Genomic DNA, 51,874 nt, shown 5'->3' on the forward strand with positions numbered 1-51,874 from the left:
CCCCCACAGACCCCGCTCGCTCGCCGCAGCCCGGCGGGCGGTCGCAATCCGGCGGCGCCACCCAGTCCGGCGCCTCCTCACCACCCGGTGGCTCCTCGCAGCCCGGCGGGGCCCCACCGCTCGACGGCTCCACGCAGCCCGGAGGCTCCTCGCAGCCCGTGGGCTCCACACCGACCGATCGGTCCTCACCGTCCGGTGCACCGCCCGATGGTTCCGCACGGCCCCCCGACGGTCCTGCGCCGTCCGGTGGTGCCGCTCCGTCTGATGGTTCCGCAGGCACGGAACCGTCCTCCGGCCCGAGACCGGGCGCTCGCCGCACGCCACCGGTCAGGAAGGCGACCGTGCTCGCCGTGGCGACCGGCGTGGTCGGTGTCGCCGCCATCCTGCTCGGCTGGGTGCTGCCGCTGCTCGGACAGAGCGACGAGAACGAGCCCACGGCCCGGATCACCCCGGCGCAGACCGTCTCGCCGCGCGACGACTCCGCCTTCGAGGGGGACGTGACCTTCCCCGACGGGAGCGTGGTCGAACGGGGCACCGCTTTCGACAAGGTCTGGCGCATCCGCAACGCGGGCACCGTCCCGTGGCACGACCGCTACCTGACCCGCATGAACGACACCCCGTGCAAGGCGCCGGAACGGGTCGGGATCGGACCGGTGCTGCCCGGGGAGACGGTCGACATCACCGTACGCGTGCGCGCCGCCGACTCCCCCGGCCGCTGCAAGATCTTCTGGAAGATGACCGACGAGGACGGCACTCCCCTGCTCGCCGGCAAGAGGCCCATCTTCCTCGACGTCACCGTCGGCTGAGATACAGGGGTGCGTAAGCACGTGTTGCTGCGGAGACACCGGAATCCGCGCTTGATGCGCACTGATGCGGAACGCGGCCAGGGGCACCTCGGTCGTCAGTTCGTCGGGAACGGCAGGGCGAGGAGGTTGTAGGTCATGGCGATCTTGAAGAACGCCACACCGGCCAGTGCGACCGCCGTGTAGCACAGCCGTCCTGGCCGGCCCCACCAGCCCTTCGCCCAGGCCGCCACCGCGCAGCCGGCGACCAGGACGGAGAGCACGAGCCCGGCCGTGGCGACGATCGGCAGCACGGCGAGCGGGGGCGCGTAGAGAGCGGTCAGCTCCATGACCACGTTCGGGTCGGACATGGTCGTGGCGATCCCGCCGACGAAGACCGTCACCAGCGCGGCGGTGATCCAGGCCAGCAGCCGGGCGGCACGGGCACCGGCCGGGTGAGGCCGGGCGCCGGCACGGGAACGCCCGCGCAGGGCTCGGACCAAGGCGGTGATCGGCAGGGCGAGGAAGGCGAGCACGAACACCAGGGCGCTGAGGCCCGACAGGACCATATGCGGCATCGGCTCGTCGGACCAGGCCAGCTTCTCCAGCGCCTCGGAAGGGTTCATCGAGCTGGACAGCGTGCCCTCGTCGTCGAAGGCGATCTTCGCCTGGCCATCGCGCTCCTGGAAGAGACCTGGCCCGATGGGTACCCAGTGCTGGGTCGTCTTTTCCGGGTCCGGCGAGAGGCCAGTGGTGGTGAGAGTGCCGTCGGCGTTTGCCTGCACGCTTGGCGTGGCGAACAGCGTGCTGACCTTCATGAGGCTGGTCCGGCTGGTGCGGGTGGAGCGGTAGGTGCCGGCGTAGCGCGTCGTGTCCCCGCCGGAGACGGTCCGCGCGCTGGCCGATTTCGCGGGCAAGTACTCGTCGATGATCCGATTGACGAGGCTCTGGCCGTTCCAGCCCGCAACCCGGCCGACGCCGTCGCCGTTGAAGACGACGTAAACCCCGATGTCCTGCTCCGGGAGCAGAGCCATGACGTTCTGGTGGCCGGGCACCTCGCCATCCTTGTAGACGATCCGGTGGCCGTTGCGCGAGCGCTGCTCGAAGGCGTATCCCATACCCGGGATGCGTGGGTCCTGGGCATAGTGCTGCTCCTGAAGGCGGCGGGCGACGTTCTCACCCACGCGCGGATCGTCGCCGAGCTGGGCGAGCATGAAGCGGCCCATGTCGGCGGGGGTGGAGACGGGGCCGGTTCCCGTGGGGGCCCAAGGGCCGTACTGGCCCTTGACGGTGGCGTAGCCATCCGCGCTCGGGCGGTAGGCGCCGGCGAGGTCGGCGTCGAGTGCCGCGGCGTGCGGCACGGCCAGGCTGGTGGCGTTCATGCCGAGCGGCTTGAGAACGTGCTGCTCGACGTACTGCGCGAACGGTTGCCCTGAGGCGGACTCCACGAGGTGGCCGGCCAGCGCCATACCGTAGTTGTCGTAGGCGACGCGCATGCCGGGCGGGCGTACCCGCCGCGGTTGCCGGTCGGCCAGGCTGTCCGCCAGGGAGCCGACGTCTTCCGGATCGGCCTCGGCGAGCCCGACGATGTCGTCGTCGAAGCCTGCCGTGTAGGTCAGGAGGTGTTCCAGGGTGACCGGCCGCCCTGGGAAGGAATCCTTGATCTTGAACGTGGTCAGGTACCTGTTGACGTCCGCTCGCAGGTCGAGCTTGCCGTCGTCCACGAGTTGCAGCGCGGCCGTGGCGGTGAACAGCTTGGCGAGCGACCCGGTGAAGAAGCCGGTGCGCCGGGGGTCGACCGGTCGGCGCGTGGCCACGTCGGCGACACCGTATCCCTTGGCGAGGACCGTACGCCCGCCGGAGACCACGACGACCGCCGCGCCAGGAATGCGGTCCTTGGCCAGTTGCTCGGGTACGATCCGGTCGACCATCTCGGCCAGTCCGGACAGGTCGGTCTTCGGCGTGACCGGCCTCGCGGATGCCGTGGCAGCGGCTGGTGAGAGGATCACGGTGCCGGCCAGTGCCGTGGCCAGGATGCGGGGGAGGTGCGCTTTCATGAGGACAACCCTGCCGACCTGGGGTGATATAGGACCAGTGTCAGGGACACCGGTACCCTTGACGAAACGCACGATCCCGACATATCGGTATGATTCGCCGTGGTGATCATCCTGGTGGTCCTGGCCGGGGTGGCGTTCGATCCGCTGGCGCCGCTGCCCGGCGTTCCCGCGATCGTCATGGTGATCCTGCAGGTCGTGCACAGCCTGCCGCGCCCGCGCCGCCTGATCGGCCCGTGGACCCTCGTCGCGCAGGCCCTGTTGTTCGTCTGGGCCGGGCAGGGTGCTCCCGGGCTGCTCGCCGCCTCCGTGCTCCTGATCGTGCGCGGCCCTGCGCGCTGGGTGCTGACCGGAGCCGTTGTGGCCGTCACCGGGCTGCTCCACACGGCCGACGCCTACACCTGCGTGAACGCCATGGTGAACGCGCTCACCCAGGGCCTGGTGGTGTTCGGCGTCACCCGGCTGAACGACCTGCGCACCGAACTGCACGCCGCCCGCCACGAACTGGCCGAGGCGTCGGTCGCCGAAGAACGCGAGCGGGCCTCACACGAGCTGGAAAGCGTCCTGGGCTCCAGCCTGTCGGCGATCACCGCCCTGGCGGCGCGGGGGCGTACCGGCGAGATCGTCGCCCTGGCCCGCCGGGCCGCCGGGCGTGCCAGGCAGGCTCCCCAGCCCCGGCCCAGCCGCCCTTCGACGACCTCACACCCCGGCTCGCGCTCCCCATCCTGGTGACCGCGCACCTGGGATTCCTGATCGTCTCTGCGGTGTTCTTGTGGCGTGCGGCGCTGCCTCCCGCCGTCCTGGCCCTCAGCCTCCTGATCCTGGCCGGGGTCACGGGCCTGCAACTGCGCCACTCATGGCCCCGGCCGCCCGGCGTCCGGCCCGCGTACGCGGGATGGACGCTCCCGCTGCAACTTTCCCTCGCCCTGGCGCCGCTGTTCTTCCCTGAGCGTCCCTACCCGCAGCTGATCGGCTTCGCCGCCGGCTCGCTTCTCATCTTGTGGACCCGCTGGGCGGCATTCCCCGCGGTCGGCGCCGTGCTGGCGGCGACCGCCGTCGCGATGGCACTACGCGGCGTCGCTCCGCCGGAGAATCTTTACTGGACGTTCAACGCGCTCGCCATCGCGGTCATGTTCCATGGCCTGGCCCTGCACACCGGCATGGTCGCCCAGGTTCGCCAGGCCCGCCTGGCGCTGGCCGGGATCGCGCTGGAGAGGGAGCGCCGCCGCATCGCCCGTGATGTCCACGATCTGCTCGGCTACAGCCTGTCGGCCATCGTGGTGAAGGGGGAGCTGGCCGTCCGGGTGCCTGAGCGGAGCGCCGAGCAACTCGCCGACATCACCCGCATCGCCGAGCGTGCCATCGCCGACGTGGCCGCCATCCCCCGCGACAGCGGGCAGACGTTGTCGCTGGCGACCGAGCTGGCCTCCGCCCGTGAGGTGTTGTCCACCGCGGGAGCCGGCGTCCACGCCGATCCCATCGTCGCGCTCCCCTCTGACGTCGACGCGCTGCTGGCCACGGTGCTGCGCGAGGCGGTCACCAACGTCCTGCGCCACAGCCGTGCCCGGCTCTGCCGCATCGAGCTCACCTCGCAGGACGCGACCGCACGCCTGCGGATCACCAACGACGGCGTCGCCGGCACCGACGCCGCCTCGCCCGGCCAGGGCCTGCGCAATCTGACCCAGCGGGTGAGCGCCCACGGCGGCACCCTGCGCGCCTCCCGCGTTCCCGGAGGGTACGAGCTCCTCGTCCTACAGCCAACCGGCTTCGGTCGCGATGCGGACGGCGTCGAGACGGTTGCGCGCACCTAGCTTGGTGACGATCGCTCCCAGGTAGTTGCGCACCGTGCCCTTCGACAGGTACAGCGTCGAGGCGATCTCCGTGAGCTCCATGCCGCCTGCCGCCATCCGGAGCACCCCGATCTCCCGGTCGCTCAGAGGGTTCGGCTTGCTCATGATCGCCTGTGCGGCCAGCTCCGGGTCGAGCACGCGCTCTCCCGCGACCACCCTGCGGATCGCCTCCGCCAGCTGCTCGGGGGGCGCGTCCTTGAGCATGAACCCGCTGGCCTTGGACGCCAGCGCCCGACGCAACGTCTCCGGCCGCCCCAGCGACGTGAGGATCACCACCCGGCACTCGGGCAGCCGCTCCGCCAGCACACCGGCCGCGGCGAGCCCATCCAGCTCACCCGGCATGTGCACGTCGAGCACCGCCGCGTCCGGCCGGTGCTCCAGGGCCGCCGCCACCGCCGCGTCCCCCGAGGCCACCTCAGCGACCACCGTCAGATCACTCTCCAACCCCAGCAGCGCGGCGATGGCCCCGCGGACGAGCTCCATGTCCTCCGCCAGCAACACCCGAATCACGATCGTCCATCCTTCCCGTGCCCAGCAGGACGCAAGGTCCATCGTCTGCCCCGCTGCCGAACCTCGGTGCGACGGGCCCGGATCACGAGCACGATCCCCTGCCACTCCGTGAGTGTGACCGAGCATACGTTGCGCATGGAGACGCGGATTCGGCGACGAGACCGCGGTCAGCGGTAGGCGGAGGCCTGGAGGGTGTAGAGGTCGGCGTAGAGGCCGTTGAGTGTCATGAGGGTGTCGTGGTCGCCTTGTTCGGTGACCGTGCCGCGGTCGAGGACGTAGATGCGGTCGGCGTAGCGGACGCTGGCCAGGCGGTGGGTGATGAGCAGGACGGTGCGGCCGTCGGCGTGGGTGCGGATGCGTTCGAACAGGGCGTGTTCGGCGCGGGCGTCGAGGGCGGCGGTGGGTTCGTCGCAGATGAGCAGGTCGGCGTCGCGGTGGAAGCCGCGGGCGACGGCGATGCGCTGCCATTGGCCGCCGGACAGTTCGTGGCCGTCTTTGAAGCGGCGGTCGAGCCAGGTGTGGTAGCCGTGGGGGAGGCGGGCGATGACCTCGTCGGCGCCGGCGACGGTGGCGGCCTGGTGCAGGGCCTGCTCGCCCTTGCCGGTGCCCATGGTGATGTTGTAGCGGGCGGTCAGGGGCCAGCGGGTGTGGTCCTGGGCGATGACGGCGGTGCGGGTGCGGAGCTGGTCGGGGTCGACCTCGCGCAGGTCGGTGTCGTCCCACAGGATGGTGCCGGTGTCGGGTTCGTACAGGCCGGAAAGGATCTTGGCGAGGGTGGTCTTGCCGGAGCCGTTCTCGCCGACGAAGGCGATGATCTCGCCCTGTTTGATCTCGACGGACACCTCGCGCAGGGCCGGTTGCTCCGCGCCCGGATAGGTGAAGGTCACCTTGTCGGCCACGATGCGCTCGAAGCCGTCGGGGACGGCGGCCGGGCGCGGCCGGGTCAGGCGCTCCTCGGCCTGGGCGCAGAACTCCAGGAAGTCGGTGAAGTAGAGGCCCTGCTCGTAGAGGCGGTTGGTGGCGTACATCAGGTTGCCGAGCGAGGTCTGGCCGGATCGGATGGCGAGCACCGCGGTGCCCGCGACCGCCAGCGGGATCGCGGCCACGGCCAGCAGGATGCCGAGGGCGACGTAGACCAGCGCCGTGCCGATGCCGCCCATGGCCTCGCCCGCGAGCCTGGTGACCATCTGCCGCCGGGCCAGCCGCAGCATGACGTCCTGCTCGGCCCTGGCCACGGCGTCGTACATGCGCAGCAGGAAGCCGCGCATGGTGAACGAGCGCACCTCGGCCGCGGGCTCCCGCTGGGCCAGCAGCTCGGCGATGATCCACTTGCGGCGGCGGGCCGCGATCAGGCCGAAGAGAGTCGAATAGCGCATGCGCGCGCTGCGGACCGCGGCCCACGCGTCGGGCAGCACCGCGAGCAGGAGGAGCGGCAGCAGCACCGGGTGCAGCACGCCCAGCACGCCCGCCGCGGCGGCGATGCCGACGGCGGCCGTGACCACCTCGACGGCCGACGACACCACCGAGTCGGCCACCCCGACACCGCGGGCCCTGGCGCGTTCCAGGGCGTCGTGGAACTCCGGGTCGTCGTAGGAGATGAGCTCCACCCGGCTGGTCAGGCCGTAGAGCCGCTCCTCGGAGAGCCGGACGATCTGCGGGGTGAGCCGCGACTGGGCCCACCCGGCGCCCGCCTGCATCGTGGTGCGCAGCACCGCCGCCCCGCCGACCAGGGCGAGGCTGGGCAGCGCGGCCATCACGCGGTCGGGGGTGGGGCCCTCGTTGAAGAGCGCCGTCAGCACGCCGGTCGTGGCCAGCAGCCCGAACGCCGTGAAGACGCCGCCGAACAGGCTGAGCAGGATCACCGCCGCCGCGTCGCGCGGGCTCGCCTGCCAGGCCATGCGCATCGCCTGGCGCACGAGGGAGGGCAGGCGCCTGGCGACCGTCAGGAAGCCGACCTCCGCCATCTTGTCGGTGTGGGCGTTACGGCTGGAGACGGCGATCTCGCCGAGTTCGAGGGGCTCATCCTGCATGCCTTGAGTGTGACGGCGGGCGCCGACAATTTGCCGGGCCTTCTCGTTCGTTCGCACGGCGAACCCGTCCCCACGCGCAGGCCTTGATCGACCGCAGGTAGCTCCATACCGCCGTAATAGGGGAGTTTTGGGACCTCTCCGGGGGCGCGGGGTGCACATACCGTTGCAGCACCCCCACCTCCGAGGAGGCCCTCATGCCACGACCCCTCCGTCTCCTGCTCTCCTTAGCCATCGGCCTCGCGGTCCTGCTGGTCAGCTCGCCCGCGCAAGCCACGTCCATGGTCAGGGTGCTCCGGTACGACGCGAGCCGCGCGGCCGAGTTCGTGAGCGCGGTGGACCAGGCGGCGCAGATCTGGAACTCGAGCGTGGCGAACGTCCGGCTCGTCCGTGGCACCCCCGCCGACTTCGTCGTGTACGCCGACAACGGCTGGCCACGGGCGCTGCCCACAGGGCTGGGCCGTGGCAGGATCTGGATGGGCCGGGAGGCGACCAGCCAGGGCTACGACCCGGTGCGCATCGCCGCCCACGAGATGGGCCACATCCTGGGCCTGCCGGACCGGCGCACCGGCCGGTGCTCTGACCTGATGTCGGGGTCGAGCGCACCGGTGAGCTGCACGAACGCGAACCCGAGCAGCGCTGAGCGGGCCGAGGTCGACCGCAACTTCGCCGGCGCGACGCCGCAGATCGAGTTCGGCAGGCTCCACGTGGACCGCTGAGTCCTCCACGCGGCCGCACGTGAGCGCGCGTGTGCCTGGCCGCGCGTCCGGGCGCCCACGGGCCGCACGGTACTCCGGCCGCGGCGTACCGTGCGGTTCAGGTGCAGTCGTATGCGGACGGCAGGCCGGCGTCGCCGTCCGGGCGGGTGGCCTGGAAGCCGAAGGACGTGGCGGCGGCGGGAGCGAGCGTGCCGTTGTGCGGGGCGTTGCGGGCGGTCACACGGCGGCCGTCGGTGCTCAGCTCGACATTCCAGTGCCCGGTGAGCGTGTGGCCGGACGGCAGGGTGAAGGTGACGCTCCAGCCGGCCACGGAATCGGCGCCGGTGTTGGTCACGGTGGCCTGGATGACGTACCCGGTGCCCCATTGGCTCTGCGTGGCCGGGGTGACCGAGCAGGCGCCGCTCCCTCCGCCGGTGGTGGCCACGGTCACGGTTCCCGAGCGCGGCGACCGGTTGCCCGCCGCGTCCTCGGCGTACACGGCGAAGGTGTGATCCGTGGCCGCCGCCAGGCCGGTGACCGTGGCCGAGGCGGTGGCGGACGTGGCCACGGCCGTCTCGCCGGAGCTCTCCACACGTACGACCTCGTAGCGGGTCACGCCCACGTCGTCGCTCGACGCCGCCCACGTCAGCCGCGCGGACGAGGAGGTGACCTGCGAGGCGACCGGCGTGCCGGGCGCGCTGGGCGGGCTGGTGTCGTCCTGCGCCGCCTCGTACGTCAGCCCGAAGCCGTAAGGGAACAGCGGCGACTTGCCGTCACCCGAGTTGATCGGCTGCTGGGAGAAGCCGCTCATCCAGGTCATGGGCAGCTTGCCCGTCGGCTGGACGGTGCCGAACAGCACGTCGGCGACACCCTGGCCCTCGGTACCCGGCAGCCAGGCGGCGACCAGGGCGTTCCATCCCGGCAGCTGGGCGGCGATGTCGAGCGGGCGTCCCGAGACCAGCACCACGACGACGGGAACACCGGAGGCGCGCAGGGTCGCGAGGGTGTCCAGGTCGGTGGCGTCGAGGCCGAGGCCGCCCGGGCGGTCGCCCTGGCCCTCGGCGTACGGCGTCTCGCCGATGACGGCGACCGCCACGTCGTAGGAGCCGTCGATGCCGTTCCCGTCGCGGCTGTAGGTGACGGTCGTGCCCGAGCCCGCGCTGTTCCTGATGCCGTCCAGGACGGTGGTGCCGGGCGTGACGTCGCCGGAGGAGCCCTGCCAGGAGATCGTCCAGCCGCCGCTCTGGTTGCCGACGTCGTCGGCGCTCCTGCCGGCCACGAAGATCCTGCCACCCCGGTCGAGGGGCAGGACGTTCCCGCTGTTCTTCAGCACGACCTGCGATTTGGCCACCGCCTCGCGGGCCAGCGCCCGGTGCTCCGCGCTGCCGACGGTGGCGGTGTACGACCGGTCCGTCAGCGGGCTCTCGAACAGGCCCAGCTCGACCTTCTTGGTGAGGATGCGCCGTACCGCGTCGTCGATCCTGGCCTGCGGCACCCGGCCCGCCTGCGTCTCGGCGCGCAGCAGGTCGATGAACCGCCGCCACTCGGTGGGCGCCATCACCATGTCGACGCCGGCGTTCACGGCCGAGCGCACGTCGAGGGCGGACATGCCGGCGGCGCCGTCGATCTGGTCCACGCCGTTCCAGTCGGAGACCACGAACCCGGTGAAGCCCAGCTCCTCCTTGAGCACCGTGCTGAGCAGGTACTGGTGGCCGTGCAGCTTGGCGCCGTTCCAGCTGCTGAAGGAGACCATCACCGAGCCGACGCCGCGCTCGATCGCGGCCTCGAACGGCGGCAGGTGGATCGCCCGCAGCTCGGCCTCGGAGAGCCGGGTGTCGCCCTGGTCGACGCCGCCCTCTGTGCCGCCGTCACCGAGGTAGTGCTTGGCGGTGGCCAGCACGGAGGCGGGGCCGTCCAGCGTCGTGCCCTGGAAGCCGGTAACGATGGTCGCCATGGACGCGGGCAGCTCCGGCGTCTCGCCGAACGACTCGTACGTGCGGCCCCACCGGTCGTCGCGGGCCACGCACAGGCAGGGGGCGAAGTTCCAGTCCACGCCGGTGCCGGACACCTCCTCGGCCACGGCCCGGCCGATCCGCTCGGCCAGCTCGGGGTCACGGGTGGCGCCGAGGCCGATGTTGTGCGGGAAGATCGTGGCGCCGACGACGTTGTTGTGGCCGTGCACGGCGTCCACGCCGTACAGGATGGGAATGCCCAGCGGCGTGGCCAGGGCGGCGTTCTGGAAGCCGTCGTACATGTCCGCCCACGAGGTGGCCGTGTTGGGCGACGGCGCGGACCCGCCGCCCGACAACACCGAGCCGAGCCGGTACGCCGTGACGTCGGAGGCGCTGACCGAGCCGCGCTCGGCCTGGGTCATCTGCCCGAGCTTCTCGTCCAGCGACATCCGCGACATCAGGTCATCGACCCGGTCGGCCGTGGACAGGGCGGGGTCGCGGTAGGCGGCTGCCGTGGCGGGCGCCGGGGGGACGACCAGGGCCGCGGCGACGAGCAGCGGCACGGCCGCCCTGATCGCCCACTGTTTGCGCGAGTTTCTCATGGCACGCTGCTCCGGCTCGGCTCGACGTTTGGGAGCGCTCCCAAACGAGTACTCTAGGCCGCCTCGCCGCCGCGCATCCGGCGCGCCGGGCCCATCCCGCCCTCCTGCACACCGGCACCTGGGCAAACAGGACGGAACTGGGTGAAAGTTTCAACGGGTCACCGCGTCCGGCCTTCCGGCGCGAGGGACGCGCCCTGCTAAGGACGGCGCATCCCCGCGCCGGGCCCAGGACGGCCGTGGCCCGCGTTCGCCTCGACGCAGGGCTACGATCGACGGCTACAGGCGACCCTGCGGGAAGGAAGCGCGGGCGGATGAGACGCGGCGACATCCTCTACCGATGGAACGTCCTGCCGTGGTGGCCGCTCGCGCTGTGCTGGGCGGCGCTGATCGCGCTGGCCGTCGTCATGCCCATCGTCCAGCCCGCCCGCGGTGACGTGCCGTTCGTCGTTGACGCGCTGGGCTACGCACTCGTCTGGGGAATCCCGGCGTGGGTGGCGCTGCTGGCGATGTGGTCCGTACGCCACTTCGGGCGCATCGTCGTCACCAGGACCGAGCTGCGCGTGGGACGGCACCACGTGCCGGTCGACCGGCTGAGCCGCGACCACCTGTACCTTCTGGCCCACGACCTGCCCGAGTTGCGCGCGCGGCTGGAGCCGCTGCCCGACCTGCCATGGCCGCGGCTGCGCCTGCTCGCCAGACAGGCGCGATGGTCGGGCAGGCCCCTGGGCGGGGCCTTCGCCGCGCCGTTCGGCGTCAGGACCCATCCCCTGGTGCTGGCCGGCGGGCCGGCCGTCGAGGTGGCCACGCGCGACCTGGCCGGGCTGGTGGAGGCGCTGCTCGGCGTGGTGCCGGCGACCCCGGCGGCCGACGCGGCGCAGCCCCGGAGGACGGGCGTCCTGCTGCCTGTCGCGCTGGTGGTCGTGCTGCCGGTCCTCATCGTCGGCGGGCTGGTGTGGTACGTCGGCGCCGCCGCCGGGCGCACGGCGTTCACGCTGCCGGACCGCGCCGGCGACCTGGTGCGCCGCGACGACGCCGGCCTGATCAACGACGTGGGCCCCGCCTTCACCGGGGTGGCCCGCGTCCACCTCGACACGTACGCCGCGGCAACCTACGTGCGCGACCGCGGGAAGCGCCCCGCGTACTTCGTGCTCGGCGGAGAGGGCACCGTGCAGAGCCCGCCCCGCCTCCTCCGGCAGGCGCTCGGGGCGGACGCCCAGCGGCTCGACCCCGGCACGCGGGCGGGCAGCCTGTGGTGCGCCACCCGCGAGCTCGCCGGAACGTGGCGGCGGGTGTGCGGCTGGGCCGACGCCGGCACCGCCGGGTTCGTGGTCGGCCTGGGCTCTCCCCGCGAGGGCTACGCGGAGCTCGCGGCCCGCACCCGGGCGGTGCGCGCCGCCGGCACCCGTACCGCGGGATGAGGACGAGCCGGGAGACGCGACAGGCGCAGGCGAGCGGAAGGGGGATCGTGGTGGGGTGGCAGGAGGTCCGGCGGTTCTCCGCGGGGCCGGGGGCGACGAACGTGCCCGTCAAGATCCGCGCCGACCTGGAACTGCGGGCGCGGCGCGAGCGCCGTACCGTGCTCTGGGGATCCTCCGGGAGGCGGGGCCGGTCCGGGTGGGAGGCGTGCGCGTTCGCCGGCCGGTCCGGCGACGGGCCGCTCCGGCTGTTCCTGGACTTCGAGCTCCGGACGCCACTGTGCGGCGCCGAGCAGGAGGACGGCGGCTACGCGGCGCTCGACGCGCACGGCGCTCGGATCGGCACGATCCGCTCCGTCCCCGGCAGGCTGGGGCACGCGTGGCGGATCGAGCAGCCCGGGTTCGCGGCGATCGAGGGCCGCAACCGATGGTCTCCGAGCGGCGGCCGGCTCGGCAGGAGCGCGCGCGAGTTGCTGCCCGGCACCCTCGTCGAGGCCGTGCTGAGCACCGCCGCCGGCCCGGGGGCGAGCGCCGCGGGGCCGGAGTCGCCGTTCCCTCCGCGCACGCTCGTGTGGCTGGCGGGCGATCAGGAGGTCATGCGATCCCAGGGCCACCGCCTGGCCACGATCAGCGCCGACCGGCTCGACCGGCGGCTCGCCTTTCTCGCGGTGCTGCTGGAGGCCCGCTACCGCTGACCTCTGCACGGGAGCGCTGCTTCGAAGCCCGGTCGATCAACCCCTTTCCTGACAAGATCGCGCCATGTATGTTCGGACCGAAAGAAAGTTTCAAGCATGGAGGAACATTGGGCAAGAAGCTTCACATGCTGGCGTTACCGATCGCTGCCGCCGCTCTGGCCGCCCTGGCGACCCCCGCCCAGGCGGCCGACGGGTACGACCGGTGCCGTGACGGCTATTACTGCATGTTCTCCGGCCTCGACGGCACGGGCGACCTCATCGAGATCAACGCCGACACCCCCGACCTCGCCGCCCTGGGCATGGCCGACCGCGCCAAGTCCGACTGGAACCGTACCGACTCGTGGATCCACCTGTTCTCCGAGGCCGGCTACGGCGGCTGCTCCGCGGTGACCAGCCCGCGCGACATGGGGAACTTCTACCCCTCATTCCGCGACTTCTTCGACTCCGTCCGCTTCGACGGCCCGAACGGCCCGTCCTGCCAGACCACGCTCAAGGGCACCGTCACCGACTCGCACGGCTGATCAACGCCTGAGGGCCTCCAGGAAACGGTCGGCCTCCGCGGCGAGCCGCGGCAGGTCGGCCGCCGGGTCCTGGGAGCGGGCCAGCAACATCCCGCCCTCGCACAGGGCCCCGAAGACGAGCCGGGCGCGGACGGGCAGGTCGCCGTCCGCGGCCTGGCCCCCCGCGACCGCCACGCGCAGGCCGTCGTGCAGGACCCGCAGCAGGTGATCGTGCTCGATCGCCCGGACGGTCTCCCAGCTCAGCACCGACGGCGCGTCCAGCAGCACGATCTGCCGGAACCCCGGGTCGAGGCAGTGCTCAAGAAAGGTGCGGCAACCGCGCCGCAGCGCCGCCATCGGCTCCTGTTCCGCACCCGCCGCGCGTTCCAGCGCGGCGGAGACCTCCTCCAGCTCGCGCACGAACGCGGCGCGGAACAGCGCGACCTTGCCGCCGAAGTGGTGGTAGGCGGCCCCTTTGGTGACGCCCGCGGCGGCGGCCACGGCGTCGATCGACGTGGGCGCGTATCCCCTGGCGCCGAACAACCGGCGAGCGGCCCGCACCAGCCGCCCTGTCGTCTCGTCCGAACGCTCTGCCTGCGTGCGGCCGGCCATCGCTCTCCCCTTGACTTGCATACTCGCGGTACGTAACTTCGAGGCTAGTTACGTACTCTCAGTATGAAACATGGAGGCGAGCCGTGTCCGCACCGCAGCACATCGCCGTCTACGGCGCCACCGGCCACACCGGGCGCCTGGTGGCGGCCGAGCTCCATGCCCGCGGCCGGGAGGTCATCCTGGCCGGGCGCGACGAGGGCGGGCTGAAGGCCCTGTCCGGCGAGCTCGGCGGCGCGCCCGTGCACCGGGCCGCGCTCGACGACCCCGCCGCGTTACGGCGGCTCGCCGAGCGTGCCGCCGTGCTGGTCCACTGCGCGGGCCCTTTCACGCACACCGGCGGACCCGTCGCCACCGCCGCGGCCGAGGGCGGCTGCCACTACGTGGACCACGCCCTGGAGCAGCACCACACGAAGTGGATGTTCGACGCCATGTCCGAGCCGGCCCGGCGGGCGGGCATCACCATGGTCACGGCGATGAGCTTCTACGGCGGCCTGGGCGACCTGCTCGCCGGCGCCGTGGCGGCGGGCATGACGGGCATCGACCGGGTGATCACCGCGTACGCGGTAAGCGGCTGGCGGCTGACCACGGGCGCCAAGAGCACGGCTGAACTGCTGTTCGCCGACACCCGGCGCATCACCTACACCGACGGCGCCCAGCACGTCGGCTACGTCGAGCCGCGCAACGCCGTCTTCCCGTTCCCTCCGCCGCTCGGCCCGCGCACGATGATCGCGCCCGTCCCGTTCTCCGAGGTGCTGACCGTGCCCAGGCACGTGCCGGCACGGCAGGTCGAGGCGCAGCTCACGGCGCACACGTTCCAGGAGGAGCAGGTGTTCAGCAGCGAGCACGTCGACGCCGCCACCAGGGCGGGCTCCGACTTCACCGTGGCCACGCAGGTGATCACCGAGGGCGGGGGCCGCGCGGGGCAGGCGAGCGGCCGCGACCTGTGGCGGATGAGCGCGCTGACCTCCGTGGAGGCCGCCGTGCGCCTGGCCGACGGCGCCGGCCCCGCGGCCCCCGGCGTGTACGGCCCGGCCGAGGCGTTCCCCGCCGAACCGTTCCTGCGCGACCTGGAACGGCTCGGACTGTTCACCCTGACGCTGCCGGAGGAGCGATGATCCTCGTGACGGGCGCGGCCGGCGGGCCGCAGGGAGCCACCGGCCGGCACGTCGCCGAGCTGCTGCTGGAGCGCGGCGCGCAGGTGCGGGCGTTCGTGCGCTCCGACGACCACCGGGCCGGGGAGCTGCGCGAGCGCGGCGCGGAGGTGGTGGTCGGCGACCTGCGGGAGATCACCTCGGTACGGCCGGCCATGCGCGGCGTCCGCCGGGCGTTCCTCACCTACCCGGTGACGGCGGGCCTGCTGGACGCCACGGCCGTGCTGGCGGCGGCGGCCAGGGAGGAAGGGCTGGAACGGGTCGTCGAGGTGTCGCAGCTGGACGCCTCGCCCGAGGCGCTGACGCCCCGCATGCGCCGGCACTGGGTGGCCGAGCAGGTCCTCGACCGGGCCGACGTGGGCGCGGTGCACCTGCGGGCCGCGGTGTTCTTCGAGAACCTGGCCGTGGCCGCCGAGGGTGACCGGCTGGCGCTCCCGCTGGGGCCGCGCGACACGCGGATCCCCCTCGTCGCCGGCGCCGACGTGGCCAGGGTGGCGGCCGGGCTGCTGCTCGACCCGGCGCCCGCCGATCCGGTGTGCCTGGTGACCGGGCAGATGGCGACGATCGGCGAGGTGGCCGACGCCTTCGGGGTGGAGTACGCCGACGTGCCGCCCGAGGAGTGGGAGGCCTGGGCCATGAAGGTCTACGGCGACCCGTACACGGTCGAGCACCTGACGCACCTGTGGGCGATCTTCCGCCTCATCGGGTCCGGCGACCATCCGCTCTACCGGGTCACCGAGAGCATCGAGCGGCACGGCGGCCGGCCGCCCATGACGCTGCGCGAGTTCCTGCGCTGATCGCCGCGGGCGCCGCCGTCATGAGGGCGGCGCCCGCGGCGCCGTCAGACGCCGAACGGAGGCGCGTAGCGGACCGTGCCGGACGGCAGCGGCGCGCCGTCCAGCGACAGGGCCATCAACGCCTCGTCAGGCACGTCGAAGGCGACGCCGATGCCGTGGCGGGAGGCGATGGTGAAGCCGAAACGGGGGTAGTACCCGGGGTGCCCGAGCACGATCACGGCGCTACCGCCGCGTTCCCGCGCCTCCCGCAGCGCGTCCTCGACGACCAGCGTGCCGAGCCCCTGCCGCTGCACCTCGGGCAGGACCGCGACCGGGCCCAGGGCGAGCGCGGATGTCTCGCCGACGTGGCAGCGGGTGAGCAGGGCGTGGGCGACGACGCGGCCGCCGGAGACCGCCACCCGGGACAGGGCGGGGATCCAGGCCGGGTCGCGGCGGAGCGCCTCGACGAGGTCGGCCTCCTCCGGCCTGTCGAAGGCGGCCGCGGTCACGGCCCTGATGCCTGCCTCGTCACCGGCCGTCTCGGCGCGCAGGGTGAGATCGTCGGTCATGCGGATGCTCCAGTCGTGTGCGGCGGGCAGGGTGAGGTGGACGTCGTCGCATCCGCGAACAGGGATGGATCGAACAACGGAGAAGCCCTTCTCAGAGGGAGGACCCCCCGTGCCGGCGCACAGGGCGGGGGCTCGCGTGACCACACGCGACGACCCGGCTCAGCTGCGGTGACCGGCTCCCGGGGAGCCCGGACGGGCGGAGGAACGGACGCTGCTCACGGCAGCCACCCAGCGGGCGGTCATACGCTCCTCGCTCCTTCCTGCTCCTCCGGCGGCGCCTCTGGCGCTCGCCACACCACCATGCCTTCGTATCGACCGAAAGCACCGATTCAGGGGACGACCCTACCCGATGGCCCCGGAGCCCGCCAACCGGCTCCGCGGACACGCGAAACCCCCGGCCGGGCGGGCCCGGCCGGGGGTTCGTCGTACGCGAGGATCAGCCGGTGAAGCCGACCATCGACCAGTCGTAGGACTTGTAGCCCTCAGCGCCGAGGTTGGCGACGGTCTTCTTGGCAGCCTGGATGTCCGGACGCTGGTACAGCGGGATCGTGTGCACCATGTCCCAGATGAGCTTGTCGGCGGCGTTGGCCAGCTCGATGGCCTTCGCCGGGTCCGTCTCGCTCACCGCTGCCTCGATGGCCTCGTCGACGGCCGGGTCGCTGGCCTTCGGGAAGTTGCTCTCGGAGCCGGTCTTGTAGATCTGCGCCAGGCTCCCGATCGGGAGCGGCGTGCCGATCCAGGAGAACGGCACCAGGTCGAAGTCGCCCTTGATGATGAAATCGGTGAAGAACTTGTCATCGGGAACCGGGCGGATGGTCAGACCGATGCCGGCTTCCTTGAGCATGGCCTGGGTGAGCTCGCCCTCCGTCTTCGCGTAGGGCACGCCCGCGGGGACGACGAAGCTGAGCGACAGCTCCTTGCCGTCCTTCTTGCGCAGCTGGCCCTCCGCCTCCTGCTTCCAGCCGGCCGCGTCGAGCAGCTGCTTGGCCTTCTCCACGTTGTACTTGCCGAGGTCGCCGGAGTTGTCGACGTAGCCCTTGTGGTTGTTCATGAAGACGTGGTTGCCGAGCGTCTGCAGCGGCCAGTCCATGTCCTTCAGGTCGGACTGCGTGATCACGTCACGGTTGATCGCGTACGCGACCGCGTGCCGGACGTTCTTGTCCTTCAGGAACTCGCTCTGGTTGTTGACCGTGATGTGCCGCCAGTTGGGGCTGAGCGCCTTGCGGATGTCGACGTTCTGGACTTCCTTGGCGCGCTTCAGGTCCGCGGGGCTGCCCGGCGGGATCTCCACCATGTCGAGCTCGCCGTTGGCGAAGGCGTTGACCTGCGCCGCGGGTGTCTCGATCGTCCGGAAGATGACCTTGTCGAGCTTGGCCTTCTTGCCCCACCACTTGTCGTCACGCACGACGGTGAGCGTCTTGGTGCCCTCGTCGATCTTCTCGACCTTGAAGGGACCCGCGGTGACCGGGATCTTCTGCAGGTAGTCGTTGTCGTACGCGTCAGGCGTCTTCATGTGCTTGGCCGGCATGAGGTGCGGCGACCGGGAGAACAGGCCCTGCCACTCGGGGTACGGCTTGGAGAAGGTGACGATCGCGACCTTGTCGCTGTCGCCCTTCTTCACCGACTCGATCCGGTCCCAGCCGTCCGTGGACGCCGGCTTGAACTTCTCGTTCTCGCCGTTGTTGGCCTTCCACGCCGCCTCGAGGTCCTTCCACGTCATCGGCGTGCCGTCGGACCAGGTGGCCTTCTCGTTGAGCGTGTAGGTGACGACCTGCTTGCCCGACGACATGTCGTTCTTCACGTCGGTCAGGTAGTCGGGGTTGGCCGTGAAGTTGGCCTCCTCGTCGGAGACCATCAGCATCGGCATGATCGTGTCGAGCATCTCCGCGGTGTCGGCCTGGTTGCCGTCCACGTGGTTGCCGTTCCACTGGCTCGGCCACTGGCCGACCGGGAGGGTCAGCGTGCCGCCGTCCTTGACCTGCTCGTACGGGACGGGGTTGATGCTGATGGCCGGAGTCTCCGACATCTGCTGCTGGGCCTGCTTCGACTGCTCGGCGTTCGGTTGCTTGGTCTCGCCGCCGCCGCCACAAGCCGCGACGGCCATGGCCAGGACCGTCAGCCCAGCGGCTGCACGGTAACGAACCTTCACTCTTCCTCCTGATTGTCCGAGGCCGTGATGACCTCGACTTCCTCCGCGTAGTGACAGGCGGCGCCGTGATCCACGGCGTTCGCCAGCCGGGCAACCGAGGGCTCCTCGTCCACACATCGCCGCCGCTCCGCCTCGCTGAGCACGGCGAACTTGGGGCAGCGGGTGCGGAACCTGCATCCAGACGGCGGGTCGGCCGGGCTGGGCAGGTCGCCTTCGAGCAGGATCCGCTTGCGGGTGCGTTCCAGCTCGGGGTCGGGCAGCGGGATCGCCGACAGCAGAGCCTGCGTGTACGGGTGCGCGGGACGGTCGTAGACGTCCTCGACCGTGCCGATCTCGGCGATCCTGCCCAGGTACATGACGGCCACGCGGTCGGCCAGATGCCTGACCACCGCCAGATCGTGCGCCACGAACAGGTAGGACAGGCCGAGCCTGCTCTTGAGCTCGTCCAGCAGGTTGATCACGCCCGCCTGGATGGACACGTCGAGCGCGGAGACCGGCTCGTCGAGCACCAGCAGCTTCGGCTCCAGCGCGAGCGCGCGGGCGATGCCGATGCGCTGCCGCTGGCCGCCGGAGAACTGCTGGGGATAACGCTCGGCGTGCTCGGCGGCGAGCCCGACGAGCTCCAGCAGCTCCTCGACCTTGGGGCGCACGTCCTTCTCGCCGTGCGCCCGCAGCGGCTCGGCGATGATGTCGCCGACCGGCATGCGCGGGTCGAGCGCGGCCATCGGGTCCTGGAAGACGATCTGCAGGTCGCCGCGGAGGCTCTTACGGCCCGCCTTGTCGAGTTTGGCGCTGTCCTTGCCGAGCACCACGACGCGCCCGCCCTCCGGCGGCTGCAGCTGCATGATCTGCTGCAGCGTGGTGGTCTTCCCGCAGCCGGACTCGCCGACCAGGGCCAGCGTCTCGCCCTGCGCGATGTCGAAGCTGATGCCGTCGACGGCGTAGACGGTGCCGACGCGGCGCTTGACGATCGCGCCCTTCAGCAGCGGATAGTGCTTGATCATGTCGTCGAGCTCGAGCACCGTGGGGCGCTCGGCGCGCGGCACCCTGACCACCTCGTTGGGCGGGATGACCGGCACCGGGAACACGTCGGCCCCGGTCAGGCCCTTGTGCTCGATCTCGTGCGAACGGATGCAGGCCACGTGGCGCCCGCTGCCGAAGGGGGTCAGCGGCGGCTCCTCGTCGTCGCACATGTCCACCTTCATCGGGCAGCGCGGCGCGAAGGGGCAGCCGGGCGGCAGCGACGCGGGCGAGGGCGGGTTGCCGTCGATGGGCACGAGCGGGCCCTCCTCGCCGTCGATCCTGGGGATCGAGGCGAGCAGGCCCATCGTGTACGGCATCCGCGGCCGGTAGTAGATGTCGTCCACGGGGCCCTGCTCGACCGGGCGGCCCGCGTACATGACGACCACCCGGTCGGCCATGCCCGCGATGACGCCCAGGTCGTGCGTGATCATCACGATGCCGGCGCCGGTTTCCTGCTGGGCGGTCTTGAGCACCTCCAGCACCTGGGCCTGGATGGTCACGTCGAGCGCCGTGGTGGGCTCGTCGCAGATGAGCAGGTCGGGGTCGTTGGCGATGGCCATGGCGATCATCGCGCGCTGCCGCATGCCGCCGGAGAACTCGTGCGGGAACGCCTTGGCCCGCAGGCCCGGATTGGGGATGCCGACCAGGTCGAGCAGTTCGACGGCGCGCTTGGCGGCTTTGTCCTTGCCGACGTTCTGGTGGACGCGGACGGCCTCGGCGATCTGGTCGCCGATGGTGTAGACGGGCGTGAACGCCGACAGCGGATCCTGGAAGATCATGCTGATCGTCTTGCCGCGTACCTTGATCTGCTCGTCCTCCTTCATGCCGAGCAGTTCCTGGCCGTGCAGCTTGACCGAACCGCTGACCACGGCGTTCGTCGGCAGCAGGCCCATGACGGCGAGGGAGGTGACGGACTTGCCCGAGCCGGACTCGCCGACGATGCCGAGCACCTCGCCGCGCTCGACCTCGTAGCTGACGCCGCGCACGGCCTCGATGCCGCCGGGGAAGGTGACGGTGAGGTCCCTGACCTCCAAGATGCTCACGAGTTGCTCCCCGGGTCGAGTGCGTCACGCAGGCCGTCGCCGATCAGGTTCACGCTGAGCACGAGCAGCACCAGCAGGCCCGCGGGGAAGGCGAACAACCAGGGGTAGCCGGTGGCGTTGCGCGAACCCTCCGCGATCAGCGTGCCGAGCGAGACGTCCGGCGGCTGGATGCCGAAGCCGAAGAAGGACAGCGCCGCCTCGCCGATGACCGCGCCGGAGACGTTGAGCGTCGCGTCGATGATCAGCAAGGAGGACAGGTTGGGCACGATGTGCCGGAAGATGATCTTCCAGCGGGGGATGCCCATGTAGACGGCGGCCAGCACATATTCGCGCTCGCGGAGCGAGAGCGTCATGCTGCGCACCACCCTGGAGGTGATCATCCAGGAGAACGCGGCGAGCAGCACCACGAACCAGAGCCAGGAGGCGCCCTCCCGCAACCGCGGCGAGATGATGGCGATGATCAGGAAGCTCGGCAGGACCAGCAGCAGGTCCACACCCCACATGAGCACCTTGTCCACCCAGCCGCCGAAATAGCCGGCGAACGCGCCCACGATCGCGGCCAGGCCGGTGGAGATGATCGCCACGAGGAAGCCGATGATGATCGACTTCTGCATGCCGCGGAGCGTGACCGCGTACATGTCCTGGCCGATCGTGGTGGTGCCCCACCAGTGGTCGCCGCCGGGAGGCGACAGGAAGGCCAGGAAGTCCTTGTCGGTCCAGTCGTACGGGCCGACGAACGGGCCGAGGTAGGCCAGTGCGACCAGCACGACCAGGGCGATGGTGCCATAGCGGGCCTGCTTGTTGCGGAACAGGCGCCGCAGGACGACTTTCGAACGCATGTCAGCTCACCCGCACCCGAGGATCGAGGGCCGCCACCAGCAGGTCCGACAGGAAGGCGGCGAACAGCACGCAGACGGCGGTGAAGAAGGTCACCGCGGCGACGGAGTTGACGTCGTTCTGGTTGATCGAGTCGACCAGCCAGGCGCCCATGCCGTGCCAGGCGAAGATCTTCTCGGTGAAGGTGGCACCCGTGAACATCGTCCCGAACGCGAAGGCGAAATAGGTGGCGGCGGGGATCAGCGCGGTGCGCAGCGCGTGTTTGGTGAGCGCCGTCCTGCGTCTCAGGCCCTTGGCCATGGCGGTGCGGACGAAGTCCTGGTTGAGCACGTCGAGCATCATGTTGCGCTGGATGCGGCTGTAGAAGGCGATCAGGCCGAGGCTGAGCGAGATCGTCGGCAGGATCAGATGGTTCAGCCGGTTGAGGAACTGGTCGAAGCCCGACAGCCGGGGGTTGTACTCGCCGGTGTACTCGATGAGCGAGAACCCCAGCCCTCTGTTCAGGTTGTACGTGGCGATCGCGAGGAGGGTGGCCAGCACGAACACCGGAACCGCCATGATCACGAAGGAGCTCACCCCGATGAACCGGTCGGTGAGCTTGTACTGCTTCACCGCGGAGATCGCGCCCAGCGCCACACCGACGGCGAAGCCGACCAGCGTGCCGATGAGCAGCAGCCGGAGGCTCACCATGATCCGCCGGCCCATCTCGTTGTTGACCGAGCCGCCGTTCCAGGTGCGGCCGAAGTCTCCGGTGATGACACCCTTCGCCCAGGTGCCGTAACGGACGAGCACCGGGGTCTTGTCGTTCAGGTTGTACTCATCGAGCGTCGCGTCGATGACCGCCTCTGCGACCGGTGGCTGGCGCCCTTCGTAGGCCCCTCGCGGGTTCATGGTGGTGGCCGCGAGCATGTACGCCAGACTGGCCGCGATGGCGACCAAGATCACATTTATTGCCAACCTGCGAAGCAGGTACCTGCCCATTACTCTCCGTTCGCGCTGACCGTGGGCGCGGACTTTCCGACTGGAGAGAGGCGCCCTCGCAACGTAAACCCATCTCGCTTGGTGAAATCCACTTGACGCCGAGATGGCGATCAGAGCGCAGAATATATGTAAAAATATAACGGGCAGAAACCGTTGGACGTAACGGTCAGGTCACTCGCATTAGCTCGGCGGTGCCTGTCGCGCACCTCCGGATCCCCGGCTTCACCTGGGACGACGCCTCCTTTCCAGATCCGCCTGACGGCGTCGTCCCTGGGAGTAATGTCACAGAATCCGGACAAAATTTGACGATCGCGCAAGGTGATCCACATCATCTTTGCGATTGTGGTGTGTACGGCGTCAAGTGCGCCCGGCAAGCGCGGCATCGCCGTGCACACCGGCACTTTGGGCGGTCGTCCCCGCTACGGGATCCACTTGCCGCCCGCGACGTCGATCGTCAGCCCGGTGATCCACGAGGAGGCGCCGGAGGCCAGGAAAGCCGTCACGTTCGCGACGTCGAGCGGCGTGCCGAGCCGCCCCAGCGGATGCTCGGCCAGCATGCGGTCCTGGAACTCCTGCGGCATGCGCTCCTCCATCCGCTCCGTCATGATCGTCGAAGGGGCGACGGCGTTGACCCGGATGCCGGCCGGGCCGAGTTCGTGCGCCAGTTGCCTGGTCAGCGCGATGACTCCGGCCTTCGCCGCCGTGTAGGCCACGGAAGCGGGCGTGGGGGTGCGCGCCGCAAGGGACGCCATCGTGATGATCGAGCCGCTCCCCTGCCGTCGCATGCCGGGCAGGAAGCTCCTGACGACCAGGAACGTCGAGGTGAGGTTGGCGTGCACGGTGGCGTGCCAGTCGTCCTCACTCATCTGGTCGATGGGCCGCGGCCTGCCGGTGCCGCCGCCGGCGAAGACCGCCAGCACGTCGACGGGGCCCAGGCGGCGCTCGACCTCCTCGCGCATCGACTCGACGGCCGCGGGGTCGGTGGTGTCCGCGGCCACGCCGGTCGCCGTCCCGCCGATGGACCGCACGGCGTTCTCGATGGCGACGGGATCGCGCCCGTTCACCACGACCCGCATGCCCTGCCCGGCCAGCACACGCGCGGTCTCGCTCCCTATACCTCCAGAACCGCCGGTGACCAGCGCCACCTTTCCTTCAAGATCCGGATACATGGTGATCGTGCTCCCTCCGTCATCGGCGTTTCCCGCCGGCACCTCACCTTGCCCGGTGCGGGTGGCCGGCGGCGTCGGACACACGGGGGTTTCCCGACTGCGTCCCTCGGAGTGCGCGCCGCCGCACGCGCTACTCCCCCCGTCGTACCCGCCCGGCGGCGGCGCGGAGGAAGAAGTCGTCGCCGCCCACCTGGCCGCCCTTCAGCGCCACCTCGATCCCGTCGAACGCCGGCTCGTCCGCGGCCAGCACGCACACCGGCCCGCCGGCGGCCAAGCTGCCCGCCACGTCCAGCGACCGGGCGCCCAGCGCCGCGACGACCTGCCCCGAGGTGTCGCCGCCCGCGATCACCAGCCGCCGCACCAGCCCTGCACGCACCATGGTCGCGGCGATCCGGCCGAGCGACTTCCCGATCCCGTCCGGGTCCCTGGCCGGGCCACGTGTCGACTCGACGATGGTGTGGCGACCGTCGCGCAGGCTGGCCTCCACCTGCTCGACGAGGCCGGCAGGGCCGGACAGGTCTCCGAGCACCCGCCACCCCGCGCGCTCCGCCGTGTCGATCTGGCGGGCGGTGATCGGCGACCGGCTCCCCGACAGGACGAGCACCGGCGCGACCGCTCCCAGCGCTCCCTGCCCCTCCCCGGCCATCGCGCCCCGGCCTTCGCGAACCTCCAGCCCGTCCGCCGCCCTCGCCCCCAGGCCGCCCCGAACCTCCAGCCCGCCCGCCGCCCTCGCGCCGGCAGGTCCCTTGCCGGCGGCCGGCGCTCCGGCGCTGGTGAGGGCTGAGGCGAGGGCGTAGCTGAGGCCGCCGGAGCCGACGCAGCACAGCGGGGTACGGGTGGCGGCGTCGGCGAGCAGCAGCCGGCCGAGCGCCATGACGTGTTCGTCCGTCATCGCGTCCGCCACGAAGGCCGCGTCCCCGGCCCTCGCCCGGTACGCCTCCTCCGACGGCGACGCGGGCAGCCACCCGATCCGTCCTGCGCCCTGCCCGGCCAGGCGCGCCCGCAGGTCTGCCTCCGTAGCGGGGGTGACCGGGTGGTCGCGTGCCGGCGGGTACCGGTCGAGCCGGTGGACCTCGTCGCCCGCGCGTACGAAATGGTTGGCGAACCACGTGTAGCGGCCCAGTTCGGGCTGTGCGGCCAGCACCGGCACGGGACCCCGCGCCAGGCCTTCACGGTGCAGGGCCGCGACGACGGCCCCGATGCTCCCGTGCTCCGGGGACGAGTCGAAGGTCGAGCAGACCTTGTACTGGATGACCAGCGGCCGCAGCGCCGCCAGCGCCGTGAACGCGGGCAGCACCACGGAGGCGGGGTCGGCCGACGCCCGGGCCGTGGTGGCGATGCCGATGACGTCGTCCCGGTCGTGCAGGTACGCCGCGTCGGTGACCAGGGACCCGGTCAGCCCGAACCGCCTGAACTGCCACAACGCGTCGGTCGCGCCCGTGAAGTCGTCGGCTGCGAAGGCGATGCGCGTCACCGGTGCCTCACTTCCGCACCACCCCGCCGAAGTGTTCCAGCGCCCTGGCCAGCTCCGGCTCGTGCACCTCGGTCAGCGGCACGCCCGCCACCGCCGCCGCCCACGCCTGCCGGATGCTGGTGATCCCGGCCGCGGGCCCGTCCGGGTGGCCGAGCACGCCGCCTCCCGCCAGGACGAGCAGGTCGCTGGTGCCGGTGCGGTCCAGGGTGACCGGCGCGGTGCCGGCCCACTGCGCGGACGACAACACGGGCAGGCACGGGAAGCCGCCGAGCAGCGGTTCGCGCACCGCCGCCACCGTCCGCTGCACGTCGTCGTCGGTGACGTAGAACTTGCTGTGGAACCCGCCGCAGTGCAGGTGGTCGACCCCGGCCAGGCGGGCCAGCTTCTGGTAGGCGACGTGCGCGATGCCGATCCCCGGGTGGCGGAACAGGGCTCCGGTGCCGGTGACGTGCCCGTGGATCGGCACGCGGGAGTGCCGGCGCAACATCGCGACCGCCGGGAGGCCCACGACGTTCAGGTTGACCATGACGCAGGTGCCCCCGGCTGCCACGACGAGGTCATGATTGGCGAGCATCCGGTCGGGTTCGTCGCTGATGTTGAACGCGTACATCGGCCGCCGCCCGGTCCGCCGTTCGACCTCGTCGAGCGCGCCCGTGACCGCGCGCACCCGCTGCGGCAGCGGCGCGGGCGGGCAGTCGCCGTTCACCTCGTCGTCCTTGACGAAGTCGGCCCCGGACAGCCCGAGTTCCAGCACCAGGTCCACGTAGTCGGAAGGGCGCAGCCCGACGTTGGGCTTGACGATGGTGCCGATCAGCACCCCGCCGGGACGCCCCACCAGCCGCCGCGTGCCCTCCACCGCGAAGCGGGCGGGCAGGTACGCCTCCCCGAAGGCCGCCGGCAGGTCGAGGTCGACCAGCTTCAGCCCGGCCAGCTCGCGTAGCTCGAACAGGTTGCCGGCGACCACGGGGAGCAGGTTCGTGAGCGACGGCCCCGTATTGGCCAGCGGGAACCCGATCCGCACCAGGCCCGCCGTGAGCGGCCCGTCACCGGCCGCGCCCGGCAGGGCCTCGGCGACCGGCGCGGGGATCTCGGTCATGCCGAGCACCACCGCGCCGTGCCGGGCGCGCAGTTCGTCGGTCTCCCCCGCGACGCTGACGAACGTTCCGGTGCTCTGCTCTCCTGCGATCGCGCTCACCGCCTGCTCGAGCGGCAGGCGGGTGAGCACGTGGTACGTGGCGACGGTCAGCTCGCGCCCCGCCCCGCGCGAGGCGGCCGGCTCGGGCCCGGAAACAAGCGAGGCGGCCGGCTCGGGCCCGGCCCCCCGCGGGGCGGCCGGTACGTGCTCCGCTCCCGGCGAGGTGGTCATCGGCCCGCCCGCTCGCCCAGGATCTCCCGGGCCAGGTGTTCCATGGCGAGCGGCGGGCTGGCCAGGATCGGCGCCGTCGCCGGCACCGTGCCGGCGACGCGGGCCATCGACGCCTGGGCCAGCACGACCACGTCGACGTCCCCGCTGAGCTCGCTCAGGGCCTGCGCCACGCGCGCGTCGTGGGTGGCGGCGTCGCCGCTCATCAGCGCCTCGAACGCGCCCTCGCACACCCTGGCGGTCAGCTCGATCTCCCTGCCGGCCGCGGCGGCGCGCCGGCGTACCAGGTCGGCGGTGGGTTCGAGGGTGGTGTTCAGGGTGGCGAGCACGCCGATCCGGCGGCCGAGCGCGACGGCGCGGTCGGCCATCGGGCGGTCCACCCGCGTCACCGGCACGCCGGTCAGCGGCTCGGCGGCCTCGACGGCGGCGCCGATGGAGGAGCAGGTCACCAGGATGTGATCGGCCCCCGCGGCCTCGGCGGAGCCGACGTGACCGGCGACGCGACGCGCGGTCGGGGGTGTGAGGCGGCCCGCGGCGATGGTGTCCTTGATCAGGCTGTCGTCCACGATGTTGAACGTGCCGACGCCGGGCAGGTGCTCGGCGCACAGCTTCGCGAACACGTCGACCAGCGTCGCCGAGGTGTGGATCAGTCCCAGCCTCATGGTCTCTCCATCCGGGGGTCGGTGAGCTGTCGCTCGAGGTCGTGGCGGCGGCGCCCGCGCGGAGGTCGCGGACCTGCGGGGCGCCGGACAGGGGGTCGGCGGCGGTGGCGGTCATCTCGGGCGACTGGTCGTGCCACTCCCAGGAAACGTACTACCGAGATCGCGGATTGTTAAGAGCCTTCATCGGATGAAGTGCAAACATCATCCGATGAAGGTCTAGGAAAAGGCGCGCGCTCGGGGTACCTTGCGGAACCGTGGCAACAGATCCCCAGCCGGACGCGGCCCGGCACGTCCAGGTCGTCCAGGCACTCGGCGCCCAGATCGTCGGAGGCGCGCTGGCGCCCGGCACGTCCATCCCCATCGAGGAGGAGCTGGTCGGCGAGCTCGGCGTGGGCCGGTCCGCCGTCCGGGAGGGCGTGAAGGTGCTGGCCGGCAAGGGCCTGCTGGAGACCAGGAGGAGCGCGGGCACCATCGTGCGCCCCCGCGAGTCCTGGAACCTGCTCGACGCCGACGTCCTGAGCTGGCGGTTCGTGCCCGAGCCGCGGCCCGGCGACATCCAGGTGCTGGCCGACCTGCGGGTCGCGCTGGAGCCCGGGGCGGCGCGGGTGGCGGCCGAGCGGGCGGACGCGGCGGCCGTCCGGCGCATCGACGAGGCACTGGCCGCGCTCTACGCCACCGCCGACGACCCCGAGCCGTTCATCGAGGCCGACCTGGCCTTCCACAAGGCGGTGTTCGCCGCGGCGGGCAACGACCTGCTGCTCTACATCTACGACATGATCAGCATCGCCCTGCGGTCCGTGCGCCAGGTGCACACCCGCTCGGTCACCCACAACAAGGAGACGCTGCCCGGCCACGAGCGGGTGGCCGTGGCGATCAGGCGCCACCACCACCGCAAGGCCGAGGAAGCGATGCGCGAGGTGGTCGAGGTCGCCCGCGCCGACGCCGAGCAGCACGTCCGCCTCTGCTGAAGACCCACTGAATTGACATCCTCCCGGTCCTGAAGCTGGAAAACCGGGATTCCAGCCGTCGCCGACTGGCCTTCCTGCTTCACCGCCGGTCGCCCGCCCGAGAAAGGGAACTCTCGTTGAGGTCTTACACCAGCTCCACAGGCGTTTCACCTCTCCGCAAGCCCTGCGGCGAGGCTGCTTTTGATCGTTCGTCCGGTGGCTTGGTTATCGCCACCGTCGAACACGCTACCGAACCGTGCGGTGTCGTGCGGCGTTTCAACGCCGGTTCGCCTGGCGGCGAATCGGCTACCCCTGTCCTGCTCCGCAGGGGTCCGATTCCTCCCCCGCCTGAAGGCGGAGGTCTCCTCGGAGGCATTTGATGAGCGAACAAGTGCACGTTCACCTCGACGTCGACGGCCCCGTGGCCGTCGTCACCCTGAACAGACCCGCCAAGCTCAACGCCATCACCCCCGACATGGCCGCCGCCCTGCGCGCCGGCCTGGACCGGATCGACTCCGACCCGGCCGTACGGGTGGCCGTGCTCACCGGCGCGGGCGAGCGCTCGTTCTGCGTCGGCAGCGACATCGGCGAGCTCGACGCCTACGCGACGCCGTGGGAGTTCCGCAACCGCGGCGACTACGGCGACGCCGTACGCGCCCTGCGCAAGCCGATCATCGCGGCCGTCAACGGCTACGCCTACGGCGGCGGCCTGGAACTGGCCCTGGCCTGCGACATCCGGCTGGCCGCCGACACCGCGACGTTCGCCGCGCCCGAGATCAAGCTGGGCTGGATCGGCGGCAGCGGGCAGTCGGCGCTGCTCGCCCACGCCGTCGGCCCGGGCAACGCGGCCACCATGCTGCTCACGGGCGACCCGATCGACGCCGCCCGCGCCCTGCGGTGGGGCCTGGTCACCGAACTCCACCCGAGGGAGGAGCTGCTGCCGGCCGCGCTGGAGCTGGCCGGCCGGATCGCGGCCCGGCCGCCGATCGCCGCGCAGACGGCCAAGGCCAACCTCAGGGCGGCCTACTCGATGCCGCTGGAGCAGGCCATCCAGTACGAGCGCGACCTGCAGACCGTCTGCTTCGCCACCGCCGACGCGGCCGAGGGCATGGCCGCCTACGCCGAGCGGCGCGAGCCCGTGTTCGAGGGGCGCTGATGGGCGTTCTCGACGGTTACCGCGTGGTCGACCTGTCCATCGCGATGGCGGGGCCGCTGGCCGCCATGCGGCTGGGCGACCTGGGCGCCGACGTGGTCAAGGTGGAGCCGGTGAGCGGCGAGTGGCAGCGGCACGCCCCGGCGGGTGGGGCGACGGGCAACCGGGTGAACGCGTCGTTCCTGTCGCTCAACCGCAACAAGCGCAGCCTGGCCGTGAACCTGAAGGCGGACGAGGGCCGGGCCATCGTGCACAGGCTGGCCGCGACGGCCGACGTGTTCCTGCAGAACTACCGTCCCGGCGTGGCCGAGCGGCTCGGCATGGACCACACCACGATCAGCGGGCTCAACCCCCGCATCGTGTACGTCTCCATGTCCGGCTACGGCGAGAGCGGGCCGTACATGTCGCGGCCTGGCCAGGACCTGCTGCTGCAGGCCATGAGCGGCGCCATGCTGAGCACCGGCCGCGAGGGCGACCCGCCGGCCCCCGCGGGCACGTACGCCATCGACGCCATCACCGCCTACAGCGCCTTCGAGGGCGCGCTCGCCGCGCTGCTGCACCGCGAGCGCACCGGAGAGGGCCAGCGGGTGAGCGTCAACATGCTGGACGCGGCCGTCGCCGTGCAGATGCAGGAACTGTCGGTCTTCACGGTCGGCGGGGTGCCGCAGCGCCGCGGCAGCGAACCGCACGGCCACACCTACATCCGCGCGCCCTACGGCGTGTTCGCCACCAAGGACGGCTATCTCGCGCTCGGCATGCCCCGGCTCGACGTGCTGGCCGTCGCCCTCGACCTGCCCGAGCTCGCGGGCATGGACGGCGACGCCGACGGCCACACCAGGCGCGACGAGATCACCGCGATCGTGGCCCGCCGCCTGCCCGACCGCACGACCGCCGAGTGGCTGGAGATCTGCGCCCGCCACGACCTGTGGGCCGGCCCGGTGTACGGCTACGCCGACCTGGTGGCCGACCCGCAGGTCAGGCACAACGGCTCGTTCGTCACCTACGACCACCGCACCGAGGGCACGGTGACCACGCCCGGCTTCCCCTACGGCTTCAGCGCCACCCCTCCCGAGGTGCGCAGGGGCGCGCCGCTGGTGGGCGAGCACACCAGAGAGCTGCTCGACGAGCTCGGCTACCCGCCGGAGCGCACGGCCGAGCTGGTGGCGGAGGGCGTGCTGGCATGCGAGGACTGACCTGGGACCATCCGAGGGGGTACGCCCCGCTGGACGAGCTGACCCGGCTCGACCTGGCCGGCTCGAACCCGTACGGGGGCGTGCCCGAGCCGATCGTGTGGGACCGGCAGCCGCTCGAAGGTTTCGAGTCGGAGCCGATCGCGCGGCTCTGCGAGACGTACGACGTGCTCGTCATCGACCATCCGGGGCTGGGCGCGGCGGTGGACGCGCTGGTGCCGATGGAGGAGCTGTTCGAGCCGGACGAGCTGGCGGGCCTGCGGGCCGGCACGGCGGGGCGCTGCTTCGACAGCTACCACCTGGACGGGCGCCAGTGGGCGCTGCCGCTCGACGCGGCCACCCAGGTGGCGGCGGCCAGGCCCGGCGTGCAGGTGCCGGCGGAGTGGACGGAGATGGCGGAGTTCGCCCGGGGCACGCGGATGGCGTTGTGCCTGGGCGGGCCGCACGCGTTCCTCATGTTCTGCGCGCTCTGCTCGGGCGACTTCCTGGACGAGGAGGCCGGGGTGAGGGCGCTGGAGCTGATGGCGGAGCTGCTGGCGGCCGCGGAGCCCGAGCTGTCGCTGCGCAACCCGATCGGCGTGCTCGACGCGATGGCGGCGGGCGAGACCGACTGCTGCCCCTTGCTGTACGGCTACGCCGCCTACCCCCTGTCCTTCTCCGACGCCCCCGCCTGGCCGGGCCGGCCGCCGGGCAGCGTGCTCGGCGGCACCGGGCTGGCCGTCTCCAGGCGGCGCGCCGGCACGATCCGCGAGGCGGTCCGCGCCCACCTGCGCCGCCTGCTGTCGGAGCCGGTGCAGGCGGGGTTGTTCCCCGCCACCGGCGGGCAGCCCGCGGCCCGCGCCGCGTGGGAGACCGCCGGGGAGGGCAACGGCTTCTACCGCGACACCCGGGCCACCTTGGAGGCCGCCTGGATCAGGCCGCGCTTCCCCGGCTACATCGCCCTGCAGGAGAGGTCGTCCGCGCTGATCCGCGACGGGCTGCTCGCCCGCGTCCCGGCCCGCGACCTGCTCAAGGACCTGCACCACCACGAATGGAGGAACCCATGACCACGGCGCTCGTCACAGGCGCCGCCGGCGCGCTGGGTCGCGCGATCGTCCGCCGGCTGGCCGCCGACGGCCACCGGGTGGCGGCACTCGACGTCGACGCCAAGACGCTCGAAGGCACCCTCAACCTGGAGACCGACCTACGTGACCCGGCCGCCGTCGAGGCCGCGTTCTCCGAGACGGAGGCGCGGCTGGGGCCGGTCGGCATCCTCGTCAACAACGCGGCCGTCTACCCGGCCCGGCCCTTCCTGGAGGTGCCGCTGGCCGAGTACGACGACGTGCACGCGGTCAACCAGCGCGCCTACTGGCTGGCCGCCCAGCTCGCGGCCCGCCAGATGGGCGACAGGGGCGGCGCCGTCGTCAACATCGCCTCCATCACCATGCACGGCGGCTGGTCCGACCTGGCCGCCTACGTCGCCACCAAGGGCGCCGCCGCCTCGCTCACCAGGGCGCTGGCCCGCGAGCTCGGCCCGAAGGAGATCCGGGTCAACTGCGTCTCGCCCGGCGCGTTCCCGACGGCGGCGGAGAGGATCCATCCGGATCCGGAGGCGTACGACCGGATGGTGCTGGAGCGGCAGGCGCTCCAGCGGCGCGGCAAGCCGGAGGAGCTGGCGGCCGTGGTGTCGTTCCTGACCGGCCCGGACGCCTCCTTCGTCACGGGCCAGACCATCGAAGTCAACGGAGGGTGGGTGATGGCATGACGCCGGACCGCAGGCGGCTGGCCGAGCTGACGGGCGATCTGAGCGCGGCCGGCGGGGTCCGGCTGGTGACGCTCGGCGACGGGGCCGAGCGCGGCATCAGGACGCTGGAGTTCAGGACGGGCTCAGGGCTGGCGTTCGACGTGCTGGTGGACAGGTGCATGGACATCGGGCACGCCGAGCACGGCGGGCGCGCGTTCGGCTGGCGCTCCCCCACCGGCTTCCGCCATCCGGGGCTGCACGAGAACGGCGACGAGGACGGGCTGTCCTGGTTGCGCTCGTTCTCCGGCCTCATCGTCACGGCCGGGCTCGACCACACGCTGTTCGGCGGCGACGTGCCCGCCGGCACCTACCGCTACCCGCCCCGCACGTCGGTGCGGCACGGCCTGCACGGGCGCGCGGGCAACCTGCCCGCCCGGCTGACCGGCTACGGCGAGCGCTGGGACGGCGAGCGCTGCGTGTTGTGGGCCGAGGGTGAGGTGCGCCAGGCCGCGGTCTTCGCCGAGAACCTGCGCCTGGTGCGGCGGATCGAGGCCGACCTCGGGGGCGAGGAGATCAGGCTGGTGGACACCGTCACCAACGCGGGGTTCGAGCCGACGCCGCACATGTACCTCTACCACATCAACCTGGGCTGGCCGCTGCTCGACGAGGGCGCCAGGTTCGAGGCCGCCATCCGCGAGACGCTCTGGCAGAGCGACAGCGTGGCCGAGCAGAAGGCCGGCCACATCGTCTTCCCCGGGCCGGTGCCGGGGTTCGTGGAGCAGGTGTACGAGCACGCGCTCGTCCCCGGCGACGACGGGCTGCACCGGGTGGCGGTGGTCAACGACCGGCTCGGGATGAAGGTGTCCGTGGAGTGGCCGGCGGAGGAGTTCCCGTATTTCTTCGAGTGGCTGAACCTGCGCTCGGGCAACTACGCGGTCGGACTCGAGCCCTCCACGCATCACGTCGCCGGCGACGCCGCGGCGAGGGAGGACGGCAGCATGATCTGGCTCGGCCCGCAGGAGTCGCGGGCTTACCACACCACGTTCCGTGTCGAGGTGGCATGAGGTGACGGCGTCGGCCGCCGGCCGGGGCCGGCTAGCCGTCCAGCCGGTACGCGCGCCGCGCCGCCCCGGCGAAGACGTCGGCGCGCTCGCTGTCCGACAGGCCCGCGCAGAGCTCGTCCGCGGCCTCGGCGACCCGCTCGTAGCCGGCCGCGAGCAGGCACACCGGCCAGTCGGAGCCGAACATCACCCGCTCGGGGCCGAACGCCTCCAGGACGATCTCGGCGTACGGCCGAAGGTCGGCCACCCGCCAGGATGTCCAGCCGGCCTCGGTGACCATCCCGGACAGCTTGCAGGAGACGTTGGGGTGGCGGGCCAGTTCCTGGATCCGGCTGCGCCACGGCTCCAGCTCGCCCGAGGCGATCGGCGGCTTGGACAGGTGGTCGAGCACGAACGTCAGCTCCGGCAGGGCGGCCACGGTGTCGATGGCGGCGGGCAGCTGGTGCGGGAGCGTGAGCAGGTCGTAGGCCAGCCCGGCGGCGGCCACGGCGGCGAGCCCGCGGCGCACGTCGGCGCGGGTGAGCCAGCCGGGGTCGGGCTCGGACTGCACGCCGTGCCTGACGGCGACCAGCCCGTGGGGCAGCCCGGCGAGGGTGTCCGCGGCGTCATGCGCGGTCAGGTCGATCCAGCCGACGACACCCGCGACGAGCTCGGACCCGGCGGCCAGGGCCAGGAACTCGCGGGTCTCGTCGAGGTCGGGCAGCACCTGCACCAGCACGCTGCGGCTCACTCCGGCCGCGGCGGCGGGGCCGGCGAGGTCGTCGAGGGTGAACGTGCGGCGCACGGGGGCCATGGGCTCCGGGTCGAGCCAGGCGTGGGGGCGGACGGACAGATCCCAGACGTGGTGGTGGGCGTCGATGCGGGTCATCACGGCTTCCGGCTCGGTCGGGAGCGGGCGGCGGCCGCCCTCTCCAGCAGGAGATCGTTTCCGGACCGGAACCTAACATACATCCGATGTCGAAGCCAGGACTGAGGGAGGTATGGACATCAAGGCCCTCTTCGCGTAGACATACATCCTATGTTCGCGGTGAACGTCCGCTGAACAACTCGCCTTCGACGTCCCCGCGGTCCGAGAGACACCCGGACCCCCTGACGGCGCGATCGCCCTCATCGCTCTCACGACATCCCGCCCCGGCGGCGGCATGCGTTCTGGAAGAGGAGTAACGGTGACCAACGACGGCTACACACGACGAGGCGTGCTCGCGACGGGCTTAGGCGCCGCGGCCGGATCCGTGCTCGTGACCGGGGTGAGCGCCGGTCCGGCGCAGGCCGGGACGCGGCACGGCCCGGAGGGCAACCCGCTCACCCTCTGGTACACCCGCCCGGCCGAGGAGTGGCTCGAAGCGCTGCCCGTCGGCTGCGGGCGGATCGGCGCCATGGTGTTCGGCGGCGTGGCCACCGAACGGTTCCAGCTGAACGAGGACAGCATCTGGGCCGGCGGGCCGCACACCTACGACAACCCCGAGGCGCTGGCCGCCCTCCCGCAGATCCGGCAGTGGGTCTGGGAGGACAAGTGGCAGAAGGCGCAGAACCTGGCCGACGAGAAGTTCCTCGGCGTCCCGAGCGAGCAGGCGCCGTACCAGGTGCTCGGCGACCTCACCCTGACCTTCCCCGGCTCGGCCGGCTTCACCGGCTACCGGCGCGAGCTCGACCTGACCCGCGCCGTCACCACCGTGACCTACGTCCGCGACGGCGTCCGCCACACCCGCGAGGTCTTCGCCAGCAACCCCGGCCAGGTCATCGTCGTGCGGCACACCGCCGACAAGCCCGGCTCGGTGACGTTCCAGGCGGCCTTCTCCAGCCCGCAGACCACCACGACGGCCGCCGCGGGACGCGACACCATCGCCCTCGACGGCGTCAGCGGCGACACCCAGGGGCTCAGGGGCGAGGTGCGCTTCCGCGCCCTGGCCAGGGCCGAGGCGAAGGGCGGGACGGTCGGCACCGACGGCGGCACGCTCACCGTGACCGGCGCCGACGAGGTGACGTTGCTCATCTCCATGGGCTCCGGCTACCGCAGCTTCAAGGACGTCGGCGGCGACCCCGACGAGGTGGCCGAGCGGCATCTGAAGCGGGCCGCCGGGCAGCCGTACGAGGTGCTGCGGCGCAAGCACGTCCACGACTACCAGAAGCTGTTCGGGCGGGTCGAGATCGACCTCGGCACGTCGGAGGCGGTCGCGCTGCCGACCGGCGAGCGCATCGCCCGCCGCCAGCTCGACACCGACCCGCAGCTGGCCGCCCTCTACTTCCAGTACGGCCGCTACCTGCTGATCTCCTGCTCCCGGGCGCCGGGCCACGCGGCCAACCTGCAGGGCATCTGGAACGACTCCCTCACGCCGGCGTGGGAGTCGAAGTACACCATCAACATCAACTGCGAGATGAACTACTGGCCGGCCGGGCCCGGCAACCTCATCGAGTGCATGGACCCGCTGTTCGACCTGATCAGGGACCTGGCGGAGACCGGCGCGCGCACCGCCAGGACGCAGTACGGCGCGAAGGGCTGGGTCGCCCACCACAACACCGACGGCTGGCGCGGCACGGCGCCCGTGGACTTCGCCTTCTACGGCGTGTGGCCGACCGGCGGGGCGTGGCTGTGCCTGACGCTGTGGGAGCACTACCTCTACACCGGCGACGAGCGGCGGCTGCGCGAGCACTTCCCGCTCATCAAGGGCTCGGTGGAGTTCTTCCTCGACACCCTGCAGACCGACCCCAGGACCGGCTACCTGGTGACCAACCCCTCCCACTCGCCGGAGGTGGGCCACCACGAGGACGGCGGCGAGAACGTCAGCATCTGCGCCGGGCCCACCATGGACATGCAGATCCTGCGGGACCTGTTCGGCGCGTTCGCGGAGGCCTCGGAGGTCCTCGGGGTCGAGGAGGAGCTCCGCGCCAAGGCCGGCGAGGCCCGCGAGCGGCTCGTGCCCAACCAGGTGGGGCATCTCGGGCAGATCCAGGAGTGGCAGGAGGACTACCGCGGCGACGCCGCCCTGTCACGTAGCCGGCACATCTCCCACCTGTGGGGGCTGTTCCCCGGCCACCAGATCGACCCGCGCCTCTCCCCTGACCTGGCCCAGGCGGCCCGCCGGACGCTGGAGCTGCGCGGCGAGGCGGGTGCGGGATGGTCACTCGCCTGGAAGATCAACTTCTGGGCACGGCTGCTGGACGCCGCCGAGGCGTACAAGCGGCTGGGCAACCTGCTCGTGCCCGCGCGCACCGCGCCCAACATGTTCGACCTGCACCCGCCGTTCCAGATCGACGGGAACTTCGGCGGGGTCTCCGGGATCACGGAGATGCTGCTGCAGAGCCACGGCGACCAGGTGCACCTGCTGCCCGCCCTGCCCGCCGCATGGCCCGCCGGGTCGTACCGGGGGTTGCGGGCGCGCGGCGGGTTCGAGGTGGACCTCACGTGGGACGGCGGCGCCCTGCGGAGCGGCCGGATCCGCTCGGACCTCGGACGCAGGCTCACCCTCCGCACCGCCCGCCCGGTCACCGTCACGGAACGAGGCCGCCCGGTCAAGGTCGACCGGCCCGAACCCGGGGTCCTCGTCTTCGACACCCGCAAGGGCACGACGTACGAGCTCACCCCGGCCTGACGCCCTCCGGGCCCGGCGGGGCGGCGCCGGGCCGGGAGCGGGGACGGGTGCGGGAGGCCTCGCCGCGGGCGTGGGCGGCGAAGAGGCGGGCCGCCTCGTCCGGGTCGCCGGACGACAGGGCCGCCACCAGGTCGTCATGGTGACCGGCCATCGCCATCCAGTCGCCTTCGTACAGGGGGTTGCCCACCACGTGCAGGCTCCACAGGTTCGACTCGATGGTCCGCCACAACCGCAGCAGGAAGGAGTTGCCGCACGCGGCGCACACCCGCCGGTGGAAGGCGAGGTCCGCGTCTCTGAACGCTCCGATGTCGCCGTCGCCCGCCGCCCGCCGCATGGCCAGCACATCCCCCGCGAGCTGCTGCAACGTCTCGGGCTGGATGCGGACGGCGGCGCCGCGTGCGGCATACTCCTCCAGCAGCACCCTGATGTCACGCACCTCCCGGGCCTGCTCGTCGGAGATCTCCGCGACGTAGCTGCCCCGGTTGGGATAGGAGATGACCAGTCCTTCGTGCGCCAATCGCTTGATAGCCTCTCTCGCCGGGGCCTGGCTGGTGCCGACCCGGCGGGCGATCTCGGCCTCCACCAGCCGCTGCCCGGCCACGAGCTCTCCCGAGACGATCCAGCCGCGCAGCAGCGCGTAGACCCGGTCGGACAGCAGCTCCCTGGGCAGCACCTGGCTGGCGGGCGGCGCGATCTGCTGCTCCTGCCAGATGCGCGCGACCGTCGACTGCGACAGCCCGAGCTGCCTGGCCATCGAGCGGGTGGAGGGCACGGCGGAGCCATGGGCGGCGGCGATCACGCGTTCGGCCTCCTGCCGCTCGGTGCTGCGCGGCCGCCCGGGTCTCGGGGCGTCGGCCAGGCCGTCGAGGCCGCGCTCCACGAAGCGGGCGCGCCACTTCGCGACGGTCGCCGAGCTGACGGCGAGCCGGGACGCGATCTCCTTGCGCGACAGCCCGTCGGCGCACGCCAGCACGATGCGGCTGCGCAGGCCAAGCCCGCCGCCGGGCTCCTCCGCCCATGCCTCGAGCGTGGCGCGCTCCTCGGCGCCCATTACCAGCCGTTTGTCGTCAACGCGTCCAGTCACGCCCCAACTCTAACGTATTTATGACTCAGACGACCGCTGGAAACGTATTTGTAGCAGAGCATAACCCCTTGACCGACCCCGGTTACCAACGTATTAAATAATCGCTAATCGAGTATCGACCCATTAAAAAGGCGTCGCAGATCTCGCCCCCTTGGAGGTGCGATGCGGTCCCCCCGTTCATCCCTCGTCCTGTCAGGCATCGGATGCCTGCTCCTGCTCACCGGCTGCGGCGGGGGCGGCTTCGCCGGCGACTCCCAAGCACAGCAGAGCGAGGGCCGCCAGGTCACCGTCAGGATGCTGGTCAACATCAGCCCGAACCTCACGCAGGCGTACTGGGACGGCCTGGTCAAGCCGTTCGAGCAGGCGAACCCCGGCATCGACGTGAAGATCGAGGCGCCTACCGGCAAGGGCGTGGCCGACACGCTGCCGCAGCAGCTCGCCGCCGGCAACGCCCCCGACGTGGTCGAGACGCTGATGGCGGACGAGACGCTGGCCAAGCAGATGCTCGACCTGAGCGACCAGCCGTGGGCGAAGGACACGCCGCTGGTCGAGCAGGCCAAGCTGGGCGGCAGGATCTACACCGTCGGCGTCGGCGTGCAGGCCCAGTCGCTGGTCTTCTACAACAAGGCCGCCTTCGGCAAGGCCGGGATCGACAAGCCGCCGACCACGTGGGACGAGCTCGACGCGGCCATGGGCAAGCTCAAGGCGGCCGGCTACCTGCCGCTGCAGACCGGCGGCGACTTCCTGACCGGCCTGCAACTGCTCCAGCTCTCCAACCCCTCCCGCGCCCAGAACCACCCCACCTGGCAGCAGGACGTCAGCGCAGGCAAGATCAAGGCCGGCGAGTCGCTGCTGCCGTACCTGGAGCGCTACCACGGCTGGATCGGCAAGGGGTACGTCGACAAGAACGCCCTGGGCATGAAGTACGCCGACGCCGAAACCGCGTTCCTGTCCGGCAAGTCGGCCATGTACGTCATGGGCAGCTGGTTCACCGCCGCCGAGGCCAAGGCCGAGAAGGACTTCGAGGTCGGCGTCTTCCCGGCCCCGGTCGACAAGGGCCAGCAGTATCCCGGCCCGCAGGGCGCGACGCTCGCGGCACCCTACATGATCCTCAAGTCGAGCCCGCAGAAGGACGCGGCGCTCAAGCTGGTCCAGTGGCTCGTCACCGACCCGGCCGCGGTCAAGAGCCAGCTCAAGCAGGACGGCAACTTCCGCACCGGCGTCGAGCGCGCGTTCACCCCGCTCGAGAAGCAGGTGCAGGAGATCCTCGACCAGGCGCCGGCCGGCGTCCCGCAGGGCGAGGGCTACGGCGACGCCACCCTCCCCAAGGGCTTCAACTCCGCGTGGAACACCGAGGTCCAGGGCCTGTACGTGGGCAAGTCGCCCAAGGAGGTCGCCGAGGGCGTGGACCGCTGGCTGGCCGGACGATCATGACCCTCACCCGAGAAGCACCCGTCGCCACGGTGCGGGAGGCCCCACGGAAGCCCAGGCGGCACGACGGCCTGACGACCGCGCTGATGGCCGGCCCGGCCACCGTCCTCTACGTGGTGATGCTGGTCATCCCGGTCGGCCTGGCCTTCTACCTGAGCCTGACCGACTGGGACGGCTTCAGCGCCGACCCCGCCTTCGTCGGCGCCGCCAACTACGCGAGCCTGCTCGACGACCCCGAGCTGCGCCGCGCGGCCCTGGTCACCCTGCTGGTCGCGGCGGCGGGCACGGCCGGGCTCAACCTGCTCGGCCTCGGCTTCGCCCTCCTGGTTAACGGTGCCTCCCGGGCCAACACGTTCTTCCGCATCGTGCTGTTCTACCCGCACGTGCTCAGCGCCCTCGTGGTCGGCTTCCTCTGGTCGGCCATCCTCGGCACCACCGGCGCGGTCAACAACCTGGTGACCACGTGGGGCGGTGAGGTGCTGCCGTTCCTGTCCGACCCGGCCTGGGCCACCGTCACCATGATCGCGGTGCTGGTGTGGGCCGGGTTCGGTGTCAACGTGGTGCTCTACCTGGCCGGGCTCCAGGCGGTGCCGCACTCGCTGATCGAGGCCGCGAAGATCGACGGGGCGACCCGCCGGCAGGTGTTCAGGAACGTGACACTGCCCGCGCTGGGCCCGTCGGTGACGATCAACATCGTGCTGTCGCTGGTGACGCTGCTCAAGACGTACGACCTGGTGGTGTCGCTGACGGCGGGCGGCCCGGCCGGGCAGACCCAGACCGTCGCCTACCTCATCCTGTGGAACTCCTTCCACGACGCCCGCCTCGGCTTCGGCTCCGCCCAATCGGTGATCCTCATGCTGGTCACCGCGGCGCTCGCGTTCGTGGTGACCAGGCTGCGCCGGCGCGGCGAGATGGCGGTGCACCAGTGAGAAAGACCTTCCTCTGGGCGACCGTCGCCTTCATGCTGATCCCGCTCTACGTGCTGACCGTCAACGCGTTCAAGGGACAGCAGGAGATCCTCGGCAACCCGTTCGGCCTCGACGGCCTCACGCTGGAACCGCTCGGCAGGGCGCTGACGAACCCGCAGTTCGACGTGGTCAAGGGGTACGCGGTCACGCTGCTGTTCGTGGTGGCCGTCAACGTGCTGTCGGTGCTGCTGGCCGCGCCCGCCGCGTACACCATCGCGCGCAGCCCCAAGCGGCGCTTCCGGGTGCTCATGCTGTTCTTCCTGGCCGGGACGTTCATCCCGGGCCAGGTGCTGGTCATCCCGGTCGTGTACGTGCTCAAGACCCTCGGCCTCATGGGCACGATCCGCGGGTTCGTGTTGTTCGAGACCACGCTCACGCTGCCGTTCTCGATCTTCCTGTACGCCGGCTACATCGCCACCATCCCCGCCGTGCTCGACCAGGCGGCGGCCGTCGACGGGGCGGGCCGGCTGCGCACGTTCTGGCAGATCGTCTTCCCGCTGATGCGGCCCGCGGTCGCCACGATGGTCATCCTCAACACGTTCTCGGTGTGGAACGACTTCGTGAACCCGCAGATCATCCTGGGCCCCGGCAGCGGCCTCTACACGGTGACCACGGGCGTCTACGCCGCCGTCAGCCAGTACTCCACCGACTACACGGTGGTCTTCCCGACGCTGCTGCTGGCCATCGCCCCGCTCCTCGTCTTCTTCGTCCTCATGCAACGGCACATCATCAGCGGCCTCACCGCCGGGGCCACGAAAGGTTGAAGATGCGCGCAGTACCCCCCGAACCGGCGAACGATCCCTCCGCACACCCGGGACCCGCGAGCGATCCCTCTGCACACCCGGGACCCGCGAGCGATCCCTCTGCACACCCGGGACCCGCGAGCGATCCCTCTGCACACCCGGGACCCGCAAGCGATCCCTCTGTCACGGCGACCGTCCCGCTCGGCACGCCGCCCGCGTGGGCGGTGCTGGAGCGCCGCCTGTTCGACACGCTCGACGAGGCCTGGCGGGCCTTCGCCGCCCGCTACTGCGGCCCCGACGGTCGGCTCATCTACCACGGGCCGGCCGCCGACCGGGACGGCGCCGACGACTTCTACGAGGCGTTCTTCAACTGGCCGACGCTCTACCAGCTGGGCGGCGCGGACGACCTGCTGGACGCCGCCAAGCACCACTGGGAGGGCGTCACCACGCAGCTCACGGAGCTCGGCTACCTGGTGGACGAGTTCGAGCGCGGCTATGACTGGTTCCACCAGGGCGAGTCGCTGCTGCTGTTCTACGGCATCTGCGCGGCGGACCCGCGCGACGAACGTTTCCGGGCGCGGGCGCGCCGCTTCGCCGACCTCTACCTGCCCGGCTCGGCCAACTACGACGCCGAGCGCGACATCGTCCGCGCCCCGCACAACGGCGCCGGCGGCCCCCGCTACGGCCTGCAGTGGGAGTGGGCCTCGTACCACACCGACCTGGTCAGCATGCGGCCGTTCGGCCTGCCGCTGCGCGACCTGCCGGGCATCACGCGGTGGGAGGACCTGGCCGACCCGAGCAGCGCCGCCCGCATGGGCGCGGCGATGAGCGAGCGCATCGGCCGCGGCGACGTGGCCGTCAACCTGGCAGCGACCAGCCTGGCCGTCAACGCCTGGCTGTACGACGGTGACGAGCGATACCGCGACTGGGCGCTGCGTTACATCGGCGCCTGGCAGCGCAGGGCGGAGGCCAACGGCGGGATCCTGCCCGACAACGTCGGCCCGTCCGGCGTCGTCGGCGAGCTGCACGGCGGCCGCTGGTACGGCGGCAACTACGGCTGGCAGTGGCCGCACGGCATCTACAGCGTGGGCGCCGCCGCCGCGATCGCCGCGGTCAACGCCCACCTGCTGACCGGCGACGACGCCGCGCTCGCCATCGGCCGCGACCCTCTGGAGGCCGTGTACGGCCACGCCGTCCAGGCGAGCGTGACCGAGACGGACATGAGCATCAGCGACCGCTGGCTGGCCGAGCTCGGCGACGAGGCGGGCAAGCCCACCATGCTGGTGCCCAACCGGCACGACGACGAGGGCTGGTTCGACTTCCAGCCGCCGCAGCTGGGCCTGCCGGTCTGGCTCTGGCACGCGAGCCAGTCCGGCGGCGACGCCGACCGGCTCGACCGGCTGCGGGCCGGCTCCGGCTACGACTGGACGACCGTGCGCCCGTTCCGCAACAAGGAGGAGGCCGGGCACGAGGCGCCCTGGCTGGAGTTCCTGCGCGGCGCCAACCCCGGCTTCCCCGAGGCCATGCTGTCGGCGGCGCTCGGCCAGGTGCAGCGGCGCATGGCGCTCATCGACGCCGACACCGCGGACCTGTCCACCATCCACGTGCACCACTGGCAGCGGCTCAACCCGGTCGTCACGGAGGCTCTGCTGCAGCTGGCCACCGGCACCCCGCAGGTGCTCTACAACGGCGGGCTGCTGCCCGCCCGGCTCGCCTACTTCGACGCCGATCGCCGCCGTCCCGGCCTGCCCCCGGACGTGGCCGCGCTGGTCGACTCGGTACGCCCCGGCGCCACCGGCGTCGAGCTGGTCAACCTCAGCGTCGCCCGCACCCGCAGGGTCGTGGTGCAGGCGGGCGCGTTCGGCGAGCACCGTATCGACCGCGCGGTGGTCACCGCATCCGTGGACGGGTCCGGCGACGGCTACCCGGGTGACCCGCGCGCCTACACCCCTCCCCCGATCACCCAGGCCGGTCAGGAGGTGACGGTGGACGGTCCGCGCCTGCTCGTGGAGCTGCCGCCCGGCCGCCGCATCCGGCTCGACCTGCACACGACCGCGCGCGCCCGCACGCCGTCGCACCAGCACTACTGAGGAGTTTCATGGACGACGCCATCTGGGATCTGCCTGTTCGCGGGGAACTACCCGCCGAACCCGATCCCGCCCTGGTGGAGGGGCTGTCCCGGATCAGCGCGGCCACCGCCTGCGCCAAGCTGCACGCGCAGGGCATCCGGCGCACCTTCATCGAGGGACCGCGTCCCATCGCCCAAGGACAGAAGATCGCCGGCCGGGTGCGCACGCTGCAGTTCATGCCGCAGCGCGAGGACGTCGCCTCCGGGCTCGGCCAGGAGTACGTCGAGCGGCACACCGCCCTGTGGGCCGTCCTGGAGGAGATCCAGCCCGGTGACGTGCTGGTCGTGCAGGCGTACGGCAGCGCCTACACCGGGTGCTTCGGCGACATGCTGGTCCGCTACTTCAAGCGCAAGGGCGGCGCGGGCATCGTCGTCGACGGCCGGATCAGGGACCTGCCCAGGGTGGGCGGTCTCGGCCTGCCGATCTGGTCGACGGGCGCCACCCCCCACTACGCCTCGCAGGCGGAGCTGTTCCCGTGGGCGTACGACGTGCCGGTGGCCGTCGGCGGGACGCTCGCGCTGCCCGGCGACCTGTGCGTGGCCGACGACGACGGCGCGGTGATCGTGCCGCGCCGCCGCGCCCAGCAGGTGCTGGAGGCGGCCGCCGACCACGAGCAGTGGGAGCTCTACAGCCGCGCCCGCATCGAGGAAGGCGGGGCGCTTTCCGACTACTACCCCCTCACCCCCGAAACCCGCGCCGAGTACGAGCGGTGGCGGAACGTCAAGGAGAGCCAGTGATGTTCAGGTCTGTCGGAGCGATCGTCTTACTCATCGGCAGCGTAACCGCCCCCACCCCCAGCCCATCGGCGGCCGGGAAACCCACCTGTGACTACTACGTCTCCCCCTCGGGCGGCGACCGGGGCGACGGCAGTGACAAACGTCCGTGGAAGTCGATCGAGCAGGCCCGCGACGCCCTGCGGGCCGACAAGAGGCCCCAGAAGTGCGACATCGTGGTCAACGTGAAGGCCGGTGACTACGTCGTCGGCAAGACCATCGAGTTCACCGAGGCCGACTCGGGCGAGAACGGCCACACGATCACCTACCGCAGCGCGGACGGGCCGGGCAAGGCCCGCCTGCTCGGCGCCCAGCCGCTCACCGGCTGGCAGAAGTACAAGGACAACATCTACAAGACGAAGATCGACCGTAACTTCTACACGCTGTTCGAGGACGGCAAGCGCGCCACCACCGCCCGCCACCCGAACAGGACGAGCGACGACCTGTGGTCCCCCTACCTGTTCTCCATCCTCGGCGAGCCGGAGAAGGAGGCGGTGCGCCAGTGGCTGTACTTCAAGCCGGAGGACGTGCCGCAGGAGTGGGACGCCGACTTCGACCAGAACGCCCAGATCGTGGTCTGGTCGGGCGGCTCGTGGAGCTGGTTCACCGACACCGTGCCGCTGGGCGGCGCCGACTTCCGCAAGAACTTCTTCACGCTCAACCACTGGGCCCGCTACTCGTTCGTCAACAGCCGCAGCGGCTCGCGTTACTTCCTGCAGAACACGCTGCGCTTCCTCGACCAGCCGGGTGAGTACTACTTCGACTTCGCCAAGGGCGAGGTCTACTACTGGCCGCGCGGCTCGATCGACAAGGTCATGGCGCCGACGGTGAAGACGATCCTGCAGATCGCGGGCAGCACCCCCGAGCAGCGGGTGCAGGATCTCGCCTTCGACGGGCTGGCGCTGCAGTACAGCGACTTCGTGGACTGGTACCGCGCGGGCTGGATCAGCGAGGGAGACTCGGGCTACGTGCACGAGTATCCGGTCTACGACCGGCAGATCGAGATGCCGCGCAACCGGTTCGGCATGATCACGGTGACGAACTCGCGGGACATCGACCTGACCGGGCTGCGCCTGTCGGACAGCGGCTTCATGGGCGTCTACCTGCTGTTCGCCAACGAGCGGGTCAGGGTGTCGGACAGCCTGCTGGAGAACATCGGCGCCGACGGAATCAAGGTCGAGGGCGGCTACCCCGGCGAGGGTGACATCTCGGGGCACCACACGATCACGAACAACTACATCCACCACGTCGGCGAGCTGGTCCCCGGCGACGCGGCCGGCATCGAGCTGCTCAGCACGGGCAACAACGAGATCAGCCACATCAACGTCCGGCACAGCGCCCGCTACGGCATCAGCCTCGAGGTGCGGCCCGAGGTCAAGGACGAGGACAACTACGCCCGCAACAACCGCTTCTCCTACATCCGCATCGACGAGGCGGGGCTCGACAGCGGCGACATGGGCGCCTTCTACACCTACGGCGTCAGCAACACCGAACCGCACGAGATCGACAACCACGTCTCGCAGATGGTGATCGGCGACGTCATCAACGACCCGGCCGGCGCGATGCCGGACAGCGGCACCCGCGGCGTGCACATGGACGCCGGCGGCTGCGGCTTCTCCTTCGCCAACATCGAGGTCGGCGAGGTCAGCGACGACAAGTACCAGAGCTACCAGTGCAACGAGGTCACCAACGCCAACTGGGCGGACGGCTTCGACGCCTCGAAGATGGAGTACGACAAGATCGGCGTGACCGGCGCGTTCCCGTACCCGCTGCCGGAAGCGAAGGTGAAGCAGTGAAGGTCGCGGGCGCGGCGGTGGTCGTCCTGGCGGCGCTGGTCGTCGCCCCGGCCGCCGGCGCCCAGGCCCCGTGCAAGCCGACCGAGTTCTACGTCGCGCCCGATGGCGCGGACCGCGGGGCGGGCAACGCGCAGCGCCCGTGGAAGACGATCGAACACGCCCGCGACCAGGTCAGGGCCAAGAAGAAGCACCAGAAGTGCGACATCGTGGTCAACGTCAAGGCCGGTGACTACGTCGTCGAAGAGACCATCGAGTTCACCGAGGCCGACTCGGGAGAGAACGGCCACAGGATCATCTACCGCAGCGTGGACGGGCCGGGCAAGGCCCGCCTGCTCGGCGCCGAGCCGCTCACCGGCTGGGAGAAGCACAAGGGCGACATCTACAAGACCAAGGTCGACCGTGACTTCCACACGCTGTTCGAGGACGGCAAGCGCGCCACCACCGCCCGATTCCCCAACCGCAGGTCCGACGACGTGTGGGCGCCGTACCTCACCTCTGTGCTCAAGGAGCCGGAGAAGGAGGCGGTGCACCAGTGGCTCTACTCCAAGCCGGGCGAGTGGGACAAGAGCTGGAACCTCGACAACGCGCAGGTGACGGTCTGGTCGGGCGGCAGCTGGAGCTGGTTCACCGACACCGTCCCCATCCAGAACCCGTCGTGGGACGACAACCAGATCACCCTGGAACACTGGACGCGCTACGCCATGGTCAACAGCCGCGGCGGCTCGCGTTACTTCCTGCAGAACTCGCTGGACTTCCTCGACCAGCCCGGCGAGTACTTCTTCGACTTCGACAAGGGCGAGGTCTACTACTGGCCGCGCGGCTCGATCGACAAGGTCGTGGCGCCCACGGTGCAGACGATCGTCTCGCTGGCAGGCAGCACCCCGGACAAGCGGGTGCAGAACCTCACCTTCGACGGGCTGGCCCTGCAGTACAGCGACTTCGTCGGCTGGTACCGCAACGGCTGGATCAGCGCGGGCGACGCCGGAGTGCCGCACAAGTACCCCGAGTACGACCGGCAGATCGAGATGCCGCGCAACCGGTTCGGCGCGGTCACCCTCACCAACACCCGCCACATCGACCTGACCCGGCTGCGCATCGCCGACACCGGCTTCACGGCGGTCTACCTGCTGTTCGCCAACGACCACATCCGGATCTCCGACAGCCTGCTGGAGAACATCGGCGCCGACGGCATCAAGGTCGAGGGGCCGTACCCGGGTGAGGGCGACGTGGCCGGTCACAACGTCTTCACCAACAACTACATCCACCACGTCGGCGAGCTCGTGCCCGGCGACGCGGCCGGCGTCGAGCTCATGAACACCGGCGGCAACGAGGTCAGCCACACGGTCGTCCGGCACAGCGCCCGTTACGGCGTCAGCCTGGAGGTCCGCCCCGAGGTCAAGGACGGCGACGGCTACGCGCACGGCAACGTGTTCACGTACCTCCGCATCGAGGAGGCGGGCCTGGACAGCGGTGACATGGGCGCCTTCTACACCTACGGCGTCAGCAACAGCGACCCGCACCCGATCACCAACCACGTCTCCCAGGTCGTGATCGGCGACGTCATCCCCGACGCGTCGATGCCCGACAGCGGGACGCGAGGGGTGCACATGGACGCCGGCGGCTGCGGCTTCTCCTTCGCCAACATCGAGGTCGGCAAGGTGACCGACGACAAGTACCAGAGCTACCAGTGCAACGAGGTCACCAACGCCAACTGGGCGGACGGCTTCGACGCCTCGAAGATGGAGTACGACAAGATCGGCGTGACCGACGCCTTCCCGTACCCCGTCCCGAGTTAGACGGCGCCCGCGGGCGGCGGCCCATCCGCCGCCCGCGGGCGCATCCACCCGCCCTCGGGCGTCCGGGGGCACGGCCCGCTGGAGCACCCCCCATGAACGACCTGACACGCCGAGGCTTCCTCTTACTCGGCACCGCCGCGACCGCGCTCGCCCTCACCGATTCGCCCGCCTTCGCCACCCGCAGTCCGGGAAAGGCATGGTTAGCCCGGCCCGGCCGGTCCGTCCGGCCCATGGTGCGCTGGTGGTGGCCCGACGCCCACGTGGATCCCGCCGAGATCAGGCGGGAGATCGACCAGCTCGCCGCCGCCGGGTTCGGCGGCGCCGAGATCGCGGCGGTGCACCACAGCATCCGCGACAAGTCCGTGCTCGACCCGGCCGGCCACGGCTGGGGCACCCCCGCGTGGAACGCCGCCGTCGAGGCCGCGCTCGACCAGGCGGCCAGGCGCGGCATCCGCGTCGACCTGACCATCGGCCCGTCCTGGCCGGCCGCGGTGCCGTCCATCACCCCGGACAGCCCGGCCGCGGTCAAGGAACTCGCCCACGGCTCGGTCACCGTCGCCGCGGGCGCCACGTACGCGGGCGACGCCCCGCCCCCGGCCGTGCCGCCCGCCGAGGGCGTCACCGAGCGGAAACTGCTGCTCGTCCAGGCGGCCAGGATCGAGCCCGCCCACTCCACCGGCGACGAGACCGGCCTCGACCCCGCCTCCGTGCGGGAGGTGCCCGTCACCGGCGAGAGCGTCACCTGGACCGCGCCCGCCGACGGCGAGTGGGTGCTGATCTCCTACTGGGAGCGCGGCTCCGGCCAGCGTCCCGAGTCCGGCCCGCACACCGCGCCCGAGGCGTACGTGGTCGACCACTTCAGCGCGGCGGGCACCCGGGCGGTCATCGACCACTGGGAGTCGGAGCTGCTCACGCCCGCCGTGCGCCGGCTGCTGAGGAAGGCGGGCGGCGCGCTGTTCGAGGACTCCATCGAGATCGAGACCGACGCGCTGCCGTGGACGCCGGGGCTGCTGGAGGAGTTCGGGCGGCGGCGGGGCCACCCGCTCGCGCCCCTGCTGCCGGTGGTGCTGCTGGCGGAGGAGGACCCGGTCTTCGCGTACGAGGCCGCCATGACCAGGCACGCCCGCAAGGACTACTGGGACACGATCTCCGAGCTGTTCAACGAGCACCACTTCGCCGGGCTGCGCGACTGGGCCCACTCGCTCGGGCTGAAGTCGCGCGCGCAGCCGTACGGGCTGCGGACCGACGCCATCGCGGCGGCGGCCGTGCTGGACATCCCCGAGGGCGAATCGCTCGGGTTCAAGAACCTCGACGACTACCGCTGCCTGGCCGGCGGCCGGGACCTGGCGGGGCACGAGGTGCTGTCCAGCGAGGCGGGCGCGTACGCGGGCGGCGCCTACACCACGACGTGGACCAAGCTGCTCACCACCATGGGGGGCGCGTACGCGGCGGGGCTCAACCAGACGGTGCTGCACGGGTTCTCCTACGCGAGCGCGCCGGGGGCGGCCTGGCCGGGGTTCGCCGCGTTCACGCCGTACGACGGGACGGCCGGCTATTCCGAGTCGTGGGGGCCGCGCCAGCCCACCTGGCAACACATATCCGATATTTCAGGATATTTCGCCCGCGTCCACCAGGTCCTGCGGGAGGGCGTCCCCCGCGCCGACGTCGCCGTCCTGCGGCAGACCGGCTACACCAAGACCGGCATCGGCGCCTCCTGGTTCACCCGGGACGGCATCCCCACGGGCTGGACCCACCAGTTCGTCAGCGGCCCCCTGCTCGACCTGCCCGCCGCCCGCGTCTCCGGCGGCCGGCTCGCGCCGTCGGGCCCCGCCTACAAGGCGCTGTTCGTGGAGGGCGACAAGTTCTACGCGGGCGAGCCCACGATGACGGTGCCGGTGGCCGGGCGGCTGCTGGAGTACGCGCGGGCCGGGCTGCCCATCGTGCTGCTCGGCGCGTGGGAGTCGGCCTCGGTGCCGGGCCTGCCCGGGGACGGCGAGAACGAGCGGCTCCGCGAAATCGCCGCCGCGCTGCTGGCCGAGCCCACGGTGCGGCTGGTCGCCGACCAGGCGGACGTCCCCGGCGCGCTCGCCGACCTCGGCGTGCGGCCCGACGCGCGGTTCGACGTGCGGCCCGACATGCGGCCCGACGCGGGGCCCGACATGCGGCCCGACATGCGGCCCGACGCGGGGCCCGACGCGGAGCCCGACATGCGGCCCGCCACCCCGAGCACGCTGCTCACCCTGCGACGGGTGGCCGGGAAGATCGACTACTACTACCTGTGCAACGGCAAGCACGTCGAGAACCCCAAGCCGCCGGTCGCCCCGATCGACCACGACGTCACGCTGGCCCGAGCGGACCGCCACGGCATCCCGTACGTGCTGGACCCGTGGACCGGCCGCGCCGAGCGGATCGCGCTGTACACGGAGGAGCCCGACGGGATCCGCCTGCGGGTCGCCCTCCAGCCCGGGCAGGCCCGGATCGTCGCGATCGGACGGGCCGGGCTGTTCGGCGACCGTTCGGGCCGGCGCCCCCACGCCACCGCCACCGACGCGGACCGCGCCCTCTACTCCGGCGGCGACCTCGCCGTCCGGGCCGCCAAGGCGGGGACCTACACCACCGCCCTCTCCACCGGCCGCACCGTCACCACGGTCATCGGCGAGGTCCCCCCGCCCGTGGAGCTGTCGTCGTGGCGGCTCGAGGTCGAGGACTGGCGGCCGGGCGCCACCCCCGACCGGACGGACAAGGTCGTCCACGAGCTGAGCCTGGACGCCCTCCTCCCCTGGACGGAGATCCCCGAACTGGCCGACGTGTCGGGCATCGGGACCTACACCACCACGGTGGACCTGGACGGCCCGGCGTACCTGGAGCTGGGCGAGGTGACCGACACGTGCCGGGTACGCGTCAACGGCCGCCGCCTGGACCCGGTCGACCAGATCTCCCCGGTGGTGGACGCCGGCCCTTATCTCAGGCGCGGCACCAACACCATCGAGGTCGAGGTGGCCACCCCGCTCGGCAACCGGCTCAGGACGGCGGACCCGGACGTCTACGGCGGACTGAAACGGCAACCGTACGGGCTGAAGGGACCGGTCCGGCTGCTGCCGTACGGGGAGGAGCGGGTGCGCACCTGAACGACGGGACGCCGGTTCACACGCGCGAAGACGTTCTCGTTGCGACGCCTGGTGTCCTCGGTCGCCGCCGGAGCGTGGGCGTCGCGATGGTCGCATTCAGCTGCCACGGCGGTCCCTGCTGGAGTTCTTCCAGGGTGCGCCAACGGTGCTGTCAGCTCGGTTCGTGGAACAGGTCGGGGAGGGTCCGGGCGGTGGCTGCGCGGGTAGCCCAGGTTTCGAGCTGGGCCAGGTCGGTGCAGGAGGTGATCCGGGCGCGGACGTCGGCGGGGACGTCGAAGCCGCGGGCGGTCAGCACGAGCAGCACCAGCCTGCCCGCCTCTTCCGCCTTGCCCTCTGCTTTGCCTTCCGCTTTGCCTTCTTCGAGGCCGCGGCCGAAGTGTTCGCGGGCGAAAGGACTGTAGACCGGCCAGGTGGTGGACGTCATGATCTCCTCCACGAGGCGGCGTATTTCGGGCGTGGCCATGCTGTAGGCGTATTCATAGTACTGCGGAGCGTGTTCGTCGTGGGTGTCGGCGAGTGCCGTGGCAAACGCCTCGACGACTTTGCGGTTGAGGCCGTGGATCATGACGGACATGGCGGCGAGTTCCAGGTTGGCGGCGGCCTGCTGGGGGTCGGTGATGGCCGGCACGCCGTCAGGTCCCAGCACCGCGGGCAGCAGGCGGTAGCCGGTCGGTCCGGACTCGATGGGCTGCGCGTAGTGGGCGGCGGTGGCGCGGTCGGGGCACACGACCAGGACGGTGACGTCGCAGCCCAGTTGCAGCCAGGTGGCTGCGGCGTAGCGGGTGAGTTGCCGGGGGTCTTTGGACCTGCCCTGCTGGATTTCGACGATGACGGCGTGTGCGGGGCATTGCGGCGGCCCCACGGTGAAGATCAGATCGACTTCGATGTCGTCGGAGTTCACGAGGTCGGCGCGCACGCCGCCGAAGCCTTTTCCCACCCGGCCCTGGTCAGGCCTGGTGGAAAGGGTTGGGAGCGGCCAGTTGGGGGCGTGGATCCGGTCGGCGGTGTTGGCCGCGCAGTCCCTCGTGGCGCCCCGGCCGTGGTTCCGGGTCGAGGAGTCCGGCTGGCGGGGGGCATCGCTCGCCTTCCGGCTCTACCGGCAGCGTTCCCTTGGACGGTGACCTCGGAGCGCCCCACGCGATCCGCCGACCGGTCCGCTGCGTCATCCGGCGCGCCTGGTCGCAGCAGTCGCCGCGGATGCCGTCGTGGCAGAGGTCGACCGAGCGGGCGAGCTTGTTCGCGGTGTCGGAGTCGTAGTAGCGGCTGGGGTTGAGCGCGTAGAGCAGGGGGGCGATGGTGACCGCGCGCTGCGGGCCGGTCACCCGTACGTCGGCGGCTCGGCCTCAGTCGCTTCCGGCCTGTGGCGATGACGCGTCCTCCGCTTCCGGTGTCACACTGAGAACCCGCCAGCGCCCGCTCGACGCCCCCTCAGTGCTCCCCTCTGCGCCCCCTCTGCGCCCCTCTGCGC

42 protein-coding genes are annotated in these 51,874 nt (G+C 71.5%); 24 read left to right on the forward strand and 18 right to left on the reverse strand.

The window, feature by feature from the left end:
* Nucleotides 1–341: 341 nt before the first annotated feature.
* Complete coding sequence (locus tag E1292_RS19710; protein ID WP_165974634.1) at nucleotides 342–806, forward strand: NBR1-Ig-like domain-containing protein; 465 nt, start codon at nucleotides 342–344, stop codon at nucleotides 804–806.
* 95 nt (nucleotides 807–901) lie between these two features.
* On the opposite strand, the gene E1292_RS19715 is transcribed toward E1292_RS19710, so the two are convergent.
* The gene (locus E1292_RS19715; protein WP_246090212.1) at nucleotides 902–2,911 is read right to left on the reverse strand and encodes a serine hydrolase domain-containing protein; all 2,010 of its coding nucleotides are present in this window, start codon (nucleotides 2,909–2,911) and stop codon (nucleotides 902–904) included.
* Nucleotides 2,912–2,938: 27 nt separating this feature from the next.
* Between E1292_RS19715 and E1292_RS51220 the strand changes: the two genes are divergently transcribed.
* Together E1292_RS51220 and E1292_RS51225 are read left to right on the forward strand one after the other, a co-directional pair.
* Nucleotides 2,939–3,568, forward strand: a complete 630-nt coding sequence (locus E1292_RS51220) for a hypothetical protein (protein ID WP_165974635.1) — start codon at nucleotides 2,939–2,941, stop codon at nucleotides 3,566–3,568.
* A gap of 32 nt (nucleotides 3,569–3,600) precedes the next feature.
* Nucleotides 3,601–4,647, forward strand: a complete 1,047-nt coding sequence (locus tag E1292_RS51225) for a sensor histidine kinase (protein WP_165974636.1) — start codon at nucleotides 3,601–3,603, stop codon at nucleotides 4,645–4,647.
* Here E1292_RS51225 and E1292_RS19725 read toward each other — a convergent pair.
* On the reverse strand, nucleotides 4,588–5,196 hold the full coding sequence (locus E1292_RS19725; protein ID WP_132596696.1) for a response regulator transcription factor: 609 nt from the start codon (nucleotides 5,194–5,196) through the stop codon (nucleotides 4,588–4,590). The two genes, E1292_RS51225 and E1292_RS19725, sit on opposite strands and share 60 nt — an antisense overlap.
* 167 nt (nucleotides 5,197–5,363) lie before the next feature.
* Nucleotides 5,364–7,226, reverse strand: coding sequence for an ABC transporter ATP-binding protein (locus E1292_RS19730; RefSeq protein ID WP_132596697.1), 1,863 nt, complete (start codon nucleotides 7,224–7,226; stop codon nucleotides 5,364–5,366).
* Nucleotides 7,227–7,420: 194 nt separating this feature from the next.
* On the opposite strand from E1292_RS19730, the gene E1292_RS19735 reads away from it, so the two are divergent.
* Nucleotides 7,421–7,942 (forward strand): snapalysin family zinc-dependent metalloprotease, encoded by a 522-nt coding sequence (locus E1292_RS19735; protein ID WP_132596698.1) that lies wholly within the window; start codon nucleotides 7,421–7,423, stop codon nucleotides 7,940–7,942.
* Between the two features lie 97 nt (nucleotides 7,943–8,039).
* Here the strand turns inward: E1292_RS19735 and E1292_RS19740 are convergent, their stop codons facing one another.
* Entirely contained in the window at nucleotides 8,040–10,475 is a 2,436-nt protein-coding gene (locus E1292_RS19740) for a glycoside hydrolase family 3 N-terminal domain-containing protein (RefSeq protein ID WP_181958263.1), read from the reverse strand.
* Between the two features lie 311 nt (nucleotides 10,476–10,786).
* Between E1292_RS19740 and E1292_RS19745 the strand changes: the two genes are divergently transcribed.
* The 3 genes from E1292_RS19745 to E1292_RS19755 all read left to right on the forward strand — a co-directional run bounded on the left by E1292_RS19745 (nucleotide 10,787) and on the right by E1292_RS19755 (nucleotide 13,106).
* Nucleotides 10,787–11,893 carry a hypothetical protein gene (locus tag E1292_RS19745; protein WP_132596699.1) on the forward strand — a complete coding sequence of 369 codons (1,107 nt, stop codon included), beginning with the start codon at nucleotides 10,787–10,789 and terminating at the stop codon, nucleotides 11,891–11,893.
* A 47-nt stretch (nucleotides 11,894–11,940) separates the two neighbouring features.
* Nucleotides 11,941–12,585, forward strand: coding sequence for a hypothetical protein (locus tag E1292_RS19750; protein ID WP_132596700.1), 645 nt, complete (start codon nucleotides 11,941–11,943; stop codon nucleotides 12,583–12,585).
* A 125-nt stretch (nucleotides 12,586–12,710) separates the two neighbouring features.
* Nucleotides 12,711–13,106 (forward strand): peptidase inhibitor family I36 protein, encoded by a 396-nt coding sequence (locus E1292_RS19755; RefSeq protein ID WP_246090213.1) that lies wholly within the window; start codon nucleotides 12,711–12,713, stop codon nucleotides 13,104–13,106.
* On the opposite strand, the gene E1292_RS19760 is transcribed toward E1292_RS19755, so the two are convergent.
* Nucleotides 13,107–13,697: a TetR/AcrR family transcriptional regulator gene (locus E1292_RS19760; RefSeq protein WP_165974637.1), complete on the reverse strand. Its 591-nt coding sequence runs from the start codon at nucleotides 13,695–13,697 to the stop codon at nucleotides 13,107–13,109.
* An 83-nt stretch (nucleotides 13,698–13,780) separates the two neighbouring features.
* Between E1292_RS19760 and E1292_RS19765 the strand changes: the two genes are divergently transcribed.
* Together E1292_RS19765 and E1292_RS19770 are read left to right on the forward strand one after the other, a co-directional pair.
* On the forward strand, nucleotides 13,781–14,812 hold the full coding sequence (locus E1292_RS19765) for a saccharopine dehydrogenase NADP-binding domain-containing protein (RefSeq protein ID WP_220446945.1): 1,032 nt from the start codon (nucleotides 13,781–13,783) through the stop codon (nucleotides 14,810–14,812).
* Nucleotides 14,809–15,645 (forward strand): NAD(P)H-binding protein, encoded by an 837-nt coding sequence (locus E1292_RS19770; protein ID WP_132596703.1) that lies wholly within the window; start codon nucleotides 14,809–14,811, stop codon nucleotides 15,643–15,645. The genes E1292_RS19765 and E1292_RS19770 overlap by 4 nt, the downstream gene beginning before the upstream one ends.
* Nucleotides 15,646–15,689: 44 nt before the next feature.
* On the opposite strand, the gene E1292_RS19775 is transcribed toward E1292_RS19770, so the two are convergent.
* The 9 genes from E1292_RS19775 to E1292_RS19815 form a co-directional block, all read right to left on the reverse strand.
* Nucleotides 15,690–16,193 carry a GNAT family N-acetyltransferase gene (locus tag E1292_RS19775; RefSeq protein WP_132596704.1) on the reverse strand — a complete coding sequence of 168 codons (504 nt, stop codon included), beginning with the start codon at nucleotides 16,191–16,193 and terminating at the stop codon, nucleotides 15,690–15,692.
* 436 nt (nucleotides 16,194–16,629) lie between these two features.
* On the reverse strand, nucleotides 16,630–18,342 hold the full coding sequence (locus tag E1292_RS19780) for an ABC transporter family substrate-binding protein (RefSeq protein ID WP_132596705.1): 1,713 nt from the start codon (nucleotides 18,340–18,342) through the stop codon (nucleotides 16,630–16,632).
* Complete coding sequence (locus E1292_RS19785) at nucleotides 18,339–20,408, reverse strand: ABC transporter ATP-binding protein (protein WP_132596706.1); 2,070 nt, start codon at nucleotides 20,406–20,408, stop codon at nucleotides 18,339–18,341. Before E1292_RS19785 ends, E1292_RS19780 begins: the two co-directional genes overlap by 4 nt.
* Nucleotides 20,405–21,247, reverse strand: coding sequence for an ABC transporter permease (locus tag E1292_RS19790; protein ID WP_132596707.1), 843 nt, complete (start codon nucleotides 21,245–21,247; stop codon nucleotides 20,405–20,407). Before E1292_RS19790 ends, E1292_RS19785 begins: the two co-directional genes overlap by 4 nt.
* A 1-nt stretch (nucleotide 21,248) precedes the next feature.
* On the reverse strand, nucleotides 21,249–22,226 hold the full coding sequence (locus E1292_RS19795; protein ID WP_132596708.1) for an ABC transporter permease: 978 nt from the start codon (nucleotides 22,224–22,226) through the stop codon (nucleotides 21,249–21,251).
* A 419-nt stretch (nucleotides 22,227–22,645) separates the two neighbouring features.
* Nucleotides 22,646–23,395 carry an SDR family NAD(P)-dependent oxidoreductase gene (locus E1292_RS19800; RefSeq protein ID WP_132596709.1) on the reverse strand — a complete coding sequence of 250 codons (750 nt, stop codon included), beginning with the start codon at nucleotides 23,393–23,395 and terminating at the stop codon, nucleotides 22,646–22,648.
* 130 nt (nucleotides 23,396–23,525) lie between these two features.
* Nucleotides 23,526–24,869 (reverse strand): four-carbon acid sugar kinase family protein, encoded by a 1,344-nt coding sequence (locus E1292_RS19805; RefSeq protein ID WP_132596710.1) that lies wholly within the window; start codon nucleotides 24,867–24,869, stop codon nucleotides 23,526–23,528.
* A gap of 7 nt (nucleotides 24,870–24,876) precedes the next feature.
* Complete coding sequence (locus E1292_RS19810; RefSeq protein WP_132596711.1) at nucleotides 24,877–26,235, reverse strand: RuBisCO large subunit C-terminal-like domain-containing protein; 1,359 nt, start codon at nucleotides 26,233–26,235, stop codon at nucleotides 24,877–24,879.
* Entirely contained in the window at nucleotides 26,232–26,894 is a 663-nt protein-coding gene (locus tag E1292_RS19815; RefSeq protein WP_132596712.1) for an aspartate/glutamate racemase family protein, read from the reverse strand. Before E1292_RS19815 ends, E1292_RS19810 begins: the two co-directional genes overlap by 4 nt.
* 254 nt (nucleotides 26,895–27,148) lie before the next feature.
* Between E1292_RS19815 and E1292_RS19820 the strand changes: the two genes are divergently transcribed.
* The 6 genes from E1292_RS19820 to E1292_RS19845 all read left to right on the forward strand — a co-directional run bounded on the left by E1292_RS19820 (nucleotide 27,149) and on the right by E1292_RS19845 (nucleotide 32,971).
* Nucleotides 27,149–27,862, forward strand: coding sequence for a FadR/GntR family transcriptional regulator (locus tag E1292_RS19820; protein WP_132596713.1), 714 nt, complete (start codon nucleotides 27,149–27,151; stop codon nucleotides 27,860–27,862).
* Nucleotides 27,863–28,220: 358 nt separating this feature from the next.
* Complete coding sequence (locus E1292_RS19825; RefSeq protein WP_132596714.1) at nucleotides 28,221–28,997, forward strand: enoyl-CoA hydratase/isomerase family protein; 777 nt, start codon at nucleotides 28,221–28,223, stop codon at nucleotides 28,995–28,997.
* Nucleotides 28,997–30,187 carry a CaiB/BaiF CoA transferase family protein gene (locus E1292_RS19830; RefSeq protein ID WP_132596715.1) on the forward strand — a complete coding sequence of 397 codons (1,191 nt, stop codon included), beginning with the start codon at nucleotides 28,997–28,999 and terminating at the stop codon, nucleotides 30,185–30,187. The genes E1292_RS19825 and E1292_RS19830 overlap by 1 nt, the downstream gene beginning before the upstream one ends.
* Complete coding sequence (locus tag E1292_RS19835) at nucleotides 30,175–31,230, forward strand: type 2 periplasmic-binding domain-containing protein (RefSeq protein ID WP_132596716.1); 1,056 nt, start codon at nucleotides 30,175–30,177, stop codon at nucleotides 31,228–31,230. Before E1292_RS19830 ends, E1292_RS19835 begins: the two co-directional genes overlap by 13 nt.
* Nucleotides 31,227–31,928 carry an SDR family NAD(P)-dependent oxidoreductase gene (locus E1292_RS19840; RefSeq protein ID WP_220446946.1) on the forward strand — a complete coding sequence of 234 codons (702 nt, stop codon included), beginning with the start codon at nucleotides 31,227–31,229 and terminating at the stop codon, nucleotides 31,926–31,928. Before E1292_RS19835 ends, E1292_RS19840 begins: the two co-directional genes overlap by 4 nt.
* On the forward strand, nucleotides 31,925–32,971 hold the full coding sequence (locus E1292_RS19845) for an aldose 1-epimerase family protein (RefSeq protein WP_132596718.1): 1,047 nt from the start codon (nucleotides 31,925–31,927) through the stop codon (nucleotides 32,969–32,971). Before E1292_RS19840 ends, E1292_RS19845 begins: the two co-directional genes overlap by 4 nt.
* 31 nt (nucleotides 32,972–33,002) lie before the next feature.
* On the opposite strand, the gene E1292_RS19850 is transcribed toward E1292_RS19845, so the two are convergent.
* Nucleotides 33,003–33,836 (reverse strand): amidohydrolase family protein, encoded by an 834-nt coding sequence (locus E1292_RS19850; protein ID WP_132596719.1) that lies wholly within the window; start codon nucleotides 33,834–33,836, stop codon nucleotides 33,003–33,005.
* Nucleotides 33,837–34,134: 298 nt separating this feature from the next.
* On the opposite strand from E1292_RS19850, the gene E1292_RS19855 reads away from it, so the two are divergent.
* On the forward strand, nucleotides 34,135–36,558 hold the full coding sequence (locus E1292_RS19855; protein ID WP_220446947.1) for a glycoside hydrolase family 95 protein: 2,424 nt from the start codon (nucleotides 34,135–34,137) through the stop codon (nucleotides 36,556–36,558).
* Here the strand turns inward: E1292_RS19855 and E1292_RS19860 are convergent.
* Nucleotides 36,545–37,642 carry an FCD domain-containing protein gene (locus tag E1292_RS19860; protein WP_220446948.1) on the reverse strand — a complete coding sequence of 366 codons (1,098 nt, stop codon included), beginning with the start codon at nucleotides 37,640–37,642 and terminating at the stop codon, nucleotides 36,545–36,547. The genes E1292_RS19855 and E1292_RS19860 overlap by 14 nt on opposite strands.
* Before the next feature lie 162 nt (nucleotides 37,643–37,804).
* On the opposite strand from E1292_RS19860, the gene E1292_RS19865 reads away from it, so the two are divergent.
* The 8 genes from E1292_RS19865 to E1292_RS19900 all read left to right on the forward strand — a co-directional run bounded on the left by E1292_RS19865 (nucleotide 37,805) and on the right by E1292_RS19900 (nucleotide 50,406).
* Nucleotides 37,805–39,076 carry an ABC transporter substrate-binding protein gene (locus E1292_RS19865; protein WP_132596721.1) on the forward strand — a complete coding sequence of 424 codons (1,272 nt, stop codon included), beginning with the start codon at nucleotides 37,805–37,807 and terminating at the stop codon, nucleotides 39,074–39,076.
* Nucleotides 39,073–40,002 (forward strand): carbohydrate ABC transporter permease, encoded by a 930-nt coding sequence (locus E1292_RS19870; protein ID WP_220446949.1) that lies wholly within the window; start codon nucleotides 39,073–39,075, stop codon nucleotides 40,000–40,002. The genes E1292_RS19865 and E1292_RS19870 overlap by 4 nt, the downstream gene beginning before the upstream one ends.
* On the forward strand, nucleotides 39,999–40,805 hold the full coding sequence (locus tag E1292_RS19875; protein ID WP_220446950.1) for a carbohydrate ABC transporter permease: 807 nt from the start codon (nucleotides 39,999–40,001) through the stop codon (nucleotides 40,803–40,805). Before E1292_RS19870 ends, E1292_RS19875 begins: the two co-directional genes overlap by 4 nt.
* A gap of 2 nt (nucleotides 40,806–40,807) precedes the next feature.
* Nucleotides 40,808–42,874 carry a DUF8034 domain-containing protein gene (locus E1292_RS19880; protein ID WP_500690522.1) on the forward strand — a complete coding sequence of 689 codons (2,067 nt, stop codon included), beginning with the start codon at nucleotides 40,808–40,810 and terminating at the stop codon, nucleotides 42,872–42,874.
* Nucleotides 42,875–42,882: 8 nt separating this feature from the next.
* Nucleotides 42,883–43,650: an RraA family protein gene (locus E1292_RS19885; protein WP_132596723.1), complete on the forward strand. Its 768-nt coding sequence runs from the start codon at nucleotides 42,883–42,885 to the stop codon at nucleotides 43,648–43,650.
* Nucleotides 43,650–45,482, forward strand: a complete 1,833-nt coding sequence (locus tag E1292_RS19890; protein WP_132596724.1) for a right-handed parallel beta-helix repeat-containing protein — start codon at nucleotides 43,650–43,652, stop codon at nucleotides 45,480–45,482. The genes E1292_RS19885 and E1292_RS19890 overlap by 1 nt, the downstream gene beginning before the upstream one ends.
* Nucleotides 45,479–47,278 (forward strand): right-handed parallel beta-helix repeat-containing protein, encoded by a 1,800-nt coding sequence (locus E1292_RS19895; protein WP_132596725.1) that lies wholly within the window; start codon nucleotides 45,479–45,481, stop codon nucleotides 47,276–47,278. The genes E1292_RS19890 and E1292_RS19895 overlap by 4 nt, the downstream gene beginning before the upstream one ends.
* 92 nt (nucleotides 47,279–47,370) lie before the next feature.
* Complete coding sequence (locus tag E1292_RS19900) at nucleotides 47,371–50,406, forward strand: glycosyl hydrolase (RefSeq protein WP_132596726.1); 3,036 nt, start codon at nucleotides 47,371–47,373, stop codon at nucleotides 50,404–50,406.
* Nucleotides 50,407–50,557: 151 nt separating this feature from the next.
* On the opposite strand, the gene E1292_RS19905 is transcribed toward E1292_RS19900, so the two are convergent.
* On the reverse strand, nucleotides 50,558–51,322 hold the full coding sequence (locus E1292_RS19905) for an RpnC/YadD family protein (protein ID WP_132596727.1): 765 nt from the start codon (nucleotides 51,320–51,322) through the stop codon (nucleotides 50,558–50,560).
* A 31-nt stretch (nucleotides 51,323–51,353) separates the two neighbouring features.
* Complete coding sequence (locus E1292_RS19910) at nucleotides 51,354–51,728, reverse strand: hypothetical protein (RefSeq protein ID WP_132596728.1); 375 nt, start codon at nucleotides 51,726–51,728, stop codon at nucleotides 51,354–51,356.
* Nucleotides 51,729–51,874 lie beyond the last annotated feature (146 nt).

This window comes from Nonomuraea deserti, assembly GCF_004348685.1.
Classification (GTDB): Bacteria; Actinomycetota; Actinomycetes; order Streptosporangiales; family Streptosporangiaceae; genus Nonomuraea; species Nonomuraea deserti.

Bases quoted from the DNA above. Each gene is read 5' to 3' on its own strand.
- E1292_RS19730 (WP_132596697.1), bottom strand. From the start codon at position 7,226: ATGCAGGATGAGCCCCTCGAACTCGGCGAGATCGCCGTCTCCAGCCGT.
- E1292_RS19735 (WP_132596698.1), top strand. From the start codon at position 7,421: ATGCCACGACCCCTCCGTCTCCTGCTCTCCTTAGCCATCGGCCTCGCG.
- E1292_RS19740 (WP_181958263.1), bottom strand. From the start codon at position 10,475: ATGAGAAACTCGCGCAAACAGTGGGCGATCAGGGCGGCCGTGCCGCTG.
- E1292_RS19745 (WP_132596699.1), top strand. From the start codon at position 10,787: ATGAGACGCGGCGACATCCTCTACCGATGGAACGTCCTGCCGTGGTGG.
- E1292_RS19755 (WP_246090213.1), top strand. From the start codon at position 12,711: ATGCTGGCGTTACCGATCGCTGCCGCCGCTCTGGCCGCCCTGGCGACC.
- E1292_RS19760 (WP_165974637.1), bottom strand. From the start codon at position 13,697: ATGGCCGGCCGCACGCAGGCAGAGCGTTCGGACGAGACGACAGGGCGG.
- E1292_RS19770 (WP_132596703.1), top strand. From the start codon at position 14,809: ATGATCCTCGTGACGGGCGCGGCCGGCGGGCCGCAGGGAGCCACCGGC.
- E1292_RS19775 (WP_132596704.1), bottom strand. From the start codon at position 16,193: ATGACCGACGATCTCACCCTGCGCGCCGAGACGGCCGGTGACGAGGCA.
- E1292_RS19790 (WP_132596707.1), bottom strand. From the start codon at position 21,247: ATGCGTTCGAAAGTCGTCCTGCGGCGCCTGTTCCGCAACAAGCAGGCC.
- E1292_RS19795 (WP_132596708.1), bottom strand. From the start codon at position 22,226: ATGGGCAGGTACCTGCTTCGCAGGTTGGCAATAAATGTGATCTTGGTC.
- E1292_RS19800 (WP_132596709.1), bottom strand. From the start codon at position 23,395: ATGTATCCGGATCTTGAAGGAAAGGTGGCGCTGGTCACCGGCGGTTCT.
- E1292_RS19810 (WP_132596711.1), bottom strand. From the start codon at position 26,235: ATGACCACCTCGCCGGGAGCGGAGCACGTACCGGCCGCCCCGCGGGGG.
- E1292_RS19815 (WP_132596712.1), bottom strand. From the start codon at position 26,894: ATGAGGCTGGGACTGATCCACACCTCGGCGACGCTGGTCGACGTGTTC.
- E1292_RS19825 (WP_132596714.1), top strand. From the start codon at position 28,221: ATGAGCGAACAAGTGCACGTTCACCTCGACGTCGACGGCCCCGTGGCC.
- E1292_RS19830 (WP_132596715.1), top strand. From the start codon at position 28,997: ATGGGCGTTCTCGACGGTTACCGCGTGGTCGACCTGTCCATCGCGATG.
- E1292_RS19835 (WP_132596716.1), top strand. From the start codon at position 30,175: ATGCGAGGACTGACCTGGGACCATCCGAGGGGGTACGCCCCGCTGGAC.
- E1292_RS19840 (WP_220446946.1), top strand. From the start codon at position 31,227: ATGACCACGGCGCTCGTCACAGGCGCCGCCGGCGCGCTGGGTCGCGCG.
- E1292_RS19845 (WP_132596718.1), top strand. From the start codon at position 31,925: ATGACGCCGGACCGCAGGCGGCTGGCCGAGCTGACGGGCGATCTGAGC.
- E1292_RS19850 (WP_132596719.1), bottom strand. From the start codon at position 33,836: ATGACCCGCATCGACGCCCACCACCACGTCTGGGATCTGTCCGTCCGC.
- E1292_RS19865 (WP_132596721.1), top strand. From the start codon at position 37,805: ATGCGGTCCCCCCGTTCATCCCTCGTCCTGTCAGGCATCGGATGCCTG.
- E1292_RS19870 (WP_220446949.1), top strand. From the start codon at position 39,073: ATGACCCTCACCCGAGAAGCACCCGTCGCCACGGTGCGGGAGGCCCCA.
- E1292_RS19880 (WP_500690522.1), top strand. From the start codon at position 40,808: ATGCGCGCAGTACCCCCCGAACCGGCGAACGATCCCTCCGCACACCCG.
- E1292_RS19885 (WP_132596723.1), top strand. From the start codon at position 42,883: ATGGACGACGCCATCTGGGATCTGCCTGTTCGCGGGGAACTACCCGCC.
- E1292_RS19890 (WP_132596724.1), top strand. From the start codon at position 43,650: ATGTTCAGGTCTGTCGGAGCGATCGTCTTACTCATCGGCAGCGTAACC.
- E1292_RS19900 (WP_132596726.1), top strand. From the start codon at position 47,371: ATGAACGACCTGACACGCCGAGGCTTCCTCTTACTCGGCACCGCCGCG.